Below are 55,792 nucleotides of genomic sequence, written 5' to 3' on the forward strand. Positions count from 1 at the left end.
GAGCATCCAGCCCACCACGCCTGTCGCCGATCACCCGAGACACGTGTCGCCTATGTCGTGAGACACCTGTCGCCGATGTCCTGAACCACAACACCCTCACCGGCTCTCTGAGAGATCACACTGCTCGCCGTGGCGAACCATGCCGGGTTCGTCGCCGGACCTGCCACTCGGTGCGGTCAGTTGAGATTCTTGCCGAGGAAGGTGACGAGCTCGGTTGCGTGGTCGCCGTAGTAGCCGAACGGTCCGACGTCGGTATAGCCGGCCGACCGGTAGAGGGCGATTGCCTCGGGCTGCCGCGGCCCCGTGCTGAGGATGACCTGATCGCAGCCTGCGTCGAGGGCTGAGCCTTCGAGCCGGGCGAGCATCCGCCGGGCGAGTCCGCGGCGGTTCCACTCCGGGACGACGTACAAGCGCTTGAGTTCTGCCTTCGACCCGTCGGTTCGCCGCCAGGCACCCGACGCTGCGGGTACGTCGCCGGCATAGCCGACGAAGAACGATCCGGCCGGCGGTTCGAACATCTCGGGCGCGAGTTCGTCATCGTCCCTTCCGCCGTACCGCTCGACGTAGACAGCCTGGAGCTTCTCGATGAGCATTTGGGCGTCGCGGTGGTCGTACGGGACGCGGACGATCTGGAAGGAGCTCGTGCCGACGGTGTTCATGGGTCGATCCTCAGGTCGTGGTGGGTCAGAAGGAATCCCGCTTGTTCCTGCAGGATCTCGAAGCGAGACTTATGGCTGTGGATGTCCGGCGGGTGATGATCTTTCGTTCGGTGGCTCGGGTCGGTTCGATCAGCGCGGCCGCGCGGGAGCTGGGCTGGACCCAGCCCGCGGTCAGCCAGCATCTGGGCGCTCTGGAACGCGAAGTCGGTACGCCGTTGTTGCTGCGCGGACCGCGCGGCGTCAGCCTGACCGAGGCGGGCCGACTCCTGCTGGCACGCGCGGAGGTGGTTGCCGGGCAGTTGCACATGGCCGACGAGGAGCTGGCCGCGGTGGCGCAGGTGCGCAGGGGGAACGTCCGGCTGGCGGCGTACCCGTCCGCGCTTGCGACGCTCGTTCCGAGGGCGATGGCAGGGCTGCAGCGGCGCTATCCGGAGGTTGACGTCAAGCTCGTGGACGCTGAGCCGCCGGAGGCGCTGGCGCTTCTCGAACGGGGCGACGTCGATCTGGCGCTGGTCTTCGGCTACGAGCCACAGGCGGACCTTGGGCTGGTGCTCCGTAGCCGGCCCGTCGGAACCGAACCGGTACGCCTGATCGTGCCGCGCCGGAGCCGCTACGCCAGAGGACGCTTGACAGTCGCCGATCTGGCCGGCGAACCGTGGATCGTCGGTTGCGTCCGCTGCCGGGCCCACCTCGTCGACTTGTGCCACCAGGCAGGTTTCGAGCCCATCGAACGACACTCGACCGACGACTACGTCGTACGGCAGAACCTGGTTGCCGCAGGCCTGGGCGTCACGCTGCTCCCGGAGGCTGCCCTCACCGCCTTCCGGCACCCGGACGTCGTCGTACGCCGTAGCGAGGCGTTCGGCCGCCGGAGCACCAGCATCGTCTATCGCGACGGCGCCGATCTCGTGCCGGCCAGCGCAGCATTCATGGCCGAACTCCTGGCCGCACATCGGCCGCTAGCAGCGGGAGCACCGACGCCAGCATGACGACGGCCGCAACGCCAAGCATCGCCCGGCTCTCCACGTGGACCCCACCGAACCCACCAACCAGTCCGCCGACCGGCAGCATCGCGTACACCAGGAACCGCCGTACGGCGTTGACGCGCCCGAGCATGTCCGGCGGAGTGACCAGCTGACGCATCGTGAGCTGGCCGATCGTGTACACCGCGCCGGATGCCCCGGCGATGAACTGCCCGAGGCCAACCACGAGAGGGGCAGCGACGCCGAACGGCGAGGTCAGCAGCCCGATCGCCGGTGCGCTCACGACGATTGCCCACAGCACCGATCTGCCGAATCCGAGGCGCTTCGCCACCCGGCTCGCCAACAGGCCGCCGATCACCCCGCCGAGACCCGCGAGCATCGCGAGCAGGCCGACAAGAGCGGGTGAGAAGTGGAGGTCCCGCACCAGGGCCAGCACCAGTGACGCATCTCGAATCGCCACCGCAAGAGCGCCGATTCCCGATGTCAGGCAGAGGGCCACCAGCACCCTGTCCTGGCGTACGTAGGCCAAACCGCTCTTGATGTCGCCGACGATGCCACGTCTTCCGCGAACTCTCGCTGTCCGGAGCGACGGCGAACGCAGGAACAGCAGCAAAGTACCCGAAACCGCGTAGGAGACCGCGTCCACCGCGACAGCCAGCGACGCGCCGGCGAGCTGGACCAGCCCGCCGCCCAGACCGTTGCCCGCGATGCCGGCCACCGAGCTGTTGACCGAGAGTGCACTGTTGCTTGCCGCAAGCATTTCTGTCGGGAGAACCTTCGGCACCAGGGACGCCGAGGCCAGGTCGTTCACCACCGTCTGGGTCTGCACCAGCACGACCACGCCGTACAGGACCTGCATCGACAACAGGTGGAGCAGGCCGAGGACCGGGACGGCGCCCAGACAGCACGCCCGGCCGAAATCGGTGACGACGAGGACTGCCCGCTGTGGCGAGCGGTCGATCAGAGCACCCGCCACCAGGCTGAACAGTACGTGCGGCACTGCGTTGAGCGCGGTCAGCACACCGATCTCAACCGGGGAGGCATGCAGCAAAACCGCCGCGAGCAAAGGGATTGCGAGCGTGGTCACACCGGTGCCGAGGGCCGAGATCAGATGAGCGCCCCAGAGCTGCCGGAAGTCCGGGAAGTCCCGCAAGGCCGCGAGCCGGCGAGACCGAGTGATGGTGTTCACAGTGTGCCGACGACACAGTCGCCGCAAATCGTTCCGTTGCTGGGCGTCATCTCCTGACGGCAGAACAACGGGTCTCCTGTCACGACTGTTCGAGCAGCGTCCGGTAGTCCGCGACCGCGGTCGCGGATCATGTGGGCGATCGGCAGGTTGGCTCTGTTCGACATGTCCCGATGCTGCGACTTGATGCTGACCTGAAGTCAAACGCTGACAGCCGCCGACCCCGCGCACCGCCGCGATCACGCAGCCATAAGCGAAACTTTGTGGATCTCCAGGGACAACAGGGATTCTCTTTGGGTCGCACTGCCGTCAGGATCGACGTATGTCGACGATCGGGCGAGTGGCGGGCCGAGGTCGGAGTGGAGGCCGGGTGCGCCTTCCTCGAGTTCGAGCTGCCGTCCGATCACTCCGAATCGCTGCTCTTGTGTGCACTTCTGTGGCCGCACGACGGACAGAACGATCAGATGGCCGCATGGCAGATCCGCGCCGGACAGCCTTGGCGGCCGTCCGACGGCGTCGTCGCACGGACCGAGCTGATCAGAATCGATCAGCCGATCAGCTAGCCGTGATCCGACTTGACTTCATGTCGACCTGAAGCCGCAAAGTCGAACCGGCCGTGCATTCATAGTCGATTGATGAATGGGCAGGCGCCCACTTATCGTGGGCGTTCGCCCACTCGTACGGGTGGAAGGAGAGCTGTCATATGTCGGGTGCGGAAACCACTGCGCTCACAGGGCCGGTGCTGGACGGACGGGTCGTGCGGCTCGAGCCGCTGACCCAGCGGCACGCCGCCGATCTCGCGCTGGCCGGCGAGGAGGACCGTGGCTCGTACGACTTCACCTGGGTTCCGACGGCCACTGAGGTCGGCACCTACATTCACGATCAGCTGGAGCGTGCGGCGGCCGGCCGGATGGCGCCGTACGCGATCATCGACAAGGCGGTCGGACGTGCGGTCGGGCACACCGCGTACTGGGATCCGCGGCGCCGGCCGGACGGAAGCGGTCTGATGGCGATCGAGATCGGCTTCTCGTGGTTGGCGGCGTCGGCTCAGGGGCGCGGTATCAACGCCGAGGCGAAGCTGCTCCTCATCGATCACGCCTTCACGGTTTTCGAGGTCGCACGGGTCGATCTGAAGACCGATGCGCGCAACGAGCGGTCCCGGGCAGCCATTCACAGCGTGGGCGCCACGTTCGAAGGGGTGTTGCGCAGCTGGTCCCGGTCCTGGGCACCGGGTGAGGCGGGCAAGCTGAGGGATTCGGCGATCTTCTCGATCGTGGCCGACGAGTGGCCGCAGCGGCGCGCGGAGCTGGTGCGACGTGTCGAGCATCAGATCGAAAACGCCGGCCGTCAGTCGCCGACCGCCCTGGGGACAGGTGCGGTGATTCAGCTGGAAGGCGCCCTGAACGTTCGAGCTGTCGCCGGCCTGCGTACCTCCGATGGACGCCGCTTGAACACTGGGGTCCTGTACCGCAGCTCTGCATTGTCGAATCTGACCGACGACGACCGTGCCACCCTGGAACGCCTCGGCGTCCGGACGGTCATCGACCTTCGGGGCCCGGCGGAGCAGGCGAAGGCCCCCGACCGGCTGCCCGCGGGGGCGACGGCGATCAGTGCGCCCATCGACCAGGACGACCTGGACTTCGCGAAGATCGACACGATGCTGGAGCGCGACGGGTTCTCGGCGCTGATGCGTGACCGCGACAAGGTGGACGCGTACGGTCCGTTCTATCGGATGTACAGCTTGGTCAACAGCTACGACGACCCCAAGTTCGTACGGAAGCTGGCGGCGTACAAGGCGGTGTTCGACCAGTTGCTCGACCCGGGCCGCGATGGCGCGGTCCTTGTGCACTGCACCGGCGGCCGGGATCGCACCGGCATAGCGATCGCCATTCTGTTGCGCGCTCTCGGGGTGTCCGGTGAAGTGATCGAAGCGAACTATCTGGCGTCCAACGGCCTCCTCCAGCCGGAGGCCGACAGGCCGGACAGCACGGCCTTCCGCCAGTTCACCTTCTCCAACGTCTACGTCCAGCCGGCGTCCAACCGGACCGTCCAGAAGGTGGCCGCAGAGCTTGGGGAGAGCCCCGAGCACATCTACGACGCCGTCCGGCTGCGCCCCGAGTTCCTCCGCAGGTTGTGGACGACCATCGACCAGGTACACGGCTCCTTCGACGAGTTCCTGGCCGATGTCATGGGCCTGACCCCGGACCGGATCAACCGACTCACCGAACTGATGACAAGTGAGGACCGATAGACAATGGCTGACCTGCACTCGGCTGACTGGCTTGTTCCGGTCGTCGGTGACCCCATCCCGAACGGAGCTCTGCTGGAGGCCGACGGCGTGATCACGGCCGTGGGCCGGAGGGCCGATCTCCGCAAGCTCGACCACGATCACGAGCAGCACTGGGACGGGGTCATCATCCCCGGTCTCGTCAATGCGCACACGCACTTGCAGTACTCCCACATGGCGGCTGTCGGAAGCCGTCGCTATGCCGACTTCCCGGAGTGGGTCACGCACTTCCAGGCAGCTTTCGCTGAGCCCGGTCATGACTGGTACGCCGCTGCACTGGAGGGAGCACGGCAGGCGATCGCAACGGGAACGACAGCAATCGCCGACGTAGTGACGAACCCCGAAGCACTGCCGGTGCTGCGCAACATCGGCGTCAAGGGAATCGCGTACTGGGAGTTCCTGTCCTGGGCGAACGCTCGCTCGCCCGAGAGCGCACGCACCCACGCCGAGAAGATGATCAAAGAACACCAGGATCTCCCGATCGGCCTGTCACCGCACGCGCCGCACACCCTGGACGAGGACGTGCTCGTGGAACTCACCGACATCGGTCACGAGTTCGGGCTGCGCCGGCACGTCCACGTCGCGGAATCGCTGTCCGAAGTGGAATTCATCGGATCCGGGTCGGGCCCACACGACCAGGCGCTCCGGCAGTGGGGGATCGACGACTTCGCGCTGCAGCGTCGGCAGGGCAGCGGGTTGCGCCCGGTGGACTACCTCGATCGGCTCGTGCGGCTGGGGCCGGACTGTCATATCGCGCACGGCATCTATACCGATGCCGACGATCGTGCCGTTCTCCGCCGCCGCCGGACCGCGGTGGCGTTGTGCCCGCGGTCCAACGCGACGATCAGCCTCGACGAGGCGCCCGTCGCCGACTACCTGCGCGAAGGCAACCTGGTCGCGGTCGGGACCGACTCGCTGGCCTCCACGCCGTCCCTCGACCTGCTGGCGGACCTGGCCGAACTGGCCGCGATCGCTGCCCGTCAGGGCTACCGGGAGAGCGACCTCGACAACCGACTCCTCGAAGCGGCCACACTCGGCGGCTCGAAGGCGATGGGACTCGATCAGACCGCGAACCCTGTTGGCGCGCTCGCTTCCGGCTGGTCCGCCGACTTCGCCGTCGTCGCGGTCAACGAGCCTCGCCAGGTGGTTTACGAGGGCGCCGGCCAGGTAACCGCGACCGTCATCGACGGAAGCGTCCGCCATCGGGCAACGTCGCGTTGAAGCGGAAACATTGAGGCGCTGCGACCGGGGCCGCAGCTCTCACCAGCCGGGTGTGACCGCTGAGGGCGGCGTCGCCAAGGGTGAGCTGCACAAGTACTTCTCGGACTTCGACACGTTCCTCGCCGAGGCGATCCGGCGCTGACACTTCGCTGCACCGGCTGTTCGGGCGATGGCTGGCGTCGTGACTCTCGGCAGCAGTTGCGTAAGGCAACAGTGGCGCCCGATCTGGGAGCATGAGCCGATCTTGTGACCGGCGCCGGTCATAAGTGTTGCTTTGAGATCCCCCAGGAACAACGGCTGTTCCTTCGGGCCGGTCGTGGACCGATGATGGGATCATGTTGACGATCGGACTCATCGGCGGACTGAGCTGGTACTCCACGCTGGAGTACTACCGAGTGATCAACGAGGAGATCCAAGGCCGGCTAGGTGGCCATGCCTCGGCGAAGATCGTGCTGCAGTCGCTCGACTTCGCCGAGGTCCGTGAGTATCAGCAACGTGAGGACTGGCCCGCTGCCGGCAGGCTGCTCGCCGAAGCCGGCCGGCGCTGTCAGGCCGGTGGCGCAGACCTGATCCTGATCTGCTCGAACCTGATGCACAAGAACGCTGAGGCGGTTGACGCTGAGATCGACGTACCGCTGCTGCACATCGCCGACGCCGTCGCTCAGCGGGCGCGCGGCTTCGAGAAGGTTGGCCTGCTCGGAGCCCGGTGGATCATGGAGGAAGAGTTCTACGCCGGACATTTGCGCTCGGCCGGTGTGGATGTCGTGGTTCCGGACGCGGACGGCCGGGAACTCGTGGACCGCGTCATCTTCGAGGAGCTCACGCAGGGCAAGGCGCTGGAGTCGTCGCGGACGGCGTACGCCGAGATCATCGCTCAGCTGGTCGAGCAAGGGGCCGAGGCGGTGGTCCTGGCCTGCACCGAGATCGAACTGCTGATCGGCGCAGCGGATTCGCCGGTGCCGCTGCTGGACTCGATGCAGATCCACGCCGAGCAGGCCGCGATCCTCGCGCTCGGCCGGGCATGAGTCGCATTCTCCTGCCGGCGACAGTTGGCAAGGTGAGGAGCGGCAACGAATGACGAGTTGGCAGAGCTCGTGAACGAGTTGCACACGACCCCGACACGGCTGAGCTGATGGCTGTCCCGCGTATCCAGGCTACTGGCTGGATCTGCTCCGCAGCCTGCGCGCCGGTGGCATGCTGATGGTCGACAACGTCGTATCCCACGCGGACGAGGTTCGCGAGTTCCGCACCCTGGTCGCCGCGGACGCGGGATCGATCGAAGCCCTCGTCCCCATCGCCTCCGGTCTGTTGCTGGTTCTTCGGGTGCAGCTCGCCGATAGGGTTTAACGGTGGCTGAAGTACAAGACCTCGAACGCTACGATCGTGCCCGTCCGTCGTACCCGGAAGCGTTGATCAAGAGGATCGCCGCCGCCGGTCCGCGGGTCCTCGACGTGGGTTGCGCGACCGGTACCGAGGCACGGCAGTTCCGCGACGCGGGCTGCGTGGTGCTCGGCGTGGAGCCGGATGCGCGGATGGCGGCGTACGCAACGAGCAGCGGGGTGAACGTCGAGGTCTCGACGTTCGAGGAGTGGGACCCGGCCGGGCGGTCCTGGGACGCTGTGGTTGCCGGCACCTCCTGGCATTGGGTCGGCCAGGTCGAGGGCGCCCGGAAGGCCGCGGACATGCTGCGGCCGGGTGGTCTGCTCGCACCGTTCTGGCACGCGACTACGGTGCCGCGGCCTGTCCAGGAGGCCTTCGTGACCGCCTTCTACCGGGTTGCTCCGGACTCGCCGGTGGTCCTCTGCGTGGATCAGCAGGGCGTCGAAGGCTACCGGAGGATTCTCGACCAGGCGGCGGACGGGATCCGCCGGTCGGAAAGGTTCGGTGAACCTGAGTACTGGACGTTCGACGGTGAACAGGTCTACACGCGCGACCTGTGGCTCGAGCATGTCGCGAGCTGGGGTGTTGTGCGTGCGCTCGGTGCAAAGGGCGTCCGCGAGATCCAACAGGCGGTGGGCCAGGCGATCGACGCCGAAGGCGGTCGCCTGACCGTCGGCTGCACCAGCGTGGTCATCGGCGCTTGGCTGGCGGCATGAGTACGTAGCGAGCAGGTCCGTGATGCTCTGAGCGTTACCGCTGGGTGCGGAAGTGGATGCGTTCGCCCTGCTTTCCGAACAGGCTGAGCAGTTCGGTTCCGCCTCGCCCGGCGGCGCCGAACCAGTGTGGGATCTGGCAGTCGAACTCCGCGGCCTCGCCTGCTCCCATGAGGAAGTCGCGGTCGCCGAGCCGGACGCGGAGCCGACCACGGAGTACGTAGAGCCACTCGTAGCCGCCGTGTGTCCGGAGGTGCGGCTCGTTGTCATGGGCAGGGATGACGAGCTTGTGCGTCCGTTTTCGCCCACATCTTGCTTGCTGCCGGCAACGAACTCGCGCTGGTCATCGCCCTGGCCGAGGACGTGTCCGCAGCTCAGGCCACCGCCGAGGCCGCCGTCGAGGAGTTCCTCACCCGCCTGCTGCGTCCAGCATCTTTCTGAGGTGATCAAAGGGCTGCACGCCCGTCCGTTTCGGTGCCCGCGAGCGCTGACGTGCCCACCATCAGCCGCGTTAGTGCATTGAGCATCCGGAGCGCGGTCGCCGGCACGGACGCCGAGCGGCTCGCCCGTTTCGACGGACAAGCTGCTTCTCTGGTAGGTGAGGCTGCACCTTGACCGCCCGCGGGCGTGTGCACGTGAAGTTAGCTGCCGGTGAGTAGGCGGCGGGTTTCGGTGATCTGGGTTTCGATGCGGTTGAGGTCGGTCGTCGTGTAGCGGTCGCCTCGGATGATGAGCTGCCGGTACGTCTCGGCGGGGTGGTCGAGGTTCGCGTGTTCGAGGTCCTCGAGGCCGGTGAGTGCCCCGAGTCGGCGGCTGCGCACTCTGGCGTCCGCGGCCTGTGCGATCACCTCCTGGATCTCGTCCCAGCCGATCCTGTGCGGCTCGGAGATGGCGAAGAGCTGTCGGTTGCGTTCGGCCTCGTCGGTGATTCGGAGGATCCGGTACAAGCCGCCGGACTCGGCCGGTGGGATCCGCTCGCCCGCCAGGGCCAGCGTGATCAGCTTCGGTGATCCCCAGGTCGGATCGACCGAGTGGTATGCCTCGGCCGCGGCGGAGGCGGCGTAGTAGGCGGCGTCGGTGTTCCGCAGCCACTCGAGGTTCGCGGCGCGGTTGTACAGAATCGATCCGAGCACCCGTCGGTCCTGGCGCGAGTTGCTGACGGCGATGACGCTGCGGAGGTCTCCGGGCTGGAGCATCCGCATCGCCTTCCGGTCCGCGAATGCACCAGCGTAGTGGAGTCGTGCGGGACCCACTCAGCCGTTATCCCGTGGTGCTCTCGCGGATTTCGAGGGTGTAGTCGGCGGAGAGCCTGGTCGGGGCCGACTGGTCGCCGTCGAGGCGGTTGAGGAGGAGGCGTACGGCGTTCTTCGCGATCTGGGTCTTGTCGGGGCTGACCGTGGTGAGGCTCGGGGTGCTGTAGCGACCGTCCTCGATGTCGTCGAAGCCGACCAGCGCGATGTCGTCGGGGACGCGGAGGCCGCGGCTGAGGATGGTGCGGAGGGCGCCGAGCGCGAGGAGATCGTTGTAGCAGAAGACGGCGTCGGGTGGCTGGGGGAGGGCGAGCAGGTCGGCCATCGCGGCGGCGCCGTCGGCGCGGTGGAAGAACTCGGTCGGCCGGACGAGCTCCGGAACCACCTCGCGCCCGGCCGCCTGCAGCGCCGCGTGGTACCCCTGGGTCCGGAGCTGACCGGTCTGCCGGGTCTCGTCGAACTGGTCGCCGATCGCCGCGATCCGTTGCCGGCCGAGCCCGAGCAGATGCCGGGTCGCGAGCTCGGCGGCGCCGACGTTGTCGATCATGATGTGGTCGAGCCCGCCCTCGACGACGCGCTCACCGAGCAGTACCACCGGCGTCGACGACGGCCGGTTGCGCAGGTCGGCGCCGCCGAGTGCGAGCGGGTTGAAGATCAGTCCGTCGAACATCGCCGCCCGGTTGCCGCGCATCACCAGTTCGCGCTCACGGACCGGATCACCGTCGGTCTGGTCGACCACGACCGTGTAGCCGGCCTCGGCCGCCTGCTCGATGACCGCCCGGGTGAGCTCGGCGAAGTACGGTACGTCGAGCTCGGGCAGGACCAACGCGATCAGGCCCGATCGGCCGTTCCGGAGCGTGCGGGCGACCGCGTTCGGCTGATAGCCGAGCTCGTCGAGCGCCTGCTGGACGCGGGCCCTCGTCTCCGGCGCGACCTGCGGGAAGTCGTTGACGACGTTCGACACCGTGCGGACCGAGACGCCGGCCCGCTCGGCGACCTGGCGGAGTGTGGCGGCCACCCTGCACCTCGTTCCGTGGATGACGGGGTCTTGACACTTGCAACGTTGCAAGCCTAGCGTCTCCAGCATCACTTGCAACGTTGCAAGCTCAGCGAATGTCATGAGGGACACAACATGACCAATCTTCTTTCGCGCCGCAGCCTGTTCCGTGGAGCCGGCGCCGCGCTGGTGGCCGGCGGTCTCGGTGCCTGTGCTCCGGGCAACACCACCGGCGGCAAAGCGCTGCCGAGCGTCAGCGCGACCAAGCCGCCGTCGGGCGAGATCACCATCTGGGACCGCACCGGCGACCTGTACAAGGTGTTCGACAAGGCGATCGCGTCGTTCACGGCGAAGTACCCGCAGGTCAAGGTCAATCACGTGGCGGTCGACGTCAACGCCAAGCTCCCGGCCACGCTGATCAGCGGCGCGGGTGTCCCCGACGGCGCGTTCTACGACGACGCGCTGCTCACCGGTGTCGCGCCGCACCTGTATGACCTCAGCCAGCTGATCGAGCAGTACAAGTCGGACATCGCGCCGTACAAGCTCGGCGTGGTGACCGTCGACGGGAAGGTCGTCGCGGTGCCGTGGGACCTCGACCCCGGTCTGCTGTTCTACCGCGAGGATGTCGTCACCCAGGCGGGCGTCGACCCCGCGGCCCTGACGACGTACGACGACCTGCTCGGCGCGGCGCGTACCGTCCGGGAGAAGTTCCCGAAGGCGAAGCCGATCCACCTCGAGAACGACCAGTTCCTCGCGCAGTTGTGGGTCGACATGTTCGCGAACCAGCAGGGCGGCGCGATGGTCGGTGCCGACGGCAAGCTCACGATCGACTCCGATCCGTACCGGAACGCGCTGACGTGGCTGGACAAGGTCCGGTCCGAACAGCTGGGGACGCTGGCGAAGTACACCCAGCCGACCGATCTGCAGACGCAGGACAACGGTACCCAGGTGTTCGTTCCGTGGGCGCAGTGGTTCGTGTTCGCGCCGGAGCAGTTGCTGAAGGCAAGCAAGGGCAAGTGGCGGGCGACTGCGTTGCCGGCTTGGCAGGCCGGCGGGGCGCGGGCGGGCGTGATGGGCGGTTCGTCGTTCGTCATCCCGGCGAAGGCGAAGAACCCCGAGCTGGCGTGGCGGCTGTACGAGCACCTGGTCTTCAGCAAGGAGGGCTACACCGCGGTCTACGGGTCGAACGACGTGTATCCGGGTGGTCTGAACACCTCGATCCCGTCGTACCTGCCGGCGCTCGATCCTGCTGCTCCGCTGTTCAAGCCGCTCACCGCGCTCGGCGGGCAGGACCTGTGGAAGGTCGCCGTCGACGCAGGCAAACAGGTGCCCGGTGGCTATACGATTCCGACCTGGTGGGGGAAGGCCGTCGACTACTTCGGTGTCAACGTGCAGAAGTTGCTCGCCGGGCAGATGAGCCCGGACGAGGTGCTCAAGACGTCGGCGACGCAGATCCAGAAGAACCTGATGGGGCCCAGCTGAATGGCGACCCTCACCGAGGCGTCCGCGACCCGGCGGGCCGCACGACGAGTACGGCGGCGCCGGGTCCCCGCCGCGCCGTACCTGTTCGTCGCGCCGTTCATTCTCGTGTTCGCCGGGTTCAGCGCGTACCCGATCTTCTTCGCGTTGCAGTTGAGCTTCACGAACTGGCACGGCGCCGGTGCGCTGAAGATCATCGGGCTCGCCAACTACCGGTACCTGCTGACCAGTCCGGACTTCTGGCAGTCGATGGCGACGTCGGGGGTGCTGTGGCTGCTCGTCGTCCCGGTGCAGGTGCTGATTGCTCTGACGATCGCGGTGGCGTTGCGCAAGGCGCGGTTCCGTGGCGTTTTCAGTGCCGCGCTGATCGCGCCGTTCGTGACGCCGCTGGTGGCGATGGCGCAGGTGTGGATCATCTTGTTCGACAAGGACTTCGGCGCGGTGAACCACGGATTGTCGGCCATCGGATTGCCTGCAATCGGCTGGCTGACCACCGCGGCCGGCGCCAAGGTGACGGTCGCTCTGCTGGTGCTCTGGCGGACGACCGGGTACGCCGTCATCTTGTTGATGGCAGGATTGTCGACAATCCCCTCGGACGTCTACGAGGCGGCGACGATCGACGGCGCGAGCGCCTGGCACCAGTTCTGGTCGATCACCGTGCCGCTGGTGACGCGCACGCTGAGCTTCGTCGTCGTGATCGGCACGCTGACCGTCTTCCAGCTGTTCGCCGAGCCGTACGTCGTGACCGGCGGCGGCCCGTTCAACGCGACCAGGACCGCCGGGCTGTACCTCTACAAGCACATCACGAACTCCGACCTGGGCCTCGGGGCTGCGAACTCGATGCTGCTCGTGGTCATGGTGCTGGCGTTGTCGCTCGCGTCGATCCGCCTACTGCGCTCGAGGGAGGACTCATGAAACACCCTGAGCGGTCGGGTGGGGTGCGGCTCGGAGCGCTTGGACGCTACGGCCTGCTCACGCTCGCCGGTGTCGTCAGCCTGGCGCCGCTGCTGTGGATGATGGTCTCGTCGCTGAAGCCCGGTGCGGACATCATTTCGAGTCCGTTCAGCTTCGACCCCGGCCAGCTGACGCTGACGAACTTCCGGTCGATGCTGGACACGATTCCGATCGGTACCGGTTTCCGGAACACGGCGATCGTGGTCCTGGTCAAGGGCGCACTGACGATGATCTTCTGCCCGATGGCGGGTTTCGCGTTCGCGAAGTACGTGTTCCCGGGCAAGCGGGTGTTGTTCGCGACCGTGCTCACCACGTTGATGCTGCCGACCCTCGTGCTGCTGATCCCGCTGCTGCTCGAGATGAGCCAGCTCGGGTGGGTGAGCACGTTCCAAGCGCTGATCCTGCCTGGCGCGATCGACGCGTTCGGGGTGTTCTGGATGCGGCAGGTGATCCTGGCGATCCCGGACGAGCTGCTCGACGCGGCCCGGGTCGACGGTGCGAACGAGCTGCGGATCTTCGCGAGCATCGTGGTACCGGTGATCCGGCCGGGCCTGGCGGCGCTCGGCGTACTGACCTTCATCAACATCTACAACGACTTCGTCTGGCCGGTGGTCGCGGTGAACGACGAACAGCACCAGACCTTGCAGGTGATGCTCTCGGCGCTCGCGCAGAACATCCGTTCGGGACAGCTCGGCGCGGACTGGACCAGCGTCTGGGGTCAGTTGCTCGCGGCAAGCACCGTCGCGGCGATCCCGGTGCTGATCGTGTTCGTCGTACTGCAACGTCACCTGATCAAAGGCGTCATGGCCGGCAGCTTGAAGGGCTGACTTATGGAAAACACAGCACGTCCTGAATATCCCCGCCCGCACTTCGACCGGTCGTCTCGCTGGCTGAACCTGAACGGCGAGTGGGACTTCGCCCGCGAGCCCGATCGCTTCACCGAGACGATCACGGTCCCGTTCCCGTGGGAGCACCCGGACTCCGGGGTGGTCGCGCACTGGCTGCCGACGGCCTGGTACCGGCGGCGGATCGAGCGACCCGCGGACTGGGCGGGAGAGCGGACCATCCTGCACTTCGGTGCCGTCCACCACCAGGCGACGGTGTGGGTGAACGGTGCACTCGCCGTCGCGCACACCGGCGGGTACCTGCCGTTCGAGGCGGACATCACCGACCTGCTGGACAACGGCGCGGGCGAGCTCGTCGTCCGGGTGGATGCGCCGGTCGACAAGCGGTTCATCCCGCACGGGAAGCAGCGCAGTCTGCCGGCCGACGACTACGACGGCTGCGCGTTCACCCCGTCGAGCGGGATCTGGCAGACCGTCTGGCTCGAACCGCGACCCTCCGAGCACATCTCGAAGCTGGAGCTCCGCCCGACGGAGACGCTCGACGGCATCGAGGTGACGATGACCGGCCCGTCACCTGTGCACCTGGAGATCCCGGGTGTCGTCGTCCGGGAGTACGACGAATGGCCGGGGACCGTGACGCTGCCGATCGCCGAGCCGCAGCTGTGGACTGTTGACAATCCGCATGTGTACGACGTGATCGTGATCGCCGGCGCCGACACGGTCCGTGGCTACACCGGACTGCGGAAGGTCGAGTGGCACGGCAACAACCTGGTGCTGAACGGCGTACCGACGTACGTCCGGGGTGTGCTCGATCAGGGGTTCTGGCCGACGGGTGGGCACGCGGCGCCGAGCGACGAGGCGTTGCGCCGGGACCTGGAGCTCGCGCGGGCGGCCGGGTTCAACCTGGTACGCAAGCACATCAAGCTCGAGGACCCGCGCTGGCTGTACTGGGCCGACCGGCTCGGCATGCTGGTGTGGGCCGAGCCGCCGTCGACCGGACGTTTCACGGCCGAGGCGGTTGCCGCGTTCGAGGAGGTCGCGGCCGGGATGGTCGCGCGGGACGGCAACCATCCGAGCATCGTGATCTGGGGCGGGTACAACGAGGAGTGGGGTCTGGACTGGGACGTCCCGGGCGATCCGGCGAAGCAGGATGCGGTACGGCGGATCTATCGGCTGCTCAAGGCCGCGGATCCGAGTCGTCCGATTGTCGACAACTCGGGGTGGGCGCATGTCGAGACCGACCTCGTCGACTGGCACTACTACGACGAGAACGTGGGCTCGTGGGCCGCGATCGTCGACCGGTTGATCAACACCGCGGACGGCCGCTTCCCGGTGCGGTTGGGGCCGGAGTTCGTGGCGGAGAAGGCGATCGCGGCACCCGGCTTCGACGGGACCGACAAGATCCAGCTGAACGGCGAGTACGGCGGCGGGTCGACCAGCGTGGAGCGCGGGTGGCACCTGCGGTGGCAGACCCAAGAGCTACGCCGGCATCCGCGGAACGCGGGCTACATCTACACCGAGCTGTACGACATCGAGCACGAGACCGTCGGCATCTACACCTACGACCGCCGGACGAAGGACCTCGGCGGCGTCGTCCCGTCCGACGTCCACGCCGAGACCGTCCTGATCGTCGACCTCGTCCCGGAGGCACCGGGCCGGGACCTCGTGCTTGCGGCCGACTCGATGTCGATCGCGGTCCGTGTCTCGCATCACGGTGCCGAACCATTGCTCGGCACCCTGCACTGGTCGTCCGGATCGGCAACCGTGGACGCGAAGCCGTTCACCGTTTCCGATCCGACCGAGATCACGGTGACGCAGCCCGGCCGCCTCTACGTCTGGCTCACCGACCCGTCCGGCACCACCGTCGCTCGAACTTTTGTCGACGTCCGGCGTGACTGACCCGCACCACGAGCAGCGGCCCTTCGTTCGAGGAGGCTCCAGCTAAGGCAGGAATCGGTCCGCGGTCAGCGGGATGCTGCGGACCCTGATGCCGGTTGCATGACTGGCGGCGTTCGCGACCGCTGCCGCGGTGCCGACGATCCCGATCTCTCCGATGCCGCGTGACCCCATCGGGGTGAACGCCGGAGTCTCCTCCTCGAGCCAGTCGGCTTCGACTCCGGCGACGTCGGCGTGGGCGGCGACGTGATAGGTCGCGAGATCTTGCGTCACGACATGACCGAACCGCGGATCTCGTACGGACTCCTCGAAGAGCGCCGCCGACATGCCCATCACCAGTCCGCCGAGGAACTGGGAGCGTGCGGTCGTCGGATTGATGATCCGGCCGACCGAGTACACACCCAGCAGCCGCGGAACCCGCACCTCGCCGGTGTACCGGTGGACGCGCACCTCGGCGAAGACGGCACCGAACGAGTGGAACGCGAACTGATCCGCCTCAGCTCCGCGGACCGGAGCGGCTTCCGACCGGAGACCGGCGGCAGGCTCGTCACCATGATCCGATCGAAACTGCTGCGCCGCGGCCGCGATCGCCGAGCCCCACGAGCTGGTGCCGGACGAACCGCCCGCCACGCTCGCCGGCGGCAAGGAAGAGTCCGCCATCCGGAGCTCGATGCGTTCCGCGTCGACGCCGAGGGCGTCGGCGGCGATCTGGGTCAGCGCCGTCCGCGCTCCCGTACCGATGTCGACCGACCCGATCGAGACCGCGTACCGGCCGTCGGGCAACGTCTCGACCCGAGCTGCGTTTCCGGACTGGATGTACGCCGGATACGTCGACGAGGCAACGCCCGTGCCCACCCGCCACTCGCCGTCCGTGACGCGACGGGCTTCACGTGGCCTGTCCGACCAGCCGAACCGCTCGGCACCGCGGTCGAGACACTCCAGCAACCTCCGGTTGTCGAACGGCCTACCGGTCTCGGGATCCACGCTCGGTTCGTTGCGCCGGCGCACCTCGATCGGGTCCAGGCCGCACGCCTCGGCAAGCTCGTCCATCGCGACCTCGCCGGCGAACATGCCCGGCTCCTCGCCCGGCGCCCGCATCCAGGACGGCACCGCGACGTCGAGGACGGCCAGCCGGTGCCCGGTACGGCGGTTCGGTGCGGCGTACATCATCCGGGTCGGTACGGCGGTCTGCTCCGCGAACTCGCGCAGCCGTGAGGTCTGCTCCTGCACCTGATGCTCGATCGCGGTCAGTCTGCCCTCACGATCCGCGCCCAGCCGGACGTGCGAGATGGTCGCCGTACGGTAGCCAGTCAGCGCGAACATCTGCTGCCGAGTCACTGCCAGCCGTACCGCCCGTCCCTGGGCAGTACGGGCCGCAAGTGCCGCTGCCATCACGTGCGCATGCGGCTCGCCCTTGCTGCCGAAGCCGCCACCGACGTACGGAGCCGAAACCCGCACCCGCTCCTGCTCGAGCCCGAGCATCGGGGCGAGGGCCTTCGCAACGCTGTGCACGCCCTGGGTGGAGTCGTGCAGCATCAGTCCGTCGCCGCTGTCGTCGCTGTACCACCGGGCTTCGGTGGCGTGTGGCTCGAGCGGGTTGTTGTGCTCGTAGGCGGTTCGGTACGTCTGATCGATCACGACCTCCGCCGACGCGAGCGCTGCGTCGACGTCTCCTTGGTCGGTGTCGGTCTCGGACGCCGGATTCACCTTGTCCGGGCGGTATGTCGCGTTGTCGGCACGCAGCTCGACCTCGGCGTCCTCGGCGTCCTGCTCGATGCGGACCAGGCGCGCACCCTCGCGCGCGGCCTCGGAGGAGTTCGCCAGCACGACCGCGACGATCTGCCCCCGGAAGGCGATCCGGTCGTCCTGCAGAATGGCGAGCTCGCCGTTGCTGGTGTCCTCGAGCTTCGGGGCATTCGTGTGGTCGAGGACCGCGACGACACCGGGATGGTCGAGTGCTTCGGTCGCATCGACAGCGACGCGGCCGCGTGCGACCGTGGACTGCACCAGCCATGCCCAGAGCGGCGCCTCGACTGGGTGCTCGACGGCGTACGTCGCTAGTCCGGTGACCTTTTCGGCTGCGTCGACCCGTTCGAGTGCCGTGCCCATCAGGCGCGCCCTGAGCGGCTCAGGATGGACTTCCGGCGGGTTCGTCATCGGAGTACCTCCGGAACCAGCCGGCGAAACGCGAGCATGGTCGCGTTCCGCACCATCGCGACCTTGTAGCCGGCTCCGGTGGCGGTCGAGGCGTCGGCGAGCTCGGCCTCAGCGGCATCGCGGACGGCCGCTTCGGTCAGCTGCTGCCCGCGCAGAACGTCCTCGGACCGGGTGGCCCGCCACGGCTTGTGTGCGACACCGCCCCAGGCGATCCGGACGTCCCGTACGGTGTCCGCGTCGAGGTCGATTCCGGCCGCGACGGACACGAGCGCGAACGCGTACGACGCCCGGTCCCGCACCTTGACGTACGTCGATGTACGGCCGACCGCGCTCGCCGGCAGCTCCACGCCTGTGATCAGATCGCCATGGTCCAGGCTCGTGTCGCGGTCCGGCTCGTTGCCGGGCAACCGGTGAAGGTCCGCGATTGGTACTCGGCGTTCACCGCCCCTGCCCAGGACGACAACGACGGCATCGAGTGCGGCCAAGGCCACTGCCAGGTCCGATGGGTGAACGGCGACGCAGGACAGGCTGGTGCCGAGGATCGCGTTGTAGCGGCCGTAGCCCTCCGCCGCCGAGCAACCAGTCCCCGGCCGGCGCTTGTTGCACGGGGTGGTGACGTCCTGGAAGTAGACACAGCGCGTGCGTTGCAGCAGGTTTCCGGCGGTGGTCGCCTGGTTCCGGATCTGTCCGGAGGCACCGGCGAGCAGAGCCCGAGCAACGGCCGGCCACTCGGCCCGGACCCGCGGATGAGCGGCAAGGTCGCTGTTGAGTACGTTCGCGCCCACTCGTAAGCCGTCGGTGTTGTCCTCGATCATGTCGAGTCCCAGATGCCGGATGTCGACCAGCACCTCCGGCGTTGCGACGCCGAGCTTGAGATGGTCGACCAGATTGGTGCCGCCGGCAAGGAACGCGGCTCGGGGGTTGTCCGATACCGCTGCCACCGCATGCGCCGCATCCGTCGGCCGTACGTATTCCAGCTGCTTCATGTTCCCGCCACCTCACGGACGGCGGCCAGGATGCCGACGTACGCACCGCAGCGGCAGAGGTTGCCGCTCATCCGCTCGCGGATCTCGCTGTCGGTCAGCGTCTCGAGGGACGTCGGCACGGTGAGGTCGTCGGTCACGTAACTGGGTTGACCGCGTGCGGCCTCGTCGAGCATGCCGACGGCGGAGCACACCTGGCCCGGAGTGCAGTACCCGCACTGGTAGCCGTCGTGTGCCACGAATGCCCGCTGCATCGGATGCAGCCCGTCCGCGGCGAGTCCGGCCGCGGTCGTCACCGTGGCACCTTCGTACGACAGCGCAAGGGCGAGGCACGTCAGGTGCCGGCGTCCGTCGAGCAGCACCGTGCATGAGCCGCACTGGCCGTGGTCGCAGCCCTTCTTCGGCGAGATGTTCCCCAAACGCTCACGCAGGGCGTCCAGCAACGTCGTACGGGTGTCAACGGGAATCCGATGCGTGGCCCCATCAACGATCAGCGTGACGGTGGCATCCATTCCTTGCGGGTGCCCCACGTCACCAGCCATAAACCACGACGACGATCGGGGCTAGTGGTCTCGGGTTGCGATGTCTGGGTACTCGAGGACGAGGCCTGAGGTGTCGAACGTCAGGGTGCACCCGAAGTCGAAGGTGGGCGACTCGTAGTGGAACACGTACTGCTCGGCGGAGGATCGCAGCAGCGTGTAGCGCTGCTCCAGGCGCTCCACACTGAGGTCGTCGGCGCGGACGAAAGCGGCCGGGACGTCGAGTGGTGAGCCTGCGACGAAGGTCAGCCTGTGTACCGGGAGTGTGTTCGTGACCGCCGACGACTCGAAATCCACGTCGAGGCAGCCGTCGAGGTCCGGTCGTGGGGAGCCGTCGACGGTCCAGGTGTGGCCATGTCGCTCGAGCACCGTCTCCCGGTCGCCGGCAGCTGTTGAGTTCATCGCACGGACTGCGGTGGTCGCCCAGTCGGCGGCGACGGTGATGTCGTAGCCGACGGACCAGGTCGAGTCGTTCTCGCGTGCCGTCGTACGACCTCGCAGGCGACCGGGGGCCGTGAACAGCACCTCGAAGCCGCGGCGGGCGCCTGTGTGGATCCACGAGGCGGCGGCCGGCAGTCCCTGGAGTTCCATGACGAGGGAGCCTAGCTACAGCGGTCAACTCGTCCGGGTGGCGCGGTCCAGTTCGTGTTCGAGGGGTGCGGCGAGGTAATGGTCCAGGGCGAGGGCTGCGGAGGCCTGGGGCCAGTTGAAGGCGCGGTGCTGGTCCTCGTAGTAGCGGACGCTCGCTTCGCGGCCGACGAGTTCGCGGTACCGGTCGCGGATCGCGTCGACGCAGGTCGCGATCTCCTCGGGCGTACCCATCCGGCCGCGGATGGTGGTCTCGGCCGGTGCGACCAGGCTCATGATCAGCGGGATCACCCGGCCGAGATCCTGCGCCCGGGCCTCCCGGAGCTGCCGAAGTCCCTTCGTGTCCTCGTCCGGGTACAGGTCGCGCTGCAAGGCGCCTTCCGGGAGCAGCCCGGTGTCGACGGCGCGCTGCAGCAACGCATCGTCGGTGCAGGTCGCCTTGACGCAGCCGACCTGCCCGCAGTCACAGGGGTACTCGGATCCCGGTACGACGAGGTGCGACACCAGTCCGCCGGCATCCGGTCGGTCCCAGACCAGTTCGCCGCCGCGCATCTGCGCCACCCGGATCGATCGCCCGACGAGCACCGTGAGTACGTCGTCCCCGGCGCCGCCCCACCAGTAGTGCTCGACGGCCATCGCGCGGACGTTGGGCTCCACCCGCACCGGGAGTGGGAGCCGTTCCTGAAGACCGGCGCGCAGTTCGTCGCCGTCGACGTCCGCCACCAGCGGGGGAGGTTGCCGGTGGAAGACCTCGGCCCAAGGTGTGGTCACGCCGACTCCGAGCACGGCCGCGACGCCGGCCTCGTTGACCACGTCCTCGACGAGTCGCGCCGCCTCTTCGATCCGCTCATGGTGGTTGCGGCCCTTGGCCGCGGCGGTCCGCCAGGCGATCCGCTCGCCCCGCAGGGTGAACGCTCCACACGAATTGCTTTCCGGGTGCAGATGGGCGCCGACGACCAGCCGTTGCTTGTCGGGTACGTCCAGCGGTACGACGGGACGGCCGGCCCCCTTGGGCGTCAGCCGTGCCGCCTCGATCAGCGCCCCGAGCTCGATCAGTTCGGTGACGGTCTTCGTGATCGTCGTGAAGGTGACGCCGGTGGCCGCCGCGAGTTCCTTGCGGCCGACCGGCCCCTGACGGACGATCGCGCGCATGATCGCCGAGGCCGTCGCGTTCCGCTGACGCACCATGAGCTCAGTCCGTACCGCCCCGGAAGCCACTGCTCAATACTAAGCGGGTCAGGCCGGTGCCGGAGGTGGCACCGGTCCACGGAGCAGTGGATCGTCGGTCTCGCGCATCCAGCTGTCGAGGCGCCGGGCGAGTCCGGCCTGGACCGTCGCCACGGCCGGGTCGCCCGCCAGGTTGCGGAGTTCGTGCGGGTCGAACATCAGGTCGTGCAGCCGCACGCCCGGCACCGGCTGGTCCGCCCAGCCGGCCTCCGTCCACAGGGTCTTGCTGCCCGAGGCGTCCACGTTGTCGAGGTTCGGCCGGTCCTGGTCGTCGAACGCCTGGACGTACAGCCATCGGTCGGTCCGGATCGCCCGCTGCGGTTGATAGGCAGCGTGGTACGTGATCTCGGCGAACGTCTCCTTCCGAACCGGCCGCCCCTCGAGCGTCGGCAACAGCGAATGCCCTTGCAACCACGACGGCGGCTCGATGCCGGCCAGCTCGCACAGCGTCGGGAACACGTCGACCTGGCTGACCAGCGAATCGACCCCGAGACCGCCCGGCAGCCCGGGCGCGCGCAGCATCATCATCACGCCGGTCCCGGTCGCGCCGAGCGTGCATTTCATCCCGGGCATCGCCAGCCCGTGATCGGTCGTCACCAGTACGACGGTGTTGTCGGCCAGGCCTTCCTCCCGCAGCGTGTCCAGGACCGCGCCGAGTGTCTGGTCCACCTGCGCAACAGCCGCGTGGAAGGACGCCATGTCACCCCGGGTGGCGGACGCGTTCGGCATCGTCGGAGCCGGAGCGGTCCACCGCTCGTCACCGCCGGGATGCCCGAAAAGCCACTCGGCGCCCTTCATCGTGTGCGTTTCGAGCAGACCCACCGAGAGGAAGAACGGCTGGTCGTGGCGCCGCCGCAAGTAGCTCACCGCCGCGTCCCGGCGAGCCGGTGCCAACTGGTCCGCAGTCGGCAGCTCCTCCTGATATCCGATGGTCTGTGTCGCCGCGCCAGGCCCGCTAGCCTCGTGCTGTACGCCGACCAGCGCGGACGTGTACCCGTGCCGGTGCAGGGTGTGCACCAGGTGCCGGTCATAGTCCTTCAAGCGGTGTCCGCGATGAGCGAGGCCCAGCATTCCGGCGCTGTGCGCCCACTGGCCTGTCAGCAGTCCGGCCCGGCTCGGCGAGCAGGTCGGCGCGACCGAGTGCGCGTTCCGGAACACCACGGACTCCTCCGCGAACGCTTGCAACCTCGGCGTCCGTACCGGTGCGCCGTACGGCTCGATGTATCTCCCGGTGTCGTGCGTGTGGAAGTAGACGATGTTCGGTCGCCGCATGGCGAAGGTTCCTCCTGGGGAAAGGTCAGCGGGACGACTTGTACTGCGTGTACAGCTCTTCGGCGATCTTGTCGCCGCCGGCGCTCTTCCACTTCTTGACCGCCTGCGCCCAGTCCGAAACAGGTTTCCGGCCCTGGATGATGTCGTCGGACACCGCGCTGATGTCACGGTTGAGCTGACCGCCCTTGCGGCTGGCGGTCTCGGAGTACATGCCGTCGACGGGGTTGGCGAGTGCGTCGGGGCAGACCTCCTTCATCGCGTTGAAACAGGTCTCGGCGCTGCCCTTCCGCTCCGGCAGGAAGATCGCCCACGGCCCGTCGGCCTGGTACTGCAGGGCGAGCTGCGTCTCGCTGAAGCCCTTCTTCGTCAGTACCGGATCGCCGTCGCGGACCTGGTAGTCGATGCCTTTGATGCCATACTTCCGGAACAGGTACTCGATCGTGCCGAACGGAGCGGCCAGGTAGTTCAGATACGCCAGCATCGTCTCCACCCGGTCCTCGGCCGACTTGCTGACGGCGGTCACCGACAGCGTTGGCGCACCCAACCAAGTGTGGCCGGTGCCGGACCCGTCGTGCGCCGGTGGCGGGATGATCGCGATCTCCGCCTCCTCGTCCATCGTCTGCAGGTACGTCGGCCAGCCGCTGAACGTGGCCTGCACCAGCGGCCCGGTGCCGTTGCCGAACCGCGTCTTCCGGTCCTGGTTCTGACTGGTGAACGCGTCGGGGTGGATGTAGCCCGACTTCCACAGCTTCTGGACCAGCGCCAGCGCTTCCTGCTGGGCCGGGTCCTCGAAACTGCTGACCAGCTTGCCGTCCGCCTCCTTCCAGGTGTTCGCGATGCCGAACATGTTGCGGACGTACCCGGTGGGCAGGTCGGCCATCGCGAACCGGTTCTTGTGTTTGTCGGTCAACGCCTTGCAGAGCTGGACGAAGTCGTCGGCGCTCTTCAGCTCGGCCGGGAGACCTTGCGCGTCCAGGATGTCCTTGCGTGCGTACAGCACCTCGGAGCTGATCGCGCCACGGGGGATCGGGACGCCGTAGACCTTGCCGTCGAAGATCGTCGCGTTCCAGCTGGTGGTGGGCAGGTTGGCCAGGTACGGGTACTTGTTGATCTTGTCGCCGGACAGGTACGGCGTCAGGTCGACGGCCTTGGCCGCGAGCATCTGCGGCTTCTGCGGCACGTTGCCGATCGAGAAGATGTCCCCGAGGGTGCCGCCGGCAACGGCCGTCGCGAACTTCTGGTCGTAGTCGACCGACGGAGTGAGGTTCAGCTGGACCGGCGACCCGACCTGCTTGTTGAACTGCTGCCAGAACGCGTTCTGCTCGAGCTTCGGCGGGATCGGCGTGTTCGTACTGGTCATCACCGCGATCGGCTTGCCGTCGCCCGGCGGCTCCTTGACCGCCTGTACGGGGTCGGCCGGGTAGTGGACGAACGCGTCGGGGATGCCGTACTGCGCTCCGGACAGGTCGGCCTTGACGCCGCCGTACCGCGTGTACGTCGGCAGGACCTTCGCCTTCGCGGCGGAGTCGTTGGACCCGGAGGCTCCGCCGCGCCCGGTGTTGGAGCAGCCCGGCAAGGTCGCTGACAACCCGAGTGCCGCGCCGGCGCCGAGCAGGGTCCGCCGGGACAACGGCTGGGAATCGAACTTCGGCATGGTCTTCCGGTCCTTCCACAGAGACGGAGGTGTGGGCGGTCAGCCCTTGACGGCGCCGGTCAGGACGCCCTTGGCGAAATGCCGCTGGATGAACGGATAGACGCAGAGGATCGGGACGACCGAGATCATCAGGATCGCCATCTGGATCGTCGTCTGCGGTGGGACGGATTCGGCTCCGATGCCGAGGTCCTGGCCGCCGAGTTCGACCCCGTTCACGACGTACGTCCGCAGTACCAGCTGCAACGGCCACTTGGCGGAGTCGTTCAGGTAGAGCAGTGCGCTGAAGAAGCTGTTCCAGTAGCCGACCCCGTAGAACAGCCCGACCACGGCGACCACGGCCTTGGACAGCGGAAGCCCGATGTGCCGGAACATCTTCCACTCGGACGCGCCGTCGACCCGGGCGGCATCGAGGATCTCGGCCGGCAACCCGGCGAAGAAGGAGCGCACGACGATGACGTTGAACGCGCTGACGCAGGTCGGCAGGATCACCGACCACAGGCTGTTCAGCAGACCGAACTGCTGGACGACCAGATAGGTGGGGATGAGCCCCGGATTGAACAGCAGGCTGACCAGGACCAGCATCAGCAGCGCCTTGTTGCCCAGCGTTCCGCGCCGGCTGAGTGCCCAACCGAGGGTGCAGGTCAGGACCAGCGAGATCGCGGTGCCGACGAGAGTGATGAAACCGCTGACCATCAGCGCCTGCGTGACGGTACCGCCCGCGAAGATCGACCGGTACGCCGACAGGTCGATGCCGTGCTTGGGAAAGAGGACGAACCCGCCGGCCTGGGTCACTTCGCGAGGGGTCGCGAGGCTGGTCGAGATCACCGACACGAACGGGAGCACCACCAGGGCGCTGATAACGGTCAGGAAGATCCCCTTCACGACCCGTTCCGGCATGCCGGGTCGTGGCATGCCGTCGATCACGGCGTGCCGGCGCGGCCTCGAAGGAGCGTCGTCCGAGGACCTCGCGGCGGTCAGGGTCGTCGTCATCCGCGGTAGATTCCTTCCTCGCCGAGCCGGTGGGCGATCTTGTTGGCGGCCAGGACGAGCGCGAGGCCGATGAGGCCTTTCACGAGTCCGACGGCGGCCGCGACTCCCCAGGCGCCGCCGAGGATGCCGTTGTTGTAGACGTAGGTGTCCAGCACCTCGCTCGCCTCGGTACCGACCGCGGGTTGCTGCAGGATGATCTGCTCGAAGCCGACCGACAGCGAGTCACCGAGCTTGAGGATGAGCAGCAGGACGATGATCGGCCGCAGGCCCGGCAGTGTGATGTGCATGATCTGCTGCCGGCGGCTCGATCCGTCGACGGCGGAAGCCTCGTAGAGCGACCGGTCGATCTGGGACAGCACGGCCAGGAAGAGGATCGTCGCCCAGCCGGTGTCCTTCCACATCACCTGCGAGGTGAGCAGCGCGCGAAACGGCTCGGCGTTGCCGATGACGTGCACCGGGTCCAGGCCGTGCCCGCGCAGCCAGTTGTTGATCATGCCTGTGCCGCCCAGCACCTGCTGGAAGATCGCCACCACGATCACCCAGGACATGAAGTGCGGAAGGTAGAGGATCGACTGCACGAGCTGGCGCAGTCTGTTCGACAGCAGGGTGTGCAGGGTGACGGCGACCACGATCGGCGCCGGGAACACGATCACCGTCTGGATCAGCGTCAGGATCAGCGTGTTCTTCACCGCGGTCAGGAACTCCGGGTCGCCGTTGACGACCACCGCGAAGTTCTGTACGCCGTTCCACAGACTCTTGCCGATCCCGAGGTACGGCTGGAAGTCCTGGAACGCGATGACGTTGCCGAACAGCGGGTAGTACTGGAACGCGAGGATGACCAGCATCCCCGGGATCGCGAGCAGCAGCACCGGATAGTCCCGCAGCAGGCGCTGCCCGAAGGACCGCCGTCGTCTGTGCTCCATCGCAAACCCATCGTTCGGCTTCTCGTGGAGCCACGAGATTCGCACTGCCTCGAATAATTTGTCAAGGGCGTATTTTTAATTCGCTCTCGAAAAATATCGAGAGTCGTGATAATAGGTATTATCTTCTTGACGAACTGCCTGGCACAGGGGTTGCATGACGGCTCGACCGATGACCGTCGACTACTCGAGGTGCGTCATGACCGACCCCTTGTCCGTGCCGGGAATCTCCCGGCGAAGCCTCCTCCGCGGCGCTGCCCTGGTGCCGGCCGCCGCCGGACTCGCCGCCGGTTCGGCGGCCGCCGCGCCGGACACCGACTTCGACCTCGTGCGGCGCCAGTGGCTCGGGACATTGGTTGCCCCGGACAACAGTGACCCGGTGGTCGCCCGGTACGTCCGGGACTCCGCGGCCGTCGCGGCGGAGCTGTGGCGCACGATGAACACCTCCGCCACGCGCTCCTTCTTGTGGGCGGACCTGGACAGCAGCACGATCCCCGCGGTCCAGCGCAACAACATCGGCAGGTTGCGGCAACTGGCGCTCGCTCTGAAAACCCCAGGCTCCGCGCTGTCCGGCGACGTCCGGTTGACCGCGGACCTGATCTCGGCGTTCGACTGGTTCCTCGCCGAGAAGTACGGGGTGACCGCCATCTACGGCGGCTGGTGGGACTGGCAGATCGGCATCCCGCTGGCGCTGAACGACTTCTGCGTCCTGATGTACGACGACCTGTCGGCGGCGCAGATCGCGACCGCCATGGCGGCGATCGCACGCTACGAGCCCGATCCGCACGTCATCGGGTCCGGCAAGGCCACCAGCGCGAACCTGAACTGGACCTCGGCGGTCACGCTGATGCGTGGGGCATTGAGCCGGGACGCGGCCACGATGAGCCTCGCCAAGTCCGCCTGGGCAGGCATGTTTCCGTACTCGAGCGCCGGTGACGGCTTCTACACCGACGGCGGTTTCGTCCAGCATGTGCACTACTCGTACAACGGCAGCTACGGCGTCTCGCTGCTGCAATACCTGACCTACGGGCTGGTCGCGGCCCGCGGGACGGCCTGGGCGTTCAGCCCCGAGGCGATCGACCGGGTGATCAGCTGGGTCCAGGACAACTACCTGCCCTGGATGTACGACGGGGCGTTCATGGACATGACCCGCGGGCGAGCGTTGTCGCGGTTCTACGAGACCGACCACCGCATCGGCCGGCTCACCACCGCCACCCTGCTGCAACTGGCGCAGGCGTTCCCGCCCGAACAGGCGCTGGAACTGAAGTCGCGGATCAAGTCGTACCTGACCGAGGACACGTTCCAGCCGTTCTTCGTCTACGACCCGATCCCGATCGAGCAGGTCCGGACACCGTCGATCGCAGCGGCTCGCGCCGTACTGGCCGACAGTTCGATTCCGGCCGCCGGCGATCTGGTCACGACCAGGGTCGCCACGTCGATGGCACGCGCGGTCCACCGGCGACCTGGTTTCGCCTACGGCATCGCGATGGATCGGCACGCCATCTACTCGTTCGAAACCGCGAACAAGGAGAACGAGCAGGGCTGGTACACCGGCGAAGGTGCGGTCTACGTCTACGTGCCGGAGCAGGTCGGGCATTGGGGCGACATGTACTGGCCGACGGCCGACAAGTACCGGATCCCCGGTGTCACAAGGGATCTTCGTACGCTGCCGAGTGGCGTCAGCCGGTACACGTTCAACGAGTGGGCCGGCGGTGCGGTGCTCGACGATCGGGCCGCCGTGGGCATGCAGCTGAACCCGAAGGGGCAGACGCTGCGCGGCAACAAGTCGTGGTTCTGCATGGACGATGCGGTGGTCTGCCTGGGCTCGGGCATCTCCAGCACCGACGGGTACGGCGTCGAGACCGTCGTCGAGAACAGGAACTTCGGCGCGTCCGGTACTGCTCGGTTGACCGTCGACGGGCGCGCGGTTGACGCCGGCGCGACCAACAGGCGCATGGGTTGGGCACACCTCGACAAGGTCGGCGGGTACGTCTTCCCGGAGCCGACCGAGGTCGACGTTCTCCGTGAGGAGCGGTCCGGTCGCTGGACCGACATGGACCTTCGCGGCGTGTACGAGGACCCCACGCTCTACACGCGCCGCTTCGTGACGATGTGGATCGACCACGGCACCGATCCGGCCGACGCACACTATGCCTACGTGCAACTCCCGGCGGCGTCGCGGACTGCTACGGAGCAGTTCGCCCGGCGCGGCGCGGTCGAGGTGCTGGCGAACACGCCGGCGGTCCACGCCGCGAGGCGCCGCGACCTGGGACTGACGATGGCGAACTTCTGGGTGCCCGGCGCGCCGCCGGCCGGCGGCATCTCCGTCGACCGCACCGCGTCCGTTGTCGTCAGCGACTACCGCGGCGTGCTCAGTGTGGCCGTCTCCGATCCGACACAACTGCTGACCGGCAACGTCACCGTGCAGGTGGGCGTTCCGGCTCGGCAGTACGTCGGCGGTGACGCGAAGGTCCACGCCTTGACTCATGGGAGTTCGGTGTCGCTGACCGTCGACATGACCGGCTCGGCGGGTCACTCGTACGTCGCTCGTTTCCGCCGCTGAGACCTCACCTTCGATCCAAGGAGTCAGAGATGCCGTCATTCGAACGCGGGATCGCCCGTCGACACGTCCTTGCGGGTTCTGTCGCAGCCATCGGTGCATCGCTCGTCGCCGGTTCGCCTGTACCAGCACGGGCGGCCGGGGCTCCCCGTCGGGGGGTAGCGCTGGAGCTGGACACAACGACGTACGTTGAACTGGACGCCGATTTCCTCAACACCCAGACCGCCCACTACGCGCGGATCAAGCGGATGCGGGACGGGCGCTTCATCCTCTTCTATCAAACCTCGCAGCAGGCGTGGAGCATCTACTGGACGACCAGTCGCGACCTGAAGCACTGGGCCGCGCCGCAGTTGCTGTTCGCGACGCGCAAGATCCTCGACGGGGCCGACGACCGGTGCTACTCCAGCGCGGACGCCCGGGTGCTGGACAACGGCGACATCCTCGCCGTGTCCTCGTTCCGGGCGAACAAGGGCTTCAGCACCAACATGAAGCTCGACGGGCTGATGATGCGCCGCAGTACCGACAACGGCCGTACCTGGGGGCCCGAGCAGGTGATCTACGTCGGGGCGAACTGGGAGCCGTTCATCCACCAGACCGACACCGGTGAGGTCCAGGTGTACTTCACCCATTCGGCACCGAAGCGGGTGGTCGAGAACGTGACAGGCTCGACCGGAGTCGCGATCATCCGCTCACACGATCGCGGCCGTACGTGGACGCCCAACGTCACCGATTACCCGTACGCCGCCGACCGGGTCGCGCAGCAGTACACCCGTACCACCGACGCCGGCGTCAAGATGTTCACCGACCAGATGCCCAGCGCGCTGCAGACCCATCCGCACGGCCGGATCGCGCTCGCGATGGAGTCCCATCTGGCCAACGGCGACTACATGATCTCCCTGGCCTACACCGCGCGGAACTGGCCGGACGCACTGGGCATGGACGAACCGGGACCGGCCGACCGGCAGAGCAACCTCTTCCTCGGCGCCGCCCCGTACCTCGCGCGTTTCCCGTCCGGCGAGACCGTCCTGTCCTACAACCAGGGCTCACGCCAGTACCTCCGCCTCGGCGACCGCGACGCCCGCGAGTTCGGCGATCCCCAGGCATTCCTGCCCGGCAAGGGCTTCTGGGGCGCCACCGAACTGGCCGGCCCCCGGCAACTCCTCACCACCATGGCCAACGTCCGCCCCGACGGCAACAAGATCATGATCGCCGTCCTCGACCTGATCAGCCACTGACGGACTTCCTGATGTTGGCCGCGGGTGCGATCGTGGCCCGCGGCCAACGGCAGGTCAGCTGATGACGGGGGAGCCGTACAGCTCCCAGGTGTACGGCGAATTGCCGTCGTCGGTCACGTCGTACTGAAGGGTGCCGTCGGCGGTCCAGCCGCCTGAGGGGAGGCTCCCGGTCTCGGTCGCCCCAATGCTCACACTGCCTGAGTACTGGGCGTCGACGGACGCCGTGTAGTAGCTGCTCGCATAGGTCTTCTCCGCGTCGTACCGTTCGAGCCGAACGTCCAGCCAGACCATGTTGAATCGCGTTCCACCGATGAGGCCGTAGCTGCCGGACCAGCTGAAGTAGGCCTGAGCATGGCGATAGGTGCCCGATCCGCTGACGCAGAGCTGGACAGTGAATTTGACGTCCGGTTTCCCGGGCAGGCTGACGTTCCTGGTGTTGGTGTGGCACGCAGTCGTGGCGCTCGCCGGACTGACGCCCAACACGGTGATCCCTATGAACGCGACTGCGGCGGCCAGGGCCGTGGTGGCGAGCCGTTTGACGATTCTGCTCACAATGCTCCTTGTCGTTGCTTCCATCTCTGGGCAGCAAGTAAGACGAGATAGCGGGCCCAAATGTGACGCGTGCGCCTTCCCGGCGGGGCTACGCTCGAGAGCGTGGCGGGGTGGTCGTTGTTGCGGGGTTGGTTTCCGGTGGTGGTGCAGGTTGTCGCCGGTGGGGTTCTGGTGGTTGCGGTCGGGTGGCGGGATCGGCGGTGGCGGTGGCGGGTCTTGCCGGTGCTTGTCGCGGTGACGGTGGTGCTGGGGTTTCTGGCGGCGTACCCGGGGGCGACGGCGGTTCGGCAGGTGGATCCGGTGTCGTTCTCGGTGTGGTTCTGGCTGGCGGTCACCGCGGGGGCGTTCCTGGTGCTGGTCGTGGGGTGGCGTACTGCGCGGTGGTGGCGGCGCGGTGCAGGCGTAGCGGCTGTGTTGCTGGCGGCGTTCGCCTGTGCGAACGGGATCAACCAGTTCGTCGGCTACTACCCGACGCTCGGTGCGGCGCTCGACGACTGGACACACAAGCCGTTACCGGGGCAGACGTCGTTGCCAGGTGCGGTGCACGCTGCGGGTACGGCGAACGTCCCGGCGGCGGGGAAGCTGGTCGAGGTGACCGTTCCGGCGACGTACAGCCATTTCGAGCACCGGCAGGAGCTGGTGTATCTGCCGCCGATCTGGTTCGTCGGGCACCGACGGCCCGTCTTGCCGGTGGTCGAGTTGATCGGCGGTGAGCGCGGCGGCCCGGGGGACTGGGTGCGGCTCGGCGACGCGGTCCGCATGTCCGACGACTACGCGCACCTGCATCGGGGATACGCGCCGATCCTGGTCTTCGCCGACGCGACCGGGCGTTTCGACAACGACACCGAGTGCGTGAACGGTCCGCGGGGCAACGCCGCCGACCACCTGGCGAAGGACATCCCGCAGTACGTCGAGAAGACCTTCGGCGCCTCGCGGAACCCGCAGCAGTGGGCGGTCGGCGGGTTCTCGATGGGCGGGACGTGCGCGCTGGACCTGGTGGTCGAGTACCCGCACGTGTTCAACCACTTCGTCGACATCTCCGGCGATCTCACGCCGTACACCGGGACTCCGGCGCAGACTCTCAAGGACCTGTACGGCGGGAACGTCGCCGCGGAGCACGCCAACGAGGCGCTCCGGGTGATGCGCGCGCACGGCCGCTACACGAACGTGACCGGGGTGTTCCTGACCAGCACCGAGGAGGTCCGTCACCAGCACGAGGCGCAGGAGCTGTCCAGGGCGGCGGCAGCCGTCGGGATCAGGTCCTTGGTCGAGATCTCACCGGGGACGCACACCTGGCAGTTCGCGGGACCGGCGTTCGCGACGGCGTTCCCCTGGCTGGTCGACCAACTCGCCCACCGCGCAACCGCCTAGGCAGGTCAGTCGCTGCCGGGACCCGGGGTCTTGCCGATCGGGCCGCCGGTGCCGGTGGAGGTCGTGGGAAGGTCGCGCACGCTCGCCAGGTTGCCGACGGCGGGATGCGTCCGGCCCATCGGTCCGGCAGCCAAGGCGGCGAAGAGGTTCAGCGTCACCTTCTGGGCGAACGCCACCGACACCGGCACGACGCCGTACTTCGGGTCCGGGCCCTGCAGCGCGCGGACCCACTCGATCGACCCGGTGGCGAACACGCCGGCGCCCGACTTCACGGTGTAGTACGTCGAGTCCGAGAACGTGTGCCGCTTCGCGCAGGTCGTCGGCGAGTGCGCCACCACCTGCAGGTTCGCCGACGTCCCCTTGAGCGGGTACGCCCGGTCGGCCTCGTTGCCGACGAGCCCCGGGTACGCCGATCCCGCCTTGGCGCCGGTGCCCGCGAACAGGAAGAACTTCGGGTCGCGGACCGTGAACGAGCCGGTGGCCGGGAAGCACTCGTACAGCATGCCGACGAGGCTGTTCTCCGGGTCCGGGAACGGGTTCTGCCGCCAGTTCACCGTGGTGTCGGGCGCGTTGTGGATCGGGTCCAGGCCCGCGTCCTTGTAGTCGACGATGATCCGGTTCGGTCCGTGCGGATCGGCGGCGTACCGGATCCGCCGGTAGATCGAGTTCGCGCCGAGGAAGGCCAGGTTCGTCCCGGCGTCCCGCGCCTTCGTGACCGCGGCGCGCATCGGCAGCGACCAGTACTCGTCGTGGCCGCCGAAGACGATCGCGCGGGCGCCGGCGAGCAGCCCGGGGTCGGCCTGGAGGTCCACGCTGGTCGCGTACGCGAGCCGTACGCCGCTGCGCTCTGCCAGTTGGACCAGTGGCAGGTTGTCGTGGAGTACGCCGCGCGCCGGGTTGTAGGCGTACGGGCGGTCGAAGGTGACCATCAGCGAGCGCCGATCGTGCGAGTGCTTGGCCGGTCCGCCGTACAGGTTGTACCCGCCCCAGCCGTTGTAGGCCTCGTCGGTGTTGACCCCGGCGACGATCAGCACCGCACCACGCGCCGAGTCCGACCGGATCACGATCGGTACGTAGTTCTCCCGGCCGGTCGATGCCCGGAGCAACAACAGGTAGCTGCCGGCCGGCCAGCCCTTGGTCTGCACGGTCGTCGTCGGTGACCAGTTGATCGCGGTGACCATCCGCTCCTTGGTCAGGATCGGCTGCGGCTGCTTCCTCCCCGGGAGCTCCGGCGAGGTCCAGATCAGCTTCGCGCCGGCCCCGCCGTACCACCCGATCCGGAAGGCGCGCACCGTGAACGGATGCCCGGCCGAGGTCGCGAACAGCCGGAACGGCTCACCGCTGCGGACACTCACATGATCGGCATACCCGGACAACTCCATCGGCTTGGCCACCAACTTGCCCGGAATCCGCCACCCGACCTCAGCGCCCTTCACCGGCCGGCTCGTCGTACCGCCAGGAGTCGGTGTCGGTTCTTCGGTCGACGCCTTGTTCGCCGCCCCCTGACAACCGGTCACCAAAGTCAACACCAACGCGCCGACCCCCAGCACCCGCGCAGCCCCCATCGGACCCCTCCCCATGATTCCCACTCCAGGCTTGAGACGCCCGATCACCCCGATTGGTTGACCAACCCATTGTCCAGTGGTTGGCCTAGTCTGGTGTCGGTGTTCGAGGTAAGGATGACGGGGTGAAGCAGACGTCCGGGCCGCGGTTGTCGTCGCGGCTCTATGAGGAGTTGCGGCGCGGCGTCATCACGGGCGTGTACTCCCAGGGGCAGCGGCTGACCGAGCAGAGTCTGGCCGCGGAGTTGGGCGTGTCCCGGATTCCGTTGCGTGAGGCGTTGCCGCAGCTCGAGGTCGAGGGTTTCATCCAGAGCTTTCCCCGGCGTGGCGTCGTCGTCAGTCGGTGGACCGACGAGGCCGTGCACCACGTGTTCGACGTACGGATCGCGCTCGAGGGCCAGGCCGCCCGGTTGGCGGCGCGGCGGGCGGCGGACGGGAAGGCCGAGCTCGACCGGTTGTGGGAGCGGCTGGAGGAGTCGGAGGCGCAGATCCGCGCCGGTGACGCGCTCGCGGTCGCCCAGGCGAATGCGGACTTCCATCAGGAGGTCGTGGCCGCGACCGGCAACGCCTTGATGTCGTCGCTGATGGCCGCGGTCGCTGGGCGCCTGGTGTGGATGTTCTACCTCTCGATCCGCAGCGACCCGACGAGCCCGAGCCCCGAGCACCGCACCGTCACCCAGGCGATTGCTGACGGCAACGAACTGCTGGCCGAGTCGATCATGCTCGCCCACATCGAGTCGGGCCGCGAGCCGGCGCTCCAGATGCTTCGGGAGAGCCGCCCGGAGGCCTGACCGGCACTCCTCAACTCTATCCTTCAACCGGCAAAATGTATACATTTTGTCCCTGAAGACCGGCTATGCCGAGCGCGCAGGGGTGAAATGAATACAAAATCTGAGGATTGGTGGCTCGACCGGGTCAGCCTGGAGGCGGCGGTCGTCCAGCGGGCCGACGGGGTGTACGAGACCCAGGTCGACAGCAGCGCCGTGCGGATCGAGGGCGGGGTGATCGTCGACGTACGGCGTGGTGAGCGTGTGCCGGCGGATGGGCGGCCGGTGTTCGACGCGGGCGGGATGTTGTTGATGCCGGCGATGCGGGACATGCACATCCACCTCGACAAGACGTTCTACGGCGGGCCGTGGCGGGCGCCGATCCCCGGGCGGTCGTGGCTGGCGGAGGAGGAGCGGCTGCTGCCCGAGATGTCGGAGCAGATCCCTGTGCGCAGCAACGCGATCCTGGACCTGCTGATCTCCCGCGGTACCACCGAGGTGGCGGCGCACTGCAACGTCGACCACATCGTCGGGACCCGGAACGTCGAGCGGCTTCTCGACGTACTGCGGTCCCGCGCGGACGTCGACTGGACGGTGATCGCCTACCCGCAGCACGGGCACCGGGACGGCACGGTCGTGCCGTTGCTGGAGGAGGCGCTCGGGCTCGGTGCGACCGTCGTCGGCGGTATCGATCCGGCACGGATCGAGGGGGATGTGGCGAAGGCGCTCGACGTGACGTTCGGGCTGGCCGTGGAGCACGGCGCCGGGATCGACTTCCATCTGCACGACGGGGGCAGTCTCGGGCTGTACGAGATCTCGAAGATCCTGCACTTCGTCGAGGCGACGGGCTGGCAGGGAAAGGTTGCCTTGAGCAACGCGAATGCGCTGTCCGGGGCGTCGCCGGACACGGTCCGGGTGCTGGCCGAACGGTTGGCCGCTGCTCGGGTGAGCGTCGGTACGACGGTCGGCGTCAGCGGCCCGTTGCTGCCGTTCGCCGCCTTGGCCGAGGCCGGCGTCGACGTCCGCCTGGGCAGCGACAGCATCATGGACATCCTGACGCCGTTCGGGCCGGGCGACCTGGTCGAACAGCTGTGGATCCTCGCCCAGCGCCTCGGCGCGTACGACGAGTGGGGCATCGCGCAGACCCTGCACTACGGAGCGGGCGAGGCCGGCCGCTGGCGGGCCGACCGTACCCGCGGCTGGCCGGCCGCCGGCGATCAGGCGAGCTTCTTCCTCACGCCCGCGACGTGCTCCGCCGAGGCGATCGCCCGGCGTACACCTCGGCGGCACGTCTTCCACCGCGGCGTGCAGGTGTACGCCGGAAAGGATCTGTGACCTGTGATCATCCAGAACGTACTGCTGCCGCACCGGACCGGGCGGTACGACGTACTCGTCGACGGCGCGACCGTCTCCGCGATCGCGGACAGCATCGAGGCGGAGCCCGGCGTACGGGCGATCGACGGGACCGGCAAGGTGCTGCTGCCCGGGTTCGTCGACGCGCACTCGCATCTGGACAAGTCGATGCTCGGCCGTCCCTGGTACTCCCGGAAGCCGCGGGACCTGAAGCAGTTGCTCGCGGACGAGCGGGCGATGCGGAGCGCGCCCGACTGGGACGCCGCGACCCAGATCCGGCGGAACGCCGACGTGATGATCGCGAACGGCGCTACCCATACGCGGGCGTTCGCGGACGTGGACACGGAGATCGGGCTGAGCGGCGTCGAAGGGATGCTGCAGGTCCGGGAGGAACTGCGGGGCGCGTTGACGATGCAGGTGATCGCGTTCGCGCAGAGCGGGGTGAGCGGCCGGCCGGGAACGGCGGAACTGCTCGACGCGGCGCTCGCCGCGGGTGCGGACATCGTCGGCGGGATGGATCCTTGTTCGTACGAACGGGATCCGGTCGAGCACGTCGACCTGATCTTCGAGCTGGCCGAGCGGCACGGCGCCGGGGTCGACATCCATCTGCACGAGCCCGGCGAGCTCGGGGCGTTCTCGGCGAGCCTGATCATCGAGCGGGCGAAGGCGGTCCAGTTGCCGCGGCCGGTGGTGATCAGCCATCCGGACTTCCTCGGCTCGGTGGCTCCGGACCGGGCGGCGCGGATCATCGACGACCTGGCCGAGGCCGGGATCGGCGTGACGACGTGCGTACCGTCGGGTGGTCCGATGCCGCCGTTGAAGGCGCTGGCCGAGGCGGGTGTCGCGGTCGGGGTCGGTTGCGACGGGCAACTGGATTCGTGGGGTCCGTTCAACCGGTCCGACATGTTGCTGAAGGTGTATCTGCTGGCATGGCGGTGCGGTTTCGGTGGCGACGACGACCTGCAGTTCGCTGTGGACCTCGCGACCTCGGGACGCGTGATGGGGCTGCCGGATCACGGCGTCGGTGAAGGCTCTGCCGCCGACTTCGTACTGTTGCCGGGTGCAACGGTTGGTGAGGCGGTCGTGGGGCTGCCCACCGAACGGGTCGTGGTCAAGGCGGGTCGTGTGGTTGCGGAGGAGGCCGCAGATGTCGGCTGAGCCGATGGCCGTCGATGCTGTGCAGGTTCCGCTCGGGCATTCCCGGGACGTGTCCGGGCTGGCTCGGCTGGTCGCCGACGGGCGGCTGCGGCCGGACGAAGTCGTGGCGGTGACCGGCAAGACCGAGGGCTGCACCCCTGGCGAGACCAGCCGGGTCGATGCCGACCAGGCGATCCGCGGTTTCCTGTCCGAGCACGGCAGCCGTCCCGACGACCAGATCGCGCAGCTCCCGATGGTCTTCACCTCGGGCGGCATGGGCATCCTCACGCCGCAACTCGTCGTGTACAGCCGGAGGCCCGCGGAACCTGCCGCGGACGGTGGTCCGCGGCTCGCTCTCGGCACGGCCCGGACCGCGCGGATGCAGCCGGAATGGACCGGTACGTCGCGCGTCATCGAGGAAACCGCCGCGGCCGTCCGGGCTGCGGCCGCCGAGGCAGGGATCGCGCCGGAAACGGCGGAATACGTTATCGGAAAGGCGTATCACGTTCCGCGACGCGCGCTCGCGGCGGCGCGGGCCGAGGGTCGGGCGATTCCGGAGTACGACGACCACACCCTGTTCCGCAGGACGAGCGGCAGCGCGGCGCTTGGAATCGGTACGGCGGTCGAAGGCCTTCCGGTGCTGGACGGGGACGAGGTGGGCGTCCGGATGGACGTGTGGGCCGGCCGCGCTTCGGTCTCCGCGAACGAATGGGAAGGCGCCGCCGGCGGTCCGGACACCCAGCTGATCCTCCTCGGCAACCGCGCCGGTGCCGGCGGCCGGCTGCGGGTGGGCCACGCCGTGGTCGCCGACATGCTCGACGTCGACGCCCTCCCACGCGCACTCCGCCGCGCCGGCATGGACGTCGGCACCGGCCCGCTGACCCCGGAGCAACGCGCCCGGGTCATCGCCGTGTACGTCAAGATCGGCCCGCCACCCGACGGCCTCCTACGCGGCCGCCGCCAGGTCGTCGAGAACCCGGCGTACGGCACCGAGGTCAAAGCCGCCGTCGCCGGCATGTTCGCGGGGTGGCTCCAGGACAACCTCATCTGGATCTCCGGCTCAGCCACCCACCAGGGCCCCGCCGGCGGCGGCACCCTCGCCGCGGTCGTCGACGTCGAGGACCAGAGGTCGGGAACTAGTCGTCCAGCAGGAGACGGAAGGTGACGCTCTGTTCGGCGAAGCCGAGGTGTTCGTAGAATCCCCGGGCGCCTTCGTTCGCTGCGTAGGCGCTCACGGCGACCGCTACGGCCTCGTGTGTGCGCGCCCAGGTCATGAAGCTCGTCACCAGGGCCTGGCCGACGCCGCTCGTGCGCACTGCGCTGTCCACGTAAAGGCTGCGGATCTCCGCGGTACGCCGGTCGAAGCGGGTCGGCGACGGGGCGGAGAGATAGCCGACGAGATGGCCTCTGATGTTCTCTTCGTACCTCGCGACGAGCACGACGGCGGAGGCTCCGCCGATCAGCCGGACGAAGTCCTCCCGGGCGTGGCGGGCCGGCCAGGTGATGTCCACGAGCGGGTCGTGCGTGCCCGCGTCGTCGCGGAACAGGCTGGACTCGAGGCGGACCAGCGCGTCGAGATCGCTCAGTGCTGCCTCGTCGACGTCGATCCCGGGACGGTTGGACATTGCGCGATGCTATCCCGGCGTCGGCCGGTCGGGAGTGCGAGCGGAGTCGTACGATCGGTTGATGGACCTACTGCGGGTTGAGGAGTTGGCGGCTGTTCATCTCGAGCTGGCGCGGAAGAGTGACAACGGGCGGAGTGCCACGACGTTGTACGGGCGCGGCGGTGCGCGGCTGCGGCAGACGTTGATCGCGCTGGACACCGGGCAGACGCTCGGTGAGCATCAGAGTCCGGGCGACGCTTCGCTGATGTGCCTGCAGGGCGAGGTCGTACTGCGGTCCGGCGACACCGAGGTCGAGCTCCGGGCCGGTGAACTGGTCGCCGTTCCGCCGCAGCGCCACGACGTTCACGCGCGGGCCGCGTCCGTCCTGCTGCTGTCGGTCGCCCTGCACTGACGCCGTCGACAGAGTTTGTCGTCAGCGGGCACAAGAACGTCCCGCGGCGGCCGGATTCTGCGGATGATGACGGTATGGCTACCTACTTCACGGCCCGCGACGATGCCGGTGCTCCGCAGCAGTCCGACGACGAGCAGTTGGACAGCGCGATCACGCTCAGTGGCGGCGACTTCCGGGTGCTGATCGAGCTGGTCTGGGGGAAGTCGGCGGACGACCTGCCCGACGACGAGCAGCGCTGGGTGGAGACCTCCGTCGAAGGGCTCGCCCGGCTGGGGGACCGGTTGGCCGGCGAGATCGCCGATCGCGACCAGGACGAACTCCAGGACCTGGCGACACCCTGGGCGGAGCTGGTCCCCGAGCTCGAGGCGGCCGACCTGGTCGACTTCCTGACCGACCTGCAGCACCTCAGCCGGCACGCGAAGGCCGACGGGCTGCACGTCTACTCGCTGCAGCTCCGCTGACGGTCAGTACACGGCGTCGATCTCGTGCTCGGTCGCGTCGTACGTGAACCTGTCACCCGCGCGCAGGCCTCTGATCGCGCCGTAGAGCGGGGCGTCGGTGGTCATGCCCTCGTACGTCGTCCCGTCGCACTCGAACGGCGAGCTGATCACGCCGACGACGTACGAGCTGCCGTCCAGTACGACGATCGCGCCCGGCCGGACCTCGGCGGCCGGGCCGAAGTCCAGCTGCTCGGCCTCGCTGACCGTGCTGTGTGCGCGCTCGCCGACGTGCTCGAACAGCCCGCCGAGGTCGGCGGCCTCGTCGGACTGGGACTGGTCGTCGACGGAGAACGCCGAATCGGGATCGAGCCGGGCCGCCGAGTCCTCGCGGCCGACCGCGGCGTCGGTCGCGCGCAGGTGTTCCTCGAGGTGCGCCAGCAGCGCGTCCTTCACCCGGAGCTTCGCCTTGTCGTCCATCGCGGCACCCTCTCGTCGATCGTCGCCGGACCCGTACCAGTGTCGCGCAGGACGGCGTGCGGCGGGCGACAGAATTCATTGGCGGTGGCAACATGTCTTCCGACGTGACACGTGGGCCGCTGCTGCATCCAGTCCTCCGGTTGACGATCGCGCTGGTCGTCGGCGGTGCCGTCCTGCTCGTTGTCGGCGTGTTCGGAAACTTTCCGCTCGGCGTTCTCGCCGGGATCGCCGCCGCGACCGCCGCCTTCGTCGGCACCGGGATCGTCGTGCTCTGGCCGATGTCGGCGGACGAGACCCGGGCGTTCGCGCGGCGTGAGGACTTCCGGCCGTTCGCCGAGGAGCTGATCGTGGTGATCAGCGCGCTCGCCAGCCTGAGCGGCATCGGCGTACTGCTGGTGCTCGGCAACTCCGGGACCCGGCACGCGGCCGCGGCGGTCGGCCTCGTCGGGGTGTTCACGACCTGGGCGACGGTGCACCTGATGTACGCCGCCCGGTACGCCCACCTGTACTTCCGGGAGCCCGAGGGCGGGATCGACTTCAACAACGCCGCCGAGGTCCCGTCGTACCGGGACTTCTTCTACTTCAGCTACAACCTCGGCATGACCTTCCAGGTGTCCGACACGAGCGTGTCCACCAGCGCGATCCGGGCCGTCGTACTGCGGCACTGCCTGCTCGCCTACGTGTTCTCGACGGTGATCCTGGCCGCGACTGTCAACCTGGTCGCCGGCATCGCCTCGAGCTGAGGTCCCCGAACCGCCGGTCCGGGCTGACAACCTGGCCGCTCGATGATTGAATGGACAGGCGATATTGAATATCTAGTCACCTGGAGCCGCCGTGGGACGCGTTGCCTTCGTGCATACCGGAGCTGTTGTCATCCCGACGTTCGCCCGGCTCGCGGCGGAGCATCTGCCGGGGGTCGAGGTGCAGAACCTGCTGGACGACAAGATCGTCGCCGACCTCGGTGGGGGCGCGGACGTCGCGCGGCGGCTGGCGGATCTCGGTGACGCGGCGGTCGCGGCCGGGGCGGAGGCGTTGATGTTCACGTGTTCGTCGATCTCGCAGTACGCGGGACCGCTGGCCGAGCGGCTCGGCGTACCGGTGTATCGCGTCGACGAGGCGATGGCGGACGAGGCTGTCGCCGGCGGCGGGCACGTCAGCGTGATCGCGACATTGCCGACGACGGTCCGGCCGACGGCCGCGTTGCTCCGGGAGCGGGCCGAGTTGGCGGGGCGCGCGGTGAAGATCGACGAAGTCGTCGTGGAGGGGGCGTTCGAGGCGGCGGTGGCCGGGGACCGGGCGCGGCACGACGCGCTGGTCGCGGCGGCGATCGACGCTGCGTCCGGTGACGTGATCGTGCTCGCCCAGGCATCGATGGCGTCGGCTGCCGAAGGTGCTTCGCGTCCGGTGCTCACCAGTCCCGGCTCCGGCATCCGCCGCCTCGCATCCCACCTGGGCCGGTCGGCGGGATAGGTCAGTCGGCTTTCCGGCCGGCCGCGAGGCGGTCGAGGACCCCGTAGCCGGCGAGCGTGAAAGCGCCCAGCGCGACGAGGAACAGCACCACCGCGACGCTGATGCTGAGCGGGCGGGCGATCAGGCCGCCGACGGCAAGGACTGCGCCGATCAGCGCGAACGTCACGACCAGGCGGCGGCTCATCGGCTCGTTGATCATGCCTGGAGGCTAGCGGCCCTTCCGGTCACCTCTTGACGGTCGGCCGGTTTCTGGGGCAGTGTTTACAGCGCTGTATTACAGCGCTGTAAAGGAGGAGTTACTTGCGCCCGGACATCGTCATCGTGATGACTGACCAGCAGCGGGTGGGGCTGACGCGGCGGAGCGGGTATCCGGTGGACACCATGCCGTTCGTCGACGCGCTGGCGGCCGGTGGGACGGACTTCCGGAACGCGTACACGGCGGCGCCGGCGTGTGTTCCGGCGCGGACCAGCCTGCTGACCGGACGGTTCCCGAGTGCGCACCGGGTCCGCCAGAACAGCAACGCACAGTACGCGTACTACGACCAGGACCTGCTCGACGTACTGCGGGCTGCCGACTACCAGCTGCACTTCGCCGGCAAGCCGCACATGCACCGGGGGCCGGCGGACTTCGACACGTACGCCGGGCCGTACTTCCACACCCACGGACCCGAACGGACCCCGGAGGAGACGGCGTTCGACCAGTGGCTCGACCGCCTCGACCACGGTGTCGCCGACGAGCCCACGCCGTACGACGTCACCACGCAGCTCCCGTACCGGATCACCTCGGACGCACTCCGGGCGATCGACGAGGCGGACCCGGACCGCCCGGGCCTGTTCTGGGTCTCGTACCCCGAGCCGCACAACCCGTACCAGGTTCCGCAGCCGTACTTCGACCTCGTCGCGCCCGAGGACGTCCCGGACCGCCTGACGGGGCCGGAGGCAACAGACGTCAAACGCGGCACCTACTCCTGGCTGCGGAAACTCCAGGAGGACAAGCGCCCCGGGTACGACGACAACTGGCGCCGCTACACCGCGAACTACCTCGGCATGTTGCGCCTGCTCGACGACCAGATCAGTCGCCTGCACGACGGCCTGGCCAACCGCGCCAGACCGCGACTGACCGTCGTGCTGGCGGATCACGGTGACTACGTCGGCGAGTACGGCCTGCAACGCAAGGGCGCCGGGCTGTCCGAGTTCCTGATGCGGATCCCGCTGATCGTCAGCGGCGAGGGCATCGCGACACAGCAACGCGACGAACCGGTGTCGATCGTCGACGTCCTCCCGACGATCTGTGAAGCCGTCGGCCAACCCATCCCCGACGGCGTCCAGGGCCGCAGCCTGCTGCCACTCGCGCACGGCGCCGAGGCCCCGGACAACGAATTCGGAAACATCATCGCCGAGCAGGGCTACGGCGGCCGCGCGTACGACGTGACCGCCCGCCCGCCGCTGCACTTCAGCTACGAAGGTCCGACGTTCGACGAGCTGAACACGGTCACGCAGTCCGGCGCCGCCCGGATGCTCCGCAGCGGCAACTGGAAGCTCGTCGTCCACGCGGACCTCGAAGGCGAGCTCTACGACCTGGACACCGACCCGGCCGAGCTCGTGAACCTCTTCGACGACGAACGGCACCTGGCCGTCCGGGCCCGCCTGCTGCACCAGCTCACCCGCTGGCAGGCGCGGCTGACCGACGACCTCCCGAACGGCAACTACACCCCGCTCCGCCTGCCCCACAACTGGCGGTGGGCTCCTCAAGGAGAAACACCATGAGCACATTCAGCCGCCGTACCCTGCTGGGACTCGGCGCCGCCACCGCCGCCGCGATCACGATCCCCGGCTGCTCGGGGAAGTCCGGCCCGATGCGGGTGTCCTGGTACGGCCCCGACCCGGTCGCCAAGGCGCTCAACAAGGCGCTCGACGCCTGGAAAGCGAGCGGCGGCGCGGACTACACCGCGGAGAGCGCCCCGTTCGACGACTACTGGGACAAGCTCGCCACGCAGACCTCCGGCGGCAACGCTCCCGACGTGCTGCGGATGTCGATGAGCTACTTCAGCGACTACGCGGGGCGGGGCGCGCTGAAGGACCTGAGCTCGTCCGGCATCGACACGTCCGGACTGGACAAGGACGTCGCGGACAGCGGGCAGTCGGACGGCAAGAACTACGGCATCGGGCAGAGCTCGATCAGCTATGCGATGTACGTCGACGAGGCGGCCGTGAAGAAGGCCGGCGGGACGGTCCCAGCGCAGGGCTGGACGTGGGACAAGTTCGCCGAGTTCGCCCGCGACTACAGCGGGGCGGTACAGGGGTCCTACGGGTCGACCGACCAGGCCGGGAACTTCCAGCTGTTCGAGGTGTACGCCCGTCAGCACGGCACCGAGCTGTTCTCCGACGACGGCGGAAAGCTTGCCGCCAGCAAGGACACCGTCCAGGAGTGGTTCCAGTACTGGGCGGATCTCCGGAAGGCGAAGGCCGCGCCGGGGCAGAACGTCAGCGCCGAGACGACCGCGATCGAGAAGTCGCTGGTTGCCAAGGGCAAGGCTCCGCTGCAGTTCGGCTGGGTCCAGCAGGTCACGTTCTACCAGCCGGTGGTGAAGAACCCGTTGTCCGTGCTGCCGGTGCCGCAGGGTACGGCCGGCGATCTGAAGGGCCAGTTCGTCAAGGGCCTCGACCTGTGGTCGATCTCGTCGGCGAGCAAGCACCCCGAGGACGCGGCCAAGTTGATCGGGTTCCTGCTGAACGACGAGAAGGCGATCAAGGCGATCGGCATCCTGCTCGGCGTACCGCCGTCGAAGAAGGCGCGCGACCTGGTCGCCGCCGACGCCGGATCCGCCGGTGCCCGGGCGATCAAGTACGTCGAGGACATCGCGGACAAGGTCGGTCCGTCGCCGAAGCCGTGGCCGAAGGGGTACGGCGAACTGCTCACCGGGTTCGGCCGGATCGCGGAGAACATCGGTTTCGGAAAGAGTGATCCGGCGAAGGGCGCGCAGGAGTTCGTCGACCTGGCCGGAAAGACCCTCGGACAGTGATGGCCCGACTCCGGCAGAGCGTCCCGGCGTACCTGTTCCTGCTGCCCTGGTTGGTCGGACTCGTTGGCCTGACCATCGGGCCGATGCTGTTGTCGCTGTACTACTCGTTCACCGACTACGCGCTGCTCAACACGCCCGAGTGGCAGGGACTGCACAACTACACGGCGCTCTTCCACGACTCGCGGTACCTGCAGTCGCTGAAGGTCACGTTCATCTACGTCGGCGTCTCGGTCCCGCTCGAGATGGCGTTCGCGCTCGCGGTCGCCGTACTGCTGAACCGCGGGCTCAAAGGCCTCGCCGTCTACCGGGCGCTGTACTACGTTCCGAGCCTGCTCGGCGGCAGTGTCGCTATCGCCCTGCTCTGGCAGCAGATCTTCGGCAGCGACGGCCTGCTGAACGACATCCTCGGCGTGTTCGGGATCCACGGCCGCGGCTGGATCTCCGAGCCCGGTACGGCGTTGTGGACGCTGATCGTGCTCCGGGTCTGGCAGTTCGGTGCGCCGATGGTGATCTTCCTGGCCGGGCTGCGGCAGATCCCGGACGAGGTGCTGGAGGCCGCCGAGGTGGACGGTGCGGGCCGGTGGCAACGATTCTGGCGGGTCACGCTGCCGTTGCTGTCGCCGGTGGTGTTCTTCAACCTGGTGCTGCAGATCATCGGCGCGTTCCAGGCGTTCACGCCGGCGTTCGTGATCAGCGGCGGCAAGGGCGGCCCGTCGGACTCGACGCTGTTCTACACGCTGTACCTGTACCAGCAGGCGTTCGGCAACTTCAAGATGGGGTACGCCGCCGCGATGGCCTGGGTGCTGCTGCTGATCATCGCGGTCTTCACCGGGCTGAACTTCGTCCTCGGCCGCACCTGGGTGTTCTACGGAGACGAAGGGGTACGCCGATGAAGCGCGTCCTGGCGCACGCCGGCCTGACCGCCGGCGCGCTGATCATGCTCTACCCGCTGCTCTGGATGGTCAGCGCCTCGCTGCGGAAGAACACCGAGATCTTCAGTCGTCCGGGGCTGATCCCGGAGCACCCGACGCTCGGCAACTACGCGCTCGGCTGGTCCTCGACCGGGACGAGCTTCGGCGTCTACATCATGAACTCGCTGATCATCTGCGCGGCGGTGGTGATCGGCAACCTGCTGACCTGCTCGCTGACCGCGTACGCGTTCGCGCGGATGACGTTCGTCGGCCGGAAGACGCTGTTCGGACTGATGCTGGCGACGCTGATGCTGCCCGCGCACGTGACGCTGATCGCGCAGTACTCGATCTTCCGGAAACTGGGCTGGATCGACACGTTCTGGCCGATGATCGTGCCGAGCTTCCTGGCCACCGACGCGTTCTTCGTGTTCCTGATGGTGCAGTTCATCCGGTCGATCCCGGTCGAGCTGGACGACGCGGCCCGGATCGACGGCTGCGGGTACTGGGGGATCTACCGTCGGATCATCCTGCCGCTGCTGTCGCCGGCGCTGGTGACCACCGCGATCTTCTCGTTCATCTGGACCTGGAACAACTTCTTCAGCCAGCTGATCTACCTGTCCACCAGGACCAAGCTGACGGTGCCGGTCGCGCTGCGCGGCTTCCTGGACGCGACCGGCAGTTCGGAGTGGGGCGCGCTGTTCGCGATGAGCGTCGTCACGCTGGTGCCGGTGGTCGTGGTGTTCGTGATCTTCCAGCGCCGGATCCTGGCCGGAATGGCTCATACCGGTCTCAAATGAGATCCTGCCAGCTATGAGGCCGCGCTTGACCGATGTCGCCGAGGCGGCCGGGGTGTCGATGAAGACGGTGTCGAACGTCGTCAACGGCGCCGAGCACGTCCGCGAGGAGACCCGGCAGAAGGTGCTCGCCGCGATCGACAGGCTCGGCTACCGGCCGAACATCGCGGCCCGGAACCTCGCCCAGGGCCGCAGCGGCGTGATCGCGTTCGCCGTACCGCAGCTCGACCGGCCGTACTTCGCGTCGCTGGCGGCGCGGATGCTCGACGAGGCCGAGACGTTCGGCTGGATCGTGCAGTTCCACCAGACCGGCGGACGCCGGGAGGCCGAGCTCGCCCTGCTGAACGACCGGCATCCGGCACGGCTCGACGGGATCGTGATGAGCCCTCTCGGCCTCACCCCCGAGGACGTCCGGGACCGTGCTCCGGGACTCCCGCTCGTACTGCTCGGCGAGAAGGCCGGCGTCGAGCACCACGCCGACCACGTCGGGATCGACAACCGGGACGCCGGCCGGGTGGCGACCGAACATCTGCTGTCGCTGGGCCGGCGCCAGGTGATGGCTCTGGCGCCGGGCCCGCGGATGGACGACGAACGCATCAACGGGTACCGGGACGCGCTCGCCGCGGCCGGGCTGCCGGTCGACGAGGACATCGTGCTGCCGACCGGCGGCCTGCGCGGTCAGGACGCCGAGCGGACCCTCGGCGACTGGCTGGACTCGGGCCATCCGGCGCCGGACGCGGTCTTCACCGCGACCGACTGGCTCGCGATGGGCGCGGTCCGGGCGCTCGTACTGCGTGGACTCCGGATCCCGCAGGACGTCGCCGTGGTCGGATTCGACGACATCCCGTACGACCTGGCCACACTGCCGACCCTCACCACCGTGGCCCCCGACCGGGTCGCGATCGCGCGCCTCGCCCTGCAGGCGTTGCGCGATCAGCGGCCCGGCGGCGACCCGGTCCGGCTGCAGGCCCCGTTCAGCCTGGTGGTCCGCGAGAGCACCGCCGGTATCAGCTAGCCCGCGAGCGTCAGCGAGACGGTCGCCTTGTTGATCGTTGCCCCGAGCATCTTGCTGTCCTTCGGCGAACCCGCCACCGAGAACTCGACGTCGGCGGCGTTCCGGCCGGACCAGCCGACGTACCGGGTCGCGACCCAGCGGGTCGTGCTGCCGCTGCGGTACGTGTAGACGACCGTGCTCACGCGCAGCGGGCCCTGCCCGGTGGTCGACCTCATGGTCACGGTCGACGTACCGACGATGTGCAGGCCGCGGGTGTTCTTCAGCGACCTGATCTTCTGGTTCAGCGCGGTGACCGTGCCGAGGTTGCCGTTGTACGCCGTGTCGATGCGGATCATCCGGTTGTGCGCACTGTCGTCGAAACGCGCGTGCCAGGTCGAGAGCTGGACGAGCCGCCAGTTCGACGGCAGGACGGCGCTCGCGTGGTAGCCCTCGCTGGAGTGGTTGAAGTACCGCAGCTTGTAGGTGGCGGCCGAACTGTTGCTCGCCGCAACGGACGGCGTCGCAGCGTGGCTCGGCAACGCCCCGCCGAGCAGGAGTGCACCCGCACCCGCCAGTGCCGCCGCGCCGGTCACGATCCGCTTCATCATGTGGTTCCCCCAGAACTCTGCGCGGCCCCTTGTTGAGCGGCGCATCCACTGAGACACCGTGGAGCCGCGAAAGGTTGGGAGCGATTTCCAACTTGTTGACCACGGACAGTGCTGACTCCATACTGCTTGGACCGCCGTCGGCGGGCTGCTGTGGGGGCAGCTGGGGATTCATGGGGACGAGGGGGGCTTTGCTGTGCATGCTTGGAAAGCATTTCGTGCCGTGCTGGTGACGGCTGTCGTCGGTGCCGGGCTGGCGACGGTGCCGGCGATCTCGGACGCCGTGCCGCCGTCGAGTGCGATCGAGGTCGGGGCGACCTCGGTCGCTCGTGGCGCGACGTTCACGGTCACGCAGACCCTGTACAACGACCGGGACTTCACGATCACCGGTGGGAAGGCCGGGCTGTACGCCAAGGAGACGTCGCTGCCTGCCATGGTCGATCTGGTGTCGTGTCCGGGTGCCTACGCCTGCGACACGCTCGGGACCAGCGTCCGCGGCGGCGTCGGCGACGTACCGCCGGGCGAGTCCCGGACGGTGACCTTCACGTTCCGGGTGCGGGACGACGCCCCGCTCGGGACGATCACTCTGCAGCACCAGTTCATCGGGGAGAACTACGCGTTCGACATCCTCGACGGGCCGGCGCTCACGGTCACGCAGCCGGCGACCGCCGCGGATGTCGCCGTCCGCATCTCCGCCTCGGTGCGGAGTCTGCTGACCGCGCGGATCACGTACACGATCACCGTGCAGAACAACGGGCCCGGTGACGCCACCGGGATCCGGGTCGTCGGCACCTATCCGGCCGGACTGGTCTACGCGGGATCGAGTTGCACCCGCGTTGGTACGACGAGATCGGTCAACTGTGACGTCGCCTCGCTGGCGGCCGGTGCGAGTACGACGCGCACGCTGACGGCCGACACCACCCTGCTCACGGTGGGTTCGCTGACCGCGACCGCCCAGCGTACGGCGAGCTCGCCGGACGACCCGGTGGCGACGAACGACAAGGCGAGCCGCACCTGCACCGCGCTCACCGGGCTCGTCGTGCGCTGCTGACAACTCACTGACACACCGAAAACGGCCGGCGGCCGCGGGTTCTCGAGTCCCGCGGTCGCCGGCTCTTGTGTTCCCGGTCTTGCATCCGGGGGTGGCTGAGGTTTACGGTCCGGGTTAACGTTTAAGTGAGTGTTAGTGAGCACTTCTTCGAAACTTGGAGCAACTATGATCAGTCGGCGACGGTTTTTGCAGGTGACCGGGGCGGCGATCGGCGCCTCGACGCTGGCGGCCTGTGGAGACGGCGGCGCGTCGAGCGGAGGTGCGAAGGCCTCGAGCGAGCTCAAGCTGCCGACGTACAAGCCGTTCGAGGGGCTGCACCCCGACCTGGCGGGGGCCGAGTCCGGCCTGGAGCCCGGGTTCCTGAAGTTCCCGGCGGACGCCGTGGCGAGCGTGAAGACGCCGCCGCTGAAGAACGCGGTGACCGCGCTCACCGAGACGTTCGCGACGCCGCCGCCCCCGATGGGCAGCAACCCGATGTGGCAGGCGCTGAACCAGGCGCTCGGCGCCGAGCTCAAGCTGACCATCGGCACCGACCCGGGCTACCCGGAGAAGTTCGCCACGCTGCTCGCCAGCGACTCGCTGCCGGACCTGATGTGGCTGCCGCCGAACCAGGGCATCCCGAACGTCGGTCCGATGCTCGAGGCGAAGTTCCAGGACCTCACCAAGTACCTGTCCGGTGACGCCGTCCTGGAGTACCCGAACCTGGCCGCGCTGAAGCCGGCCTCCTGGCGGACCGCCGTCGTCAACGGCAAGATCTGGGGCGCCCCGATCCCGTCGACGCCGTTCGGCCAGGTGATGATGGGCAACCCGCGGACCTGGCAGAAGGTCGGCGGGCTGCAGTGCTCCACGGCCGACGAGTTCTTCGCCAAGTGCAAGGAGCTGACCAACGGCACGAACTACGCGCTCGAGCCGGCCATCATCAACATGCTGCACATGTTCGGCGAGTGGTTCGGCGCCCCGAACTCCTGGCGGGTGAACCAGGACCGCTCGCTGACCCACCTGTACGAGACCGACAACTACAAGGCCGCCGTCGAGTACGCCGCCAAGCTGTGGGCCGCGAAGGTGTTCTACCCGGACCTGAACCTGGCCGACGCGACGCCGAAGACCGTCAACGGGCAGATCGCCGCGCAGGTCGTCGTCGGACCGCGGGCGACCGCGGACTTCCGCAACCTGGACCCGACGCTGTTCGTCGACACGATGATCCCGTTCGGCCACGACGGCAAGGCGAAGCCGACGTACGACATGGGCTACGGCACGGTCGGGTTCACGCCGTTCAAGAAGACCGACGAGGGTCGGATCCGCGAGCTGCTCGCGCTGATGGACTACCTGTCGGCGCCGTTCGGCACCAAGGAGTACCTGCTCAAGAACTTCGGCGTCCAGGGGCAGCAGTACCAACTCGACGCGCAAGGCAACCCGGTACTGACCAAGGCCGGGAACCAGCAGGCTCCAGGGCTGGTCAGCGCGCTGCAGATCATGAACTCGCCGGAGAGCGTGATCTTCAACCCGGCGTTCCCGGACGACACGCGCAAGATCTACGAGACCGAGCAGAAGCTGCTGAAGTTCGCGATGCGGAACCCGACCGCGGGCACGTATTCCGACACCAACAGCAAGGTCGGGCCGAAGCTGACCGCGGCGTTCCGGGACACCATCGTGGACATTGTCACCGGGCGGCAGAAGCTCGACGCGTACGACGCCGCGCTGAAGCGCTGGAAGTCCGGCGGCGGTGACAAGATGCGCGACGAGTTCGCCGCCGTGCTGCCCGCAAGCGTGCCGGTGTCCTGATGCTGAAGCAGAACTCGCCGAAGCGGCAGGCCAGGAACGGCCTGCCGCTGAAGGCGAAATGGGCCCGGGACTGGCAGATGGTGCTGATGATGATCCCCGGCGTGGTCTTCCTGCTGGTGTTCTTCTACCTGCCGGTGCTCGGCAACGTGGTCGCGTTCCAGGACTTCCAGCCGTACCTCGGCATCATGCACAGCGAGTGGAACGGCCTGCAGAACTTCGTCAACCTCTACGCCAACCCGGACTTCTGGGACGCGTTGCGGAACACGCTGCTGCTGGCCGGCGTACAGCTGCTGCTGTTCTTCCCGGTGCCGATCGGGCTGGCGCTGATCGTCGACTCGCTGGTCAGCAACCGGCTTCGGAAATGGTTCCAGACGATCGCCTACCTGCCGCACTTCCTGTCCTGGGTGCTGGTGGTGACGCTGTTCCAGCAGTCGCTCGGCGGGGCCGGGTTCGTCAACAACCTGCTGCGGCACGCAGGGCTGGACCCGATCCCGTTCATGACCAACCCGGACACCTTCCCGCTGCTCGTCGTCGGGCAGCTGATCTGGAAGGACGCCGGCTGGGCGATGATCATCTTCCTGGCGGCGCTGACCACGGTGGACGTCTCGCTGTACGAGGCGGCCGCGGCGGACGGCGCCGGGCGCTGGCGGCGGATGTGGCACATCACGCTGCCGTCGCTGCGGACCGTCATCGTGCTGCTGCTGATCCTGCGGATCGGCGACATCCTCAGCGTCGGGTTCGAGCAGTTCATCCTGCAACGCGACTCGGTCGGCCCGGGCGCCGCCGAAGTACTGGACACCTTCACGTACTACGCGGGGGTGGTCGGCGGTGACTGGAGCAGCGGCGCCGCGGCCGGTCTGGCCAAGGGCGTCGTCGGCGCGTTGCTGCTGTGGGGCGCGAACACGCTGGCCCACCGCCTCGGCGAACCGGGCATCTTCCAGAAACGAGGCGTTTCATGAGACCGGTCTGGAAGGAGCAGCCGTCTCCCGCATACCAGGCGATCAAGGCCGTCATCCTGGGCGGCTTCGCGCTCGCCATCGTGATCCCGATCCTGGTGGTCATCTCGACCTCGCTGGCCAGCGACCGGGACATCATCAAGGCCGGCGGGTATGTCCTCTGGCCGTCGCATCCGACACTCAAGGCGTACCAGACGCTCTTCTCCGGCGGGCTGATGGGCCGGGCGATCCTGGTCAGCGTGTTCGTCACGGTGGTCGGTACGGCGATCGCGCTGGCGGTGACGATCGCGCTCGCGTACGCGACGTCGCGGCCCGTGCTGTTCGGACGGCCGGTGCTGCTGATGGTGCTGTTCACGCTGCTGTTCGCGCCCGGCATCATCCCGATGTTCCTGGTGGTGAAGCAGCTCGGGTTGCTGGACAGCCTGTGGTCGCTGATCCTCCCGGGCGCGCTCGGTGCCTTCAACTTCGTCGTACTGCGGACGTTCTTCATGAACGTGCCGGGCGAGCTGCTGGAGAGCGCCCGGATCGACGGCGCGAGCGACTTCACGATCCTGCGGCGGATCATCCTGCCGCTGTCGAAGGCGGTCGTCGCGGTCGTCGGGCTGTTCTACGCGGTCGGGTTCTGGAACGCGTTCTTCAACGCGCTGCTGTACCTGAACGACACGTCGAAGTGGCCGGTGCAGGTGATCCTGCGGACGTACGTCCTGCAGGGCAAGTCGCTGTCCGCGGACCAGCTCGGCGTGACCCCGCTCCCGCAGCCGCAGTCGCTCCAGATGGCCGTCGTGGTGGTTGCCCTGGTCCCGATCGCGATGGTGTACCCGTTCCTCCAGCGGCACTTCACCAAGGGCGTCATCACCGGTGCGGTCAAAGGCTGATCTGCAAGAATCGACATATGTCCTCACCTTTGGCTGAGCGGCCGACGCTGCGGATGGTGGCGAAGGAGGCCGGCGTCTCGGTCGCGACCGTGTCCTACGTGCTGTCCGGGCGGCACCGCAGCCACACGATCAAGGACTCCACCGCGGACCGGGTCCGCGAGGCCGCGTCCCGGCTGGGTTACCGGCGCAACGACGCGGCCCGCGCGATCCGGACCGGCAAGTCGGACCTGGTCCTGCTGTCGCTCAGCTACCTCGCGGACCCGTGGTCGCAGGCGGTCGCGGCCACGGTCAGTACGGCGGTCACCCCGCTCGGCAAGACCGCGCTGATCGTCGCGGACGGCGATTGGCGGACCGTGCTGGCGAACCGGACGCCGGACGTGATCTTCATCGACAGCATCAAGCCGGACCCGTCGCAGGCCGAGGAGCTCGCCGCGTTCGCCGCCCAGGGTGTGCAGATCGTGGTGTTCAGCGAAACGCTGGAGCCGCAGGGCTTCGACGTGATCCGGTCCGGCGCCGAACCGCGCTGCCACCTCGCGGTGCAGCACCTGCTCGAGCGGCACGACCACATCGGCGCTCTGACCTCGCGGACCACCGGGTTCGCCCGGTTCGACGCTTATGTGAACACGCTGCGCGCCGCGGGCAAGCCGGTGCACAGCGACGACGTCGAGGTCTTCGAGCAGCACCCGGAGGGCGCGTACCGGGCCGCGATGGCGCTGCTGTCCCGGCCGGACCGCCCGACCGCGCTGTACTGCACGACGGACTTCGCCGCGATCGCCGCGGTCCGGGCGGCGCACCGGCTGCGGATCGACGTACCGCGGGACCTGGCGATCATCGGGGTCGGCAACACGCCCGAGGGCGAGACGCTGGACCCGTCGCTGTCCACGGTCGGACCGGTCGGCTTCAACGAGGCGCTCGCGGAGATCATGGTCGGGCGGCTGACCGACCGCGAAGGCGCGCCTGGTGAAGTGTTCGATTTCCCCTGGCAGTTGATCGTCCGGGAGTCTTCTTGAGGCCCAACGTCGTACTGATCTGTGTCGACGAGTGGCGGGGCGACGCGATGTCGTGTGCCGGTCACCCGTACGTCGAGACGCCGCACCTGGACGAGCTGGCGCGGAACGGCGTGCGGTTCAGCCGCGGGTACTCCGCGACGCCGACGTGCGTGCCGGCGCGGGTTGCGTTGTTCACCGGGCAGTCCCAGGAACGGCATGGGCGGGTCGGGTACACGGACGGCGTACCGTTCGACGTCGCGCATCCGGTGACCGTGCAGGGGGAGTTCCGGCGCGCCGGGTACCACACGCAGGCGATCGGGAAGATGCACGTCTGGCCCGAGCGGGCGCGGCTCGGGTTCGACGACGTCGTACTGCATGACGGGTTCCTGCATCACTCGCGGAGGGCGCATCGGCAGCAGTTCGGGTTCTTCGACGACTACGTGCCGTGGTTGCGGCGGCAGCCCGGGGTGTCGCCGGACGAGGAATACTTCGACCACGGGGTGAACTGCAACTCGGTGGTCGCGCGGCCGTGGGACAAGGCGGAGTCGTTGCACCCGACGTCGTGGGTAGGTACGCAGACGATCGAGTGGCTGTACCGGCGGGACCCGACCCGGCCGTTCTTCCTGTACCTGTCGTTCCATCGGCCGCATCCGCCGTACGATCCGCCGGCGTGGGCGTTCGACCGGTACGACGCGTTGCCGCCGTACCGGCGTGAGCTGGGGGACTGGGAGAGCTCGTGGGACGAGTTCCGGCGGGACGGGGACTACCAGGCGTCGATAGGGGACCTGCCGGACCGGGTGGTGCACCGGGCGCGGGCCGGGTACTACGGGCTGATGGCGCAGATCGACCTGCAGCTCAACCGGATCCGCGAGGCGCTGGTCGACATCGGGGTGTACGACGACACGATCATCGCGTTCACGTCCGACCACGGCGAGATGATGGGCGACCACCGGATGTTCCGGAAGTCGGTGCCGTACGAAGGGTCGGCGCGGGTGCCGTTCATCGTCGCGGATCGTGCCTCTGCCGGTGGCGCGGTACGCGGCGGGGTGGTCGATCAGGTGGTGGAGTTGCGCGACGTGATGCCGACGCTGCTGGACCTGGCCGGGGTGCCGGTGCCGCCGTCGGTGGACGGGGTGTCGCTGGCTCCGTTCCTGCGCGGGGAGACTGTCGAGGTGCGGGAGTGGCTGCACGGGGAGCACCTGCACTTCGGGCAGTCGCTGCAGTGGGTGACCGACGGGAAGATCAAGTACGTGTGGGGGTCGGAGCGGGGTGTCGAGCAGCTGTTCGACCTGGCCGAGGACCCGGGGGAGCTGCACAACCTGGTCTCGTCCCGGCCCGAGCTGCGGGACCTGTGGCGGTCCCGCCTGATCCAGGACCTGACCGGGCGCGAGGAGGGTTTCGTTGCCGACGGTGACCTGGTCACGGGTCGGCCGGTGACGCCGATCCTCAACCACACAAGGGAGAAACTTGCGCAAACCACCGGGTGACGGCTGGTCGCTCGTCGACGTCGGCGAGTCCGACACGACGGTCTACCGCCGGGGCGACGTGTACGCCAAGTGCTGCGCTCCCTCCGGCGTCGCCGAGCTGGCCGCCGAACGTGACCGAATCCGCTGGCTGTCCGCTACCGGGTTGCCGGGAGCAACGGTCCTGGACTGGATCGAGTCGACCTCGGAGGGAGCTTGCCTGCTGACCTCCGCGGTGCCGGGCGTGCGCGGCGACGTCCTCCCCACCGCTGCGCACGAGCGGGCGATGGGCGGCCTGGGGCGGGTTCTTCGGGAGTTGCACTCGTTGGAGGACTGCCCGTTCGAGCGGCCGCTCGCGGAGGTGATCGCGTCGGCGGCGGACGTCGTACGGCGGGGTGCGGTGAACCCGCAGTTCCTGACGGACGAGTGGCGGAAGGTTCCGCCGGAGGAGTTGCTGGTCGAGGTCGTTGCCGAGAGCACCTACGTGGAGAGCGTGCTGGAGCCGGTCGTCTGCCACGGGGACGCCTGTCTGCCGAACGTGTTCTTCGACCCGGAGACGCTCGAAGTGACCGGACTGATCGACCTCGGGCGGCTCGGTCTCGCCGACCGGTACTCCGATCTCGCGCTCACCACGATCCAGCTCCACGACGAGTGGTCCGCGGATCCGCAGCCCTTCCTCGACGCGTACGGCGTACCCGAACCGGATTCGCGCCGCCTGCACTTCTTCCGCCTTCTCGACCCGCTGACCTGGGGCTGACATGGACGTCCAGATCGTCGCACTCGCCGTCTCCCGGCAGCACGCGTTCGAGGGGCGTCCGCAGGACGGTCCCCGTCCCGATCCGGAGCCGGTCGCCCGGACCGGGATCGAGGTGCGGGCCGGGCTCGGCATCGTCGGCGACCGGTACTACGGCCAGGCCGTCCACAAGAATGCGGCGGTCACCTTCATCGACGCCGCCTCGCTCGACGAGGTCGAACGCCTGCTCGGCCTGCCCGCGCCGCTCGACCCGCACCTGACCCGTCGCAACATCACCCTGCGCGGCTTCCCGATCGACGACCTCGCCGCCCGCCGCGCACCCGACGGCTCCCGCGTCCCGGGCCGCCGCTTCACCGTCGGCGGCATCACCTTCCAGGCGAACCGCCCGGCCAACCCCTGCGCCTGGATGGACGCGGTCCTCGCCCCCGGTGCGATGCGCGCCCTCCGCGGGCACGGCGGCATCCGCGCCACCCCA

Annotated in this window: 55 protein-coding genes (1 of these 55 cut by a window edge); 35 read left to right on the plus strand and 20 right to left on the minus strand. The window is 68.2% G+C overall.

Annotation, left to right across the window (positions count from 1 at the left end):
- Positions 1-176: 176 nt before the first annotated feature.
- Complete coding sequence (locus AB0M51_RS41290; protein WP_363754287.1) at positions 177-659, minus strand: GNAT family N-acetyltransferase; 483 nt, start codon at positions 657-659, stop codon at positions 177-179.
- Between the two features lie 95 nt (positions 660-754).
- Between AB0M51_RS41290 and AB0M51_RS41295 the strand changes: the two genes are divergently transcribed.
- Complete coding sequence (locus AB0M51_RS41295) at positions 755-1,648, plus strand: LysR family transcriptional regulator (protein WP_363754450.1); 894 nt, start codon at positions 755-757, stop codon at positions 1,646-1,648.
- Here the strand turns inward: AB0M51_RS41295 and AB0M51_RS41300 are convergent.
- Positions 1,587-3,071 carry an MFS transporter gene (locus AB0M51_RS41300; protein ID WP_363754290.1) on the minus strand — a complete coding sequence of 495 codons (1,485 nt, stop codon included), beginning with the start codon at positions 3,069-3,071 and terminating at the stop codon, positions 1,587-1,589. The two genes, AB0M51_RS41295 and AB0M51_RS41300, sit on opposite strands and share 62 nt — an antisense overlap.
- A 460-nt stretch (positions 3,072-3,531) precedes the next feature.
- Here AB0M51_RS41300 and AB0M51_RS41305 point away from each other — a divergent pair, with 460 nt between their 5' ends.
- The 5 genes from AB0M51_RS41305 to AB0M51_RS41325 all read left to right on the plus strand — a co-directional run bounded on the left by AB0M51_RS41305 (position 3,532) and on the right by AB0M51_RS41325 (position 8,432).
- Positions 3,532-5,079 (plus strand): GNAT family N-acetyltransferase, encoded by a 1,548-nt coding sequence (locus AB0M51_RS41305; protein WP_363754293.1) that lies wholly within the window; start codon positions 3,532-3,534, stop codon positions 5,077-5,079.
- A gap of 3 nt (positions 5,080-5,082) precedes the next feature.
- Positions 5,083-6,336, plus strand: a complete 1,254-nt coding sequence (locus AB0M51_RS41310; protein WP_363754296.1) for an amidohydrolase family protein — start codon at positions 5,083-5,085, stop codon at positions 6,334-6,336.
- Positions 6,337-6,671: 335 nt separating this feature from the next.
- On the plus strand, positions 6,672-7,361 hold the full coding sequence (locus tag AB0M51_RS41315; protein WP_363754299.1) for an amino acid racemase: 690 nt from the start codon (positions 6,672-6,674) through the stop codon (positions 7,359-7,361).
- A 169-nt stretch (positions 7,362-7,530) separates the two neighbouring features.
- Entirely contained in the window at positions 7,531-7,683 is a 153-nt protein-coding gene (locus AB0M51_RS41320) for a hypothetical protein (protein ID WP_363754302.1), read from the plus strand.
- Between the two features lie 2 nt (positions 7,684-7,685).
- Positions 7,686-8,432: a class I SAM-dependent methyltransferase gene (locus AB0M51_RS41325; protein ID WP_363754305.1), complete on the plus strand. Its 747-nt coding sequence runs from the start codon at positions 7,686-7,688 to the stop codon at positions 8,430-8,432.
- 34 nt (positions 8,433-8,466) lie between these two features.
- Here AB0M51_RS41325 and AB0M51_RS41330 read toward each other — a convergent pair whose 3' ends face one another.
- Positions 8,467-8,709 carry a cupin domain-containing protein gene (locus tag AB0M51_RS41330; RefSeq protein ID WP_363754453.1) on the minus strand — a complete coding sequence of 81 codons (243 nt, stop codon included), beginning with the start codon at positions 8,707-8,709 and terminating at the stop codon, positions 8,467-8,469.
- 32 nt (positions 8,710-8,741) lie between these two features.
- Here AB0M51_RS41330 and AB0M51_RS41335 point away from each other — a divergent pair, with 32 nt between their 5' ends.
- Positions 8,742-8,870, plus strand: a complete 129-nt coding sequence (locus tag AB0M51_RS41335) for a hypothetical protein (protein ID WP_363754308.1) — start codon at positions 8,742-8,744, stop codon at positions 8,868-8,870.
- A gap of 200 nt (positions 8,871-9,070) precedes the next feature.
- Here AB0M51_RS41335 and AB0M51_RS41340 read toward each other — a convergent pair whose 3' ends face one another.
- Positions 9,071-9,625 carry a hypothetical protein gene (locus AB0M51_RS41340; RefSeq protein ID WP_363754317.1) on the minus strand — a complete coding sequence of 185 codons (555 nt, stop codon included), beginning with the start codon at positions 9,623-9,625 and terminating at the stop codon, positions 9,071-9,073.
- 64 nt (positions 9,626-9,689) lie between these two features.
- Entirely contained in the window at positions 9,690-10,697 is a 1,008-nt protein-coding gene (locus AB0M51_RS41345) for a LacI family DNA-binding transcriptional regulator (RefSeq protein WP_344199861.1), read from the minus strand.
- 114 nt (positions 10,698-10,811) lie between these two features.
- On the opposite strand from AB0M51_RS41345, the gene AB0M51_RS41350 reads away from it, so the two are divergent.
- The 4 genes from AB0M51_RS41350 to AB0M51_RS41365 are packed head-to-tail and all read left to right on the plus strand — an operon-like array spanning position 10,812 to position 15,853.
- Positions 10,812-12,158, plus strand: coding sequence for a sugar ABC transporter substrate-binding protein (locus AB0M51_RS41350; protein WP_344199859.1), 1,347 nt, complete (start codon positions 10,812-10,814; stop codon positions 12,156-12,158).
- Positions 12,159-13,070, plus strand: coding sequence for a sugar ABC transporter permease (locus AB0M51_RS41355; protein ID WP_344199857.1), 912 nt, complete (start codon positions 12,159-12,161; stop codon positions 13,068-13,070).
- Complete coding sequence (locus AB0M51_RS41360) at positions 13,067-13,936, plus strand: carbohydrate ABC transporter permease (RefSeq protein WP_344199855.1); 870 nt, start codon at positions 13,067-13,069, stop codon at positions 13,934-13,936. Before AB0M51_RS41355 ends, AB0M51_RS41360 begins: the two co-directional genes overlap by 4 nt.
- Before the next feature lie 3 nt (positions 13,937-13,939).
- On the plus strand, positions 13,940-15,853 hold the full coding sequence (locus AB0M51_RS41365) for a sugar-binding domain-containing protein (RefSeq protein WP_344199853.1): 1,914 nt from the start codon (positions 13,940-13,942) through the stop codon (positions 15,851-15,853).
- Positions 15,854-15,895: 42 nt separating this feature from the next.
- On the opposite strand, the gene AB0M51_RS41370 is transcribed toward AB0M51_RS41365, so the two are convergent.
- From AB0M51_RS41370 to AB0M51_RS41410, 9 genes are read right to left on the minus strand one after another with little or no spacing between them, the layout of a single operon-like run.
- Positions 15,896-18,007: a xanthine dehydrogenase family protein molybdopterin-binding subunit gene (locus AB0M51_RS41370; RefSeq protein WP_344199850.1), complete on the minus strand. Its 2,112-nt coding sequence runs from the start codon at positions 18,005-18,007 to the stop codon at positions 15,896-15,898.
- Positions 18,004-18,993 (minus strand): xanthine dehydrogenase family protein subunit M, encoded by a 990-nt coding sequence (locus tag AB0M51_RS41375; protein WP_344199847.1) that lies wholly within the window; start codon positions 18,991-18,993, stop codon positions 18,004-18,006. The genes AB0M51_RS41370 and AB0M51_RS41375 overlap by 4 nt, the downstream gene beginning before the upstream one ends.
- Positions 18,990-19,502 (minus strand): 2Fe-2S iron-sulfur cluster-binding protein, encoded by a 513-nt coding sequence (locus tag AB0M51_RS41380; protein ID WP_344199844.1) that lies wholly within the window; start codon positions 19,500-19,502, stop codon positions 18,990-18,992. The genes AB0M51_RS41375 and AB0M51_RS41380 overlap by 4 nt, the downstream gene beginning before the upstream one ends.
- A gap of 51 nt (positions 19,503-19,553) precedes the next feature.
- Positions 19,554-20,120 (minus strand): putative glycolipid-binding domain-containing protein, encoded by a 567-nt coding sequence (locus AB0M51_RS41385; RefSeq protein ID WP_344199841.1) that lies wholly within the window; start codon positions 20,118-20,120, stop codon positions 19,554-19,556.
- A 24-nt stretch (positions 20,121-20,144) separates the two neighbouring features.
- Complete coding sequence (locus tag AB0M51_RS41390) at positions 20,145-21,305, minus strand: ROK family protein (protein ID WP_344199838.1); 1,161 nt, start codon at positions 21,303-21,305, stop codon at positions 20,145-20,147.
- A 48-nt stretch (positions 21,306-21,353) separates the two neighbouring features.
- Positions 21,354-22,616 carry a sulfatase gene (locus AB0M51_RS41395; RefSeq protein WP_344199835.1) on the minus strand — a complete coding sequence of 421 codons (1,263 nt, stop codon included), beginning with the start codon at positions 22,614-22,616 and terminating at the stop codon, positions 21,354-21,356.
- A gap of 25 nt (positions 22,617-22,641) precedes the next feature.
- Positions 22,642-24,270, minus strand: a complete 1,629-nt coding sequence (locus AB0M51_RS41400; protein WP_344199832.1) for an extracellular solute-binding protein — start codon at positions 24,268-24,270, stop codon at positions 22,642-22,644.
- A 39-nt stretch (positions 24,271-24,309) separates the two neighbouring features.
- Positions 24,310-25,260, minus strand: a complete 951-nt coding sequence (locus AB0M51_RS41405; protein ID WP_344199829.1) for a carbohydrate ABC transporter permease — start codon at positions 25,258-25,260, stop codon at positions 24,310-24,312.
- Positions 25,257-26,183, minus strand: a complete 927-nt coding sequence (locus AB0M51_RS41410) for an ABC transporter permease subunit (protein ID WP_344199826.1) — start codon at positions 26,181-26,183, stop codon at positions 25,257-25,259. Before AB0M51_RS41410 ends, AB0M51_RS41405 begins: the two co-directional genes overlap by 4 nt.
- Positions 26,184-26,379: 196 nt before the next feature.
- On the opposite strand from AB0M51_RS41410, the gene AB0M51_RS41415 reads away from it, so the two are divergent.
- Both AB0M51_RS41415 and AB0M51_RS41420 read left to right on the plus strand, forming a co-directional pair.
- Complete coding sequence (locus AB0M51_RS41415) at positions 26,380-28,743, plus strand: polysaccharide lyase 8 family protein (RefSeq protein ID WP_344199823.1); 2,364 nt, start codon at positions 26,380-26,382, stop codon at positions 28,741-28,743.
- A gap of 29 nt (positions 28,744-28,772) precedes the next feature.
- Positions 28,773-29,975 carry a sialidase family protein gene (locus tag AB0M51_RS41420; RefSeq protein ID WP_344199820.1) on the plus strand — a complete coding sequence of 401 codons (1,203 nt, stop codon included), beginning with the start codon at positions 28,773-28,775 and terminating at the stop codon, positions 29,973-29,975.
- 54 nt (positions 29,976-30,029) lie between these two features.
- On the opposite strand, the gene AB0M51_RS41425 is transcribed toward AB0M51_RS41420, so the two are convergent.
- Entirely contained in the window at positions 30,030-30,527 is a 498-nt protein-coding gene (locus AB0M51_RS41425; RefSeq protein ID WP_344199817.1) for a hypothetical protein, read from the minus strand.
- Positions 30,528-30,668: 141 nt separating this feature from the next.
- On the opposite strand from AB0M51_RS41425, the gene AB0M51_RS41430 reads away from it, so the two are divergent.
- Positions 30,669-31,898, plus strand: coding sequence for an alpha/beta hydrolase-fold protein (locus AB0M51_RS41430; RefSeq protein WP_344199814.1), 1,230 nt, complete (start codon positions 30,669-30,671; stop codon positions 31,896-31,898).
- Positions 31,899-31,903: 5 nt separating this feature from the next.
- Here the strand turns inward: AB0M51_RS41430 and AB0M51_RS41435 are convergent, their stop codons facing one another.
- Positions 31,904-33,463 carry a N,N-dimethylformamidase beta subunit family domain-containing protein gene (locus AB0M51_RS41435; RefSeq protein ID WP_363754335.1) on the minus strand — a complete coding sequence of 520 codons (1,560 nt, stop codon included), beginning with the start codon at positions 33,461-33,463 and terminating at the stop codon, positions 31,904-31,906.
- 122 nt (positions 33,464-33,585) lie between these two features.
- Between AB0M51_RS41435 and AB0M51_RS41440 the strand changes: the two genes are divergently transcribed.
- From AB0M51_RS41440 to AB0M51_RS41455, 4 genes are all read left to right on the plus strand, one after another.
- Positions 33,586-34,251, plus strand: a complete 666-nt coding sequence (locus tag AB0M51_RS41440) for a GntR family transcriptional regulator (protein WP_363754338.1) — start codon at positions 33,586-33,588, stop codon at positions 34,249-34,251.
- An 87-nt stretch (positions 34,252-34,338) separates the two neighbouring features.
- On the plus strand, positions 34,339-35,562 hold the full coding sequence (locus AB0M51_RS41445) for an amidohydrolase family protein (protein WP_363754341.1): 1,224 nt from the start codon (positions 34,339-34,341) through the stop codon (positions 35,560-35,562).
- A gap of 3 nt (positions 35,563-35,565) precedes the next feature.
- Positions 35,566-36,738, plus strand: coding sequence for an amidohydrolase family protein (locus AB0M51_RS41450; protein WP_363754344.1), 1,173 nt, complete (start codon positions 35,566-35,568; stop codon positions 36,736-36,738).
- Positions 36,728-37,882: a ring-opening amidohydrolase gene (locus AB0M51_RS41455; protein ID WP_363754347.1), complete on the plus strand. Its 1,155-nt coding sequence runs from the start codon at positions 36,728-36,730 to the stop codon at positions 37,880-37,882. The genes AB0M51_RS41450 and AB0M51_RS41455 overlap by 11 nt, the downstream gene beginning before the upstream one ends.
- Here the strand turns inward: AB0M51_RS41455 and AB0M51_RS41460 are convergent.
- Complete coding sequence (locus AB0M51_RS41460) at positions 37,854-38,342, minus strand: GNAT family N-acetyltransferase (RefSeq protein ID WP_363754349.1); 489 nt, start codon at positions 38,340-38,342, stop codon at positions 37,854-37,856. The two genes, AB0M51_RS41455 and AB0M51_RS41460, sit on opposite strands and share 29 nt — an antisense overlap.
- A 61-nt stretch (positions 38,343-38,403) precedes the next feature.
- Between AB0M51_RS41460 and AB0M51_RS41465 the strand changes: the two genes are divergently transcribed.
- Positions 38,404-38,733 carry a cupin domain-containing protein gene (locus tag AB0M51_RS41465; RefSeq protein ID WP_344199796.1) on the plus strand — a complete coding sequence of 110 codons (330 nt, stop codon included), beginning with the start codon at positions 38,404-38,406 and terminating at the stop codon, positions 38,731-38,733.
- 74 nt (positions 38,734-38,807) lie between these two features.
- On the plus strand, positions 38,808-39,194 hold the full coding sequence (locus tag AB0M51_RS41470; RefSeq protein WP_344199794.1) for a hypothetical protein: 387 nt from the start codon (positions 38,808-38,810) through the stop codon (positions 39,192-39,194).
- Positions 39,195-39,197: 3 nt separating this feature from the next.
- Here the strand turns inward: AB0M51_RS41470 and AB0M51_RS41475 are convergent, their stop codons facing one another.
- Positions 39,198-39,650, minus strand: a complete 453-nt coding sequence (locus tag AB0M51_RS41475; RefSeq protein ID WP_344199792.1) for a hypothetical protein — start codon at positions 39,648-39,650, stop codon at positions 39,198-39,200.
- Positions 39,651-39,742: 92 nt separating this feature from the next.
- Here AB0M51_RS41475 and AB0M51_RS41480 point away from each other — a divergent pair, with 92 nt between their 5' ends.
- Both AB0M51_RS41480 and AB0M51_RS41485 read left to right on the plus strand, forming a co-directional pair.
- Positions 39,743-40,393 carry a DUF1345 domain-containing protein gene (locus AB0M51_RS41480; RefSeq protein WP_344199789.1) on the plus strand — a complete coding sequence of 217 codons (651 nt, stop codon included), beginning with the start codon at positions 39,743-39,745 and terminating at the stop codon, positions 40,391-40,393.
- Between the two features lie 91 nt (positions 40,394-40,484).
- On the plus strand, positions 40,485-41,120 hold the full coding sequence (locus AB0M51_RS41485) for an aspartate/glutamate racemase family protein (protein WP_344199786.1): 636 nt from the start codon (positions 40,485-40,487) through the stop codon (positions 41,118-41,120).
- Position 41,121: 1 nt separating this feature from the next.
- Here the strand turns inward: AB0M51_RS41485 and AB0M51_RS41490 are convergent, their stop codons facing one another.
- A complete protein-coding gene (locus tag AB0M51_RS41490) occupies positions 41,122-41,319 on the minus strand; it encodes a hypothetical protein (protein ID WP_363754356.1) in 198 nt (65 codons plus the stop codon).
- Between the two features lie 101 nt (positions 41,320-41,420).
- On the opposite strand from AB0M51_RS41490, the gene AB0M51_RS41495 reads away from it, so the two are divergent.
- Genes AB0M51_RS41495 through AB0M51_RS41515 form a run of 5 tightly spaced genes read left to right on the plus strand, consistent with a single transcriptional unit; the run spans position 41,421 to position 46,863 of the window.
- The gene (locus tag AB0M51_RS41495) at positions 41,421-42,887 is read left to right on the plus strand and encodes a sulfatase-like hydrolase/transferase (protein WP_363754359.1); all 1,467 of its coding nucleotides are present in this window, start codon (positions 41,421-41,423) and stop codon (positions 42,885-42,887) included.
- Positions 42,884-44,143: an extracellular solute-binding protein gene (locus AB0M51_RS41500; RefSeq protein WP_363754362.1), complete on the plus strand. Its 1,260-nt coding sequence runs from the start codon at positions 42,884-42,886 to the stop codon at positions 44,141-44,143. The genes AB0M51_RS41495 and AB0M51_RS41500 overlap by 4 nt, the downstream gene beginning before the upstream one ends.
- Positions 44,143-45,036 (plus strand): sugar ABC transporter permease, encoded by an 894-nt coding sequence (locus AB0M51_RS41505; protein WP_344200709.1) that lies wholly within the window; start codon positions 44,143-44,145, stop codon positions 45,034-45,036. The genes AB0M51_RS41500 and AB0M51_RS41505 overlap by 1 nt, the downstream gene beginning before the upstream one ends.
- Complete coding sequence (locus tag AB0M51_RS41510) at positions 45,033-45,851, plus strand: carbohydrate ABC transporter permease (RefSeq protein WP_344199775.1); 819 nt, start codon at positions 45,033-45,035, stop codon at positions 45,849-45,851. The genes AB0M51_RS41505 and AB0M51_RS41510 overlap by 4 nt, the downstream gene beginning before the upstream one ends.
- A 13-nt stretch (positions 45,852-45,864) precedes the next feature.
- Positions 45,865-46,863 (plus strand): LacI family DNA-binding transcriptional regulator, encoded by a 999-nt coding sequence (locus AB0M51_RS41515; RefSeq protein WP_344199772.1) that lies wholly within the window; start codon positions 45,865-45,867, stop codon positions 46,861-46,863.
- Here the strand turns inward: AB0M51_RS41515 and AB0M51_RS41520 are convergent.
- On the minus strand, positions 46,860-47,447 hold the full coding sequence (locus tag AB0M51_RS41520) for a hypothetical protein (RefSeq protein ID WP_344199769.1): 588 nt from the start codon (positions 47,445-47,447) through the stop codon (positions 46,860-46,862). The two genes, AB0M51_RS41515 and AB0M51_RS41520, sit on opposite strands and share 4 nt — an antisense overlap.
- Positions 47,448-47,670: 223 nt before the next feature.
- Here AB0M51_RS41520 and AB0M51_RS41525 point away from each other — a divergent pair, with 223 nt between their 5' ends.
- The 8 genes from AB0M51_RS41525 to AB0M51_RS41560 form a co-directional block, all read left to right on the plus strand.
- Entirely contained in the window at positions 47,671-48,498 is an 828-nt protein-coding gene (locus AB0M51_RS41525) for a hypothetical protein (RefSeq protein WP_344199767.1), read from the plus strand.
- A 192-nt stretch (positions 48,499-48,690) separates the two neighbouring features.
- On the plus strand, positions 48,691-50,280 hold the full coding sequence (locus tag AB0M51_RS41530) for a sugar ABC transporter substrate-binding protein (RefSeq protein ID WP_344199765.1): 1,590 nt from the start codon (positions 48,691-48,693) through the stop codon (positions 50,278-50,280).
- Positions 50,280-51,239, plus strand: a complete 960-nt coding sequence (locus AB0M51_RS41535; protein WP_344199763.1) for an ABC transporter permease subunit — start codon at positions 50,280-50,282, stop codon at positions 51,237-51,239. The genes AB0M51_RS41530 and AB0M51_RS41535 overlap by 1 nt, the downstream gene beginning before the upstream one ends.
- Positions 51,236-52,111 carry a carbohydrate ABC transporter permease gene (locus tag AB0M51_RS41540; RefSeq protein ID WP_344199760.1) on the plus strand — a complete coding sequence of 292 codons (876 nt, stop codon included), beginning with the start codon at positions 51,236-51,238 and terminating at the stop codon, positions 52,109-52,111. Before AB0M51_RS41535 ends, AB0M51_RS41540 begins: the two co-directional genes overlap by 4 nt.
- Positions 52,112-52,128: 17 nt before the next feature.
- Complete coding sequence (locus AB0M51_RS41545) at positions 52,129-53,121, plus strand: LacI family DNA-binding transcriptional regulator (protein ID WP_344199758.1); 993 nt, start codon at positions 52,129-52,131, stop codon at positions 53,119-53,121.
- Complete coding sequence (locus AB0M51_RS41550) at positions 53,118-54,587, plus strand: arylsulfatase (RefSeq protein WP_344199755.1); 1,470 nt, start codon at positions 53,118-53,120, stop codon at positions 54,585-54,587. Before AB0M51_RS41545 ends, AB0M51_RS41550 begins: the two co-directional genes overlap by 4 nt.
- Positions 54,568-55,320 (plus strand): aminoglycoside 3'-phosphotransferase, encoded by a 753-nt coding sequence (locus AB0M51_RS41555; protein ID WP_344199752.1) that lies wholly within the window; start codon positions 54,568-54,570, stop codon positions 55,318-55,320. Before AB0M51_RS41550 ends, AB0M51_RS41555 begins: the two co-directional genes overlap by 20 nt.
- 1 nt (position 55,321) lies before the next feature.
- Positions 55,322-55,792, plus strand: partial view of an MOSC domain-containing protein gene (locus tag AB0M51_RS41560; RefSeq protein ID WP_344199749.1) — the 5' portion only. It continues 54 nt past the right edge of the window; only the first 471 of its 525 coding nucleotides appear in the window; it begins with the start codon at positions 55,322-55,324; its stop codon lies beyond the right edge, outside the window.

This window comes from Kribbella sp. NPDC051137 (assembly GCF_040682535.1).
GTDB lineage: Bacteria > Actinomycetota > Actinomycetes > Propionibacteriales > Kribbellaceae > Kribbella > Kribbella karoonensis.

What these genes read in the sequence shown, in the direction of transcription:
- AB0M51_RS41290 (WP_363754287.1), bottom strand. Translation starts at nt 659, where the DNA reads ATGAACACCGTCGGCACGAGCTCCTTCCAGATCGTCCGCGTCCCGTAC.
- AB0M51_RS41295 (WP_363754450.1), top strand. Translation starts at nt 755, where the DNA reads ATGATCTTTCGTTCGGTGGCTCGGGTCGGTTCGATCAGCGCGGCCGCG.
- AB0M51_RS41305 (WP_363754293.1), top strand. Translation starts at nt 3,532, where the DNA reads ATGTCGGGTGCGGAAACCACTGCGCTCACAGGGCCGGTGCTGGACGGA.
- AB0M51_RS41310 (WP_363754296.1), top strand. Translation starts at nt 5,083, where the DNA reads ATGGCTGACCTGCACTCGGCTGACTGGCTTGTTCCGGTCGTCGGTGAC.
- AB0M51_RS41315 (WP_363754299.1), top strand. Translation starts at nt 6,672, where the DNA reads ATGTTGACGATCGGACTCATCGGCGGACTGAGCTGGTACTCCACGCTG.
- AB0M51_RS41320 (WP_363754302.1), top strand. Translation starts at nt 7,531, where the DNA reads ATGCTGATGGTCGACAACGTCGTATCCCACGCGGACGAGGTTCGCGAG.
- AB0M51_RS41340 (WP_363754317.1), bottom strand. Translation starts at nt 9,625, where the DNA reads ATGCTCCAGCCCGGAGACCTCCGCAGCGTCATCGCCGTCAGCAACTCG.
- AB0M51_RS41350 (WP_344199859.1), top strand. Translation starts at nt 10,812, where the DNA reads ATGACCAATCTTCTTTCGCGCCGCAGCCTGTTCCGTGGAGCCGGCGCC.
- AB0M51_RS41355 (WP_344199857.1), top strand. Translation starts at nt 12,159, where the DNA reads ATGGCGACCCTCACCGAGGCGTCCGCGACCCGGCGGGCCGCACGACGA.
- AB0M51_RS41360 (WP_344199855.1), top strand. Translation starts at nt 13,067, where the DNA reads ATGAAACACCCTGAGCGGTCGGGTGGGGTGCGGCTCGGAGCGCTTGGA.
- AB0M51_RS41365 (WP_344199853.1), top strand. Translation starts at nt 13,940, where the DNA reads ATGGAAAACACAGCACGTCCTGAATATCCCCGCCCGCACTTCGACCGG.
- AB0M51_RS41370 (WP_344199850.1), bottom strand. Translation starts at nt 18,007, where the DNA reads ATGACGAACCCGCCGGAAGTCCATCCTGAGCCGCTCAGGGCGCGCCTG.
- AB0M51_RS41375 (WP_344199847.1), bottom strand. Translation starts at nt 18,993, where the DNA reads ATGAAGCAGCTGGAATACGTACGGCCGACGGATGCGGCGCATGCGGTG.
- AB0M51_RS41380 (WP_344199844.1), bottom strand. Translation starts at nt 19,502, where the DNA reads ATGGATGCCACCGTCACGCTGATCGTTGATGGGGCCACGCATCGGATT.
- AB0M51_RS41385 (WP_344199841.1), bottom strand. Translation starts at nt 20,120, where the DNA reads ATGGAACTCCAGGGACTGCCGGCCGCCGCCTCGTGGATCCACACAGGC.
- AB0M51_RS41390 (WP_344199838.1), bottom strand. Translation starts at nt 21,305, where the DNA reads ATGGTGCGTCAGCGGAACGCGACGGCCTCGGCGATCATGCGCGCGATC.
- AB0M51_RS41395 (WP_344199835.1), bottom strand. Translation starts at nt 22,616, where the DNA reads ATGCGGCGACCGAACATCGTCTACTTCCACACGCACGACACCGGGAGA.
- AB0M51_RS41400 (WP_344199832.1), bottom strand. Translation starts at nt 24,270, where the DNA reads ATGCCGAAGTTCGATTCCCAGCCGTTGTCCCGGCGGACCCTGCTCGGC.
- AB0M51_RS41405 (WP_344199829.1), bottom strand. Translation starts at nt 25,260, where the DNA reads ATGACGACGACCCTGACCGCCGCGAGGTCCTCGGACGACGCTCCTTCG.
- AB0M51_RS41410 (WP_344199826.1), bottom strand. Translation starts at nt 26,183, where the DNA reads ATGGAGCACAGACGACGGCGGTCCTTCGGGCAGCGCCTGCTGCGGGAC.
- AB0M51_RS41415 (WP_344199823.1), top strand. Translation starts at nt 26,380, where the DNA reads ATGACCGACCCCTTGTCCGTGCCGGGAATCTCCCGGCGAAGCCTCCTC.
- AB0M51_RS41420 (WP_344199820.1), top strand. Translation starts at nt 28,773, where the DNA reads ATGCCGTCATTCGAACGCGGGATCGCCCGTCGACACGTCCTTGCGGGT.
- AB0M51_RS41435 (WP_363754335.1), bottom strand. Translation starts at nt 33,463, where the DNA reads ATGGGGGCTGCGCGGGTGCTGGGGGTCGGCGCGTTGGTGTTGACTTTG.
- AB0M51_RS41445 (WP_363754341.1), top strand. Translation starts at nt 34,339, where the DNA reads ATGAATACAAAATCTGAGGATTGGTGGCTCGACCGGGTCAGCCTGGAG.
- AB0M51_RS41455 (WP_363754347.1), top strand. Translation starts at nt 36,728, where the DNA reads ATGTCGGCTGAGCCGATGGCCGTCGATGCTGTGCAGGTTCCGCTCGGG.
- AB0M51_RS41460 (WP_363754349.1), bottom strand. Translation starts at nt 38,342, where the DNA reads ATGTCCAACCGTCCCGGGATCGACGTCGACGAGGCAGCACTGAGCGAT.
- AB0M51_RS41465 (WP_344199796.1), top strand. Translation starts at nt 38,404, where the DNA reads ATGGACCTACTGCGGGTTGAGGAGTTGGCGGCTGTTCATCTCGAGCTG.
- AB0M51_RS41470 (WP_344199794.1), top strand. Translation starts at nt 38,808, where the DNA reads ATGGCTACCTACTTCACGGCCCGCGACGATGCCGGTGCTCCGCAGCAG.
- AB0M51_RS41475 (WP_344199792.1), bottom strand. Translation starts at nt 39,650, where the DNA reads ATGGACGACAAGGCGAAGCTCCGGGTGAAGGACGCGCTGCTGGCGCAC.
- AB0M51_RS41480 (WP_344199789.1), top strand. Translation starts at nt 39,743, where the DNA reads ATGTCTTCCGACGTGACACGTGGGCCGCTGCTGCATCCAGTCCTCCGG.
- AB0M51_RS41490 (WP_363754356.1), bottom strand. Translation starts at nt 41,319, where the DNA reads ATGATCAACGAGCCGATGAGCCGCCGCCTGGTCGTGACGTTCGCGCTG.
- AB0M51_RS41500 (WP_363754362.1), top strand. Translation starts at nt 42,884, where the DNA reads ATGAGCACATTCAGCCGCCGTACCCTGCTGGGACTCGGCGCCGCCACC.
- AB0M51_RS41505 (WP_344200709.1), top strand. Translation starts at nt 44,143, where the DNA reads ATGGCCCGACTCCGGCAGAGCGTCCCGGCGTACCTGTTCCTGCTGCCC.
- AB0M51_RS41510 (WP_344199775.1), top strand. Translation starts at nt 45,033, where the DNA reads ATGAAGCGCGTCCTGGCGCACGCCGGCCTGACCGCCGGCGCGCTGATC.
- AB0M51_RS41515 (WP_344199772.1), top strand. Translation starts at nt 45,865, where the DNA reads ATGAGGCCGCGCTTGACCGATGTCGCCGAGGCGGCCGGGGTGTCGATG.
- AB0M51_RS41520 (WP_344199769.1), bottom strand. Translation starts at nt 47,447, where the DNA reads ATGAAGCGGATCGTGACCGGCGCGGCGGCACTGGCGGGTGCGGGTGCA.
- AB0M51_RS41535 (WP_344199763.1), top strand. Translation starts at nt 50,280, where the DNA reads ATGCTGAAGCAGAACTCGCCGAAGCGGCAGGCCAGGAACGGCCTGCCG.
- AB0M51_RS41540 (WP_344199760.1), top strand. Translation starts at nt 51,236, where the DNA reads ATGAGACCGGTCTGGAAGGAGCAGCCGTCTCCCGCATACCAGGCGATC.
- AB0M51_RS41545 (WP_344199758.1), top strand. Translation starts at nt 52,129, where the DNA reads ATGTCCTCACCTTTGGCTGAGCGGCCGACGCTGCGGATGGTGGCGAAG.